The organism is Janthinobacterium sp. 64, from assembly GCF_002813325.1.
Classification (GTDB): Bacteria; Pseudomonadota; Gammaproteobacteria; order Burkholderiales; family Burkholderiaceae_D; genus Janthinobacterium.
Map to the genome: position 1 here is coordinate 5941883 of NZ_PHUG01000001.1, position 57273 is coordinate 5999155.

Annotated in this window: 51 protein-coding genes and 1 tRNA gene (2 of these 52 only partly in view); 33 read left to right on the forward strand and 19 right to left on the reverse strand. The window is 64.0% G+C overall.

Annotated elements, in window-relative coordinates; genetic code table 11:
- From CLU91_RS26230 to CLU91_RS26255, 6 genes are all read left to right on the forward strand, one after another.
- Positions 1-118, forward strand: the end of a protein-coding gene (locus tag CLU91_RS26230; RefSeq protein ID WP_232730959.1) for a DNA-3-methyladenine glycosylase family protein. Its footprint begins 602 nt before the window's first position; only the last 118 of its 720 coding nucleotides appear in the window; the start codon falls outside the window, past its left edge; it ends in the stop codon at positions 116-118.
- Positions 119-172: 54 nt separating this feature from the next.
- Positions 173-1147 carry an acetyl-CoA carboxylase carboxyltransferase subunit alpha gene (locus CLU91_RS26235; protein WP_010396889.1) on the forward strand — a complete coding sequence of 325 codons (975 nt, stop codon included), beginning with the start codon at positions 173-175 and terminating at the stop codon, positions 1145-1147.
- Positions 1148-1298: 151 nt separating this feature from the next.
- The gene (gene tilS, locus CLU91_RS26240; RefSeq protein WP_100876454.1) at positions 1299-2717 is read left to right on the forward strand and encodes a tRNA lysidine(34) synthetase TilS; all 1419 of its coding nucleotides are present in this window, start codon (positions 1299-1301) and stop codon (positions 2715-2717) included.
- 196 nt (positions 2718-2913) lie between these two features.
- On the forward strand, positions 2914-4161 hold the full coding sequence (locus CLU91_RS26245; protein ID WP_035817435.1) for an aspartate kinase: 1248 nt from the start codon (positions 2914-2916) through the stop codon (positions 4159-4161).
- A gap of 110 nt (positions 4162-4271) precedes the next feature.
- Positions 4272-4364, forward strand: a tRNA-Ser gene (locus CLU91_RS26250).
- Positions 4365-4743: 379 nt separating this feature from the next.
- Positions 4744-6309, forward strand: a complete 1566-nt coding sequence (locus CLU91_RS26255; RefSeq protein WP_100876455.1) for a methyl-accepting chemotaxis protein — start codon at positions 4744-4746, stop codon at positions 6307-6309.
- Between the two features lie 57 nt (positions 6310-6366).
- Here CLU91_RS26255 and CLU91_RS26260 read toward each other — a convergent pair whose 3' ends face one another.
- From CLU91_RS26260 to CLU91_RS26270, 3 genes are read right to left on the reverse strand one after another with little or no spacing between them, the layout of a single operon-like run.
- Positions 6367-7479 (reverse strand): hypothetical protein, encoded by a 1113-nt coding sequence (locus CLU91_RS26260; RefSeq protein ID WP_100876456.1) that lies wholly within the window; start codon positions 7477-7479, stop codon positions 6367-6369.
- The gene (locus CLU91_RS26265; protein WP_198521412.1) at positions 7476-8306 is read right to left on the reverse strand and encodes a PoNe immunity protein domain-containing protein; all 831 of its coding nucleotides are present in this window, start codon (positions 8304-8306) and stop codon (positions 7476-7478) included. The genes CLU91_RS26260 and CLU91_RS26265 overlap by 4 nt, the downstream gene beginning before the upstream one ends.
- 16 nt (positions 8307-8322) lie before the next feature.
- The gene (locus CLU91_RS26270) at positions 8323-9246 is read right to left on the reverse strand and encodes a PoNe immunity protein domain-containing protein (RefSeq protein ID WP_100876458.1); all 924 of its coding nucleotides are present in this window, start codon (positions 9244-9246) and stop codon (positions 8323-8325) included.
- 214 nt (positions 9247-9460) lie between these two features.
- Here CLU91_RS26270 and CLU91_RS26275 point away from each other — a divergent pair, with 214 nt between their 5' ends.
- The 7 genes from CLU91_RS26275 to CLU91_RS26305 all read left to right on the forward strand — a co-directional run bounded on the left by CLU91_RS26275 (position 9461) and on the right by CLU91_RS26305 (position 14616).
- Complete coding sequence (locus tag CLU91_RS26275; protein ID WP_100876459.1) at positions 9461-10084, forward strand: hypothetical protein; 624 nt, start codon at positions 9461-9463, stop codon at positions 10082-10084.
- Between the two features lie 272 nt (positions 10085-10356).
- Positions 10357-10893 (forward strand): DUF2325 domain-containing protein, encoded by a 537-nt coding sequence (locus CLU91_RS26280; RefSeq protein ID WP_232730960.1) that lies wholly within the window; start codon positions 10357-10359, stop codon positions 10891-10893.
- A gap of 75 nt (positions 10894-10968) precedes the next feature.
- A complete protein-coding gene (locus CLU91_RS26285) occupies positions 10969-11799 on the forward strand; it encodes a TlpA family protein disulfide reductase (protein ID WP_100876460.1) in 831 nt (276 codons plus the stop codon).
- Between the two features lie 37 nt (positions 11800-11836).
- Positions 11837-12112 (forward strand): metal/formaldehyde-sensitive transcriptional repressor, encoded by a 276-nt coding sequence (locus tag CLU91_RS26290; RefSeq protein WP_100876461.1) that lies wholly within the window; start codon positions 11837-11839, stop codon positions 12110-12112.
- 10 nt (positions 12113-12122) lie between these two features.
- A complete protein-coding gene (gene dmeF / locus CLU91_RS26295) occupies positions 12123-13085 on the forward strand; it encodes a CDF family Co(II)/Ni(II) efflux transporter DmeF (RefSeq protein WP_100876462.1) in 963 nt (320 codons plus the stop codon).
- 90 nt (positions 13086-13175) lie between these two features.
- Complete coding sequence (locus CLU91_RS26300; protein WP_034756972.1) at positions 13176-13517, forward strand: zinc ribbon domain-containing protein YjdM; 342 nt, start codon at positions 13176-13178, stop codon at positions 13515-13517.
- A 64-nt stretch (positions 13518-13581) separates the two neighbouring features.
- On the forward strand, positions 13582-14616 hold the full coding sequence (locus tag CLU91_RS26305) for an RNA methyltransferase (RefSeq protein WP_100876463.1): 1035 nt from the start codon (positions 13582-13584) through the stop codon (positions 14614-14616).
- 89 nt (positions 14617-14705) lie between these two features.
- On the opposite strand, the gene CLU91_RS26310 is transcribed toward CLU91_RS26305, so the two are convergent.
- Positions 14706-15110 carry a hypothetical protein gene (locus CLU91_RS26310; protein WP_100876464.1) on the reverse strand — a complete coding sequence of 135 codons (405 nt, stop codon included), beginning with the start codon at positions 15108-15110 and terminating at the stop codon, positions 14706-14708.
- Between the two features lie 221 nt (positions 15111-15331).
- Here CLU91_RS26310 and CLU91_RS26315 point away from each other — a divergent pair, with 221 nt between their 5' ends.
- Positions 15332-16009: a phosphoribosylanthranilate isomerase gene (locus tag CLU91_RS26315; RefSeq protein WP_100876465.1), complete on the forward strand. Its 678-nt coding sequence runs from the start codon at positions 15332-15334 to the stop codon at positions 16007-16009.
- Here CLU91_RS26315 and CLU91_RS26320 read toward each other — a convergent pair.
- The 7 genes from CLU91_RS26320 to CLU91_RS26350 form a co-directional block, all read right to left on the reverse strand.
- A complete protein-coding gene (locus tag CLU91_RS26320) occupies positions 16006-16902 on the reverse strand; it encodes a LysR family transcriptional regulator (protein WP_100876466.1) in 897 nt (298 codons plus the stop codon). The genes CLU91_RS26315 and CLU91_RS26320 overlap by 4 nt on opposite strands.
- A gap of 198 nt (positions 16903-17100) precedes the next feature.
- On the reverse strand, positions 17101-17628 hold the full coding sequence (locus CLU91_RS26325) for a 4'-phosphopantetheinyl transferase family protein (protein WP_100876467.1): 528 nt from the start codon (positions 17626-17628) through the stop codon (positions 17101-17103).
- Entirely contained in the window at positions 17628-21683 is a 4056-nt protein-coding gene (locus CLU91_RS26330; RefSeq protein WP_100876468.1) for a Pls/PosA family non-ribosomal peptide synthetase, read from the reverse strand. The genes CLU91_RS26325 and CLU91_RS26330 overlap by 1 nt, the downstream gene beginning before the upstream one ends.
- Before the next feature lie 148 nt (positions 21684-21831).
- Positions 21832-22536, reverse strand: coding sequence for an anaerobic ribonucleoside-triphosphate reductase activating protein (locus tag CLU91_RS26335; RefSeq protein ID WP_100876469.1), 705 nt, complete (start codon positions 22534-22536; stop codon positions 21832-21834).
- Positions 22529-22726, reverse strand: coding sequence for an anaerobic ribonucleoside-triphosphate reductase (gene nrdD, locus CLU91_RS28740; protein WP_086147637.1), 198 nt, complete (start codon positions 22724-22726; stop codon positions 22529-22531). Before nrdD ends, CLU91_RS26335 begins: the two co-directional genes overlap by 8 nt.
- Positions 22723-24471: a ribonucleoside triphosphate reductase gene (locus CLU91_RS26345; RefSeq protein WP_100876470.1), complete on the reverse strand. Its 1749-nt coding sequence runs from the start codon at positions 24469-24471 to the stop codon at positions 22723-22725. The genes nrdD and CLU91_RS26345 overlap by 4 nt, the downstream gene beginning before the upstream one ends.
- A 118-nt stretch (positions 24472-24589) precedes the next feature.
- A complete protein-coding gene (locus tag CLU91_RS26350) occupies positions 24590-25006 on the reverse strand; it encodes a hypothetical protein (RefSeq protein WP_100876471.1) in 417 nt (138 codons plus the stop codon).
- Positions 25007-25167: 161 nt separating this feature from the next.
- On the opposite strand from CLU91_RS26350, the gene ubiU reads away from it, so the two are divergent.
- Genes ubiU through ubiT form a run of 3 tightly spaced genes read left to right on the forward strand, consistent with a single transcriptional unit; the run spans position 25168 to position 27659 of the window.
- Positions 25168-26205, forward strand: a complete 1038-nt coding sequence (ubiU, locus tag CLU91_RS26355) for a ubiquinone anaerobic biosynthesis protein UbiU (protein ID WP_442906587.1) — start codon at positions 25168-25170, stop codon at positions 26203-26205.
- A gap of 9 nt (positions 26206-26214) precedes the next feature.
- Positions 26215-27111: a ubiquinone anaerobic biosynthesis protein UbiV gene (gene ubiV / locus CLU91_RS26360; RefSeq protein ID WP_100876937.1), complete on the forward strand. Its 897-nt coding sequence runs from the start codon at positions 26215-26217 to the stop codon at positions 27109-27111.
- 20 nt (positions 27112-27131) lie between these two features.
- On the forward strand, positions 27132-27659 hold the full coding sequence (ubiT, locus tag CLU91_RS26365) for a ubiquinone anaerobic biosynthesis accessory factor UbiT (protein ID WP_100876472.1): 528 nt from the start codon (positions 27132-27134) through the stop codon (positions 27657-27659).
- A gap of 31 nt (positions 27660-27690) precedes the next feature.
- Here the strand turns inward: ubiT and CLU91_RS26370 are convergent, their stop codons facing one another.
- Positions 27691-27954, reverse strand: coding sequence for a heavy-metal-associated domain-containing protein (locus CLU91_RS26370; RefSeq protein ID WP_071078113.1), 264 nt, complete (start codon positions 27952-27954; stop codon positions 27691-27693).
- A 248-nt stretch (positions 27955-28202) separates the two neighbouring features.
- Between CLU91_RS26370 and CLU91_RS26375 the strand changes: the two genes are divergently transcribed.
- From CLU91_RS26375 to CLU91_RS26445, 15 genes are all read left to right on the forward strand, one after another.
- Positions 28203-29072, forward strand: a complete 870-nt coding sequence (locus tag CLU91_RS26375) for a substrate-binding periplasmic protein (RefSeq protein WP_100876473.1) — start codon at positions 28203-28205, stop codon at positions 29070-29072.
- Between the two features lie 272 nt (positions 29073-29344).
- Entirely contained in the window at positions 29345-31027 is a 1683-nt protein-coding gene (aspT, locus tag CLU91_RS26380) for an aspartate-alanine antiporter (RefSeq protein WP_100876474.1), read from the forward strand.
- A gap of 56 nt (positions 31028-31083) precedes the next feature.
- On the forward strand, positions 31084-32772 hold the full coding sequence (gene aspT / locus CLU91_RS26385; protein WP_100876475.1) for an aspartate-alanine antiporter: 1689 nt from the start codon (positions 31084-31086) through the stop codon (positions 32770-32772).
- 46 nt (positions 32773-32818) lie between these two features.
- A complete protein-coding gene (locus tag CLU91_RS26390; RefSeq protein ID WP_100876476.1) occupies positions 32819-34429 on the forward strand; it encodes a bifunctional aspartate transaminase/aspartate 4-decarboxylase in 1611 nt (536 codons plus the stop codon).
- A 177-nt stretch (positions 34430-34606) separates the two neighbouring features.
- Positions 34607-36016 carry a TolC family protein gene (locus tag CLU91_RS26395; protein ID WP_232730891.1) on the forward strand — a complete coding sequence of 470 codons (1410 nt, stop codon included), beginning with the start codon at positions 34607-34609 and terminating at the stop codon, positions 36014-36016.
- 2 nt (positions 36017-36018) lie between these two features.
- A complete protein-coding gene (locus CLU91_RS26400) occupies positions 36019-36993 on the forward strand; it encodes an HlyD family secretion protein (protein ID WP_100876478.1) in 975 nt (324 codons plus the stop codon).
- A gap of 6 nt (positions 36994-36999) precedes the next feature.
- Complete coding sequence (locus CLU91_RS26405; protein WP_100876479.1) at positions 37000-38181, forward strand: ABC transporter permease; 1182 nt, start codon at positions 37000-37002, stop codon at positions 38179-38181.
- Entirely contained in the window at positions 38178-39329 is a 1152-nt protein-coding gene (locus tag CLU91_RS26410) for an ABC transporter permease (protein ID WP_100876480.1), read from the forward strand. The genes CLU91_RS26405 and CLU91_RS26410 overlap by 4 nt, the downstream gene beginning before the upstream one ends.
- Before the next feature lie 169 nt (positions 39330-39498).
- On the forward strand, positions 39499-41079 hold the full coding sequence (locus CLU91_RS26415; RefSeq protein ID WP_100876481.1) for an AAA family ATPase: 1581 nt from the start codon (positions 39499-39501) through the stop codon (positions 41077-41079).
- Positions 41076-41543 (forward strand): hypothetical protein, encoded by a 468-nt coding sequence (locus CLU91_RS26420; protein WP_100876482.1) that lies wholly within the window; start codon positions 41076-41078, stop codon positions 41541-41543. Before CLU91_RS26415 ends, CLU91_RS26420 begins: the two co-directional genes overlap by 4 nt.
- A gap of 9 nt (positions 41544-41552) precedes the next feature.
- Entirely contained in the window at positions 41553-42524 is a 972-nt protein-coding gene (locus tag CLU91_RS26425; RefSeq protein WP_100876483.1) for a hypothetical protein, read from the forward strand.
- Complete coding sequence (locus CLU91_RS26430; protein ID WP_100876484.1) at positions 42521-44284, forward strand: hypothetical protein; 1764 nt, start codon at positions 42521-42523, stop codon at positions 44282-44284. The genes CLU91_RS26425 and CLU91_RS26430 overlap by 4 nt, the downstream gene beginning before the upstream one ends.
- An 87-nt stretch (positions 44285-44371) precedes the next feature.
- The gene (locus CLU91_RS26435) at positions 44372-44965 is read left to right on the forward strand and encodes a hypothetical protein (protein WP_232730892.1); all 594 of its coding nucleotides are present in this window, start codon (positions 44372-44374) and stop codon (positions 44963-44965) included.
- Complete coding sequence (locus tag CLU91_RS26440; RefSeq protein ID WP_100876486.1) at positions 44962-46341, forward strand: AMP-binding protein; 1380 nt, start codon at positions 44962-44964, stop codon at positions 46339-46341. The genes CLU91_RS26435 and CLU91_RS26440 overlap by 4 nt, the downstream gene beginning before the upstream one ends.
- Positions 46338-47369, forward strand: a complete 1032-nt coding sequence (locus CLU91_RS26445) for an AAA family ATPase (protein ID WP_100876487.1) — start codon at positions 46338-46340, stop codon at positions 47367-47369. Before CLU91_RS26440 ends, CLU91_RS26445 begins: the two co-directional genes overlap by 4 nt.
- Positions 47370-47375: 6 nt before the next feature.
- Here CLU91_RS26445 and CLU91_RS26450 read toward each other — a convergent pair whose 3' ends face one another.
- Positions 47376-47933 carry a TetR/AcrR family transcriptional regulator gene (locus tag CLU91_RS26450; RefSeq protein ID WP_100876488.1) on the reverse strand — a complete coding sequence of 186 codons (558 nt, stop codon included), beginning with the start codon at positions 47931-47933 and terminating at the stop codon, positions 47376-47378.
- Positions 47934-48097: 164 nt separating this feature from the next.
- Here CLU91_RS26450 and CLU91_RS26455 point away from each other — a divergent pair, with 164 nt between their 5' ends.
- A complete protein-coding gene (locus CLU91_RS26455; RefSeq protein WP_100876489.1) occupies positions 48098-48901 on the forward strand; it encodes an SDR family NAD(P)-dependent oxidoreductase in 804 nt (267 codons plus the stop codon).
- A 291-nt stretch (positions 48902-49192) separates the two neighbouring features.
- On the opposite strand, the gene CLU91_RS26460 is transcribed toward CLU91_RS26455, so the two are convergent.
- The 6 genes from CLU91_RS26460 to CLU91_RS26485 form a co-directional block, all read right to left on the reverse strand.
- A complete protein-coding gene (locus CLU91_RS26460; protein WP_100876490.1) occupies positions 49193-49900 on the reverse strand; it encodes an MIP/aquaporin family protein in 708 nt (235 codons plus the stop codon).
- A 42-nt stretch (positions 49901-49942) separates the two neighbouring features.
- Positions 49943-51442: a glycerol kinase GlpK gene (gene glpK / locus CLU91_RS26465; RefSeq protein WP_100876938.1), complete on the reverse strand. Its 1500-nt coding sequence runs from the start codon at positions 51440-51442 to the stop codon at positions 49943-49945.
- A 147-nt stretch (positions 51443-51589) separates the two neighbouring features.
- Positions 51590-53143, reverse strand: a complete 1554-nt coding sequence (glpD, locus tag CLU91_RS26470; protein ID WP_232730893.1) for a glycerol-3-phosphate dehydrogenase — start codon at positions 53141-53143, stop codon at positions 51590-51592.
- Between the two features lie 563 nt (positions 53144-53706).
- Positions 53707-54993: an O-acetylhomoserine aminocarboxypropyltransferase/cysteine synthase family protein gene (locus CLU91_RS26475; protein ID WP_100876492.1), complete on the reverse strand. Its 1287-nt coding sequence runs from the start codon at positions 54991-54993 to the stop codon at positions 53707-53709.
- Positions 54994-55087: 94 nt separating this feature from the next.
- Positions 55088-55999: a carbohydrate kinase family protein gene (locus CLU91_RS26480; protein WP_100876493.1), complete on the reverse strand. Its 912-nt coding sequence runs from the start codon at positions 55997-55999 to the stop codon at positions 55088-55090.
- Positions 55996-57273, reverse strand: partial view of an alpha-amylase family glycosyl hydrolase gene (locus CLU91_RS26485; RefSeq protein ID WP_100876494.1) — the 3' portion only. 357 nt of this gene lie beyond the right edge of the window; 1278 of the gene's 1635 nt are visible here — the last part of the coding sequence; its start codon lies beyond the right edge, outside the window; the stop codon is at positions 55996-55998. Before CLU91_RS26485 ends, CLU91_RS26480 begins: the two co-directional genes overlap by 4 nt.

Here is a 57273-nt window from a genome sequence, read left to right on the forward strand (position 1 = left end):
CAATTGGGAACCGTGGCGCACCGTGGCGACGTGGTATTTGTGGCGCAGTCTCGACCCTGCAGCCGCCCCTGCCGCACCCGATGCAGCCCCCGGCGCAGCAGCCGGTACGGTAAAATAAACATAGATGACGCCGCGCGCCCTGGCGCCGTGGCCGGTAAAACCTGGAGGTACAATGACTAAAACGACTTTCCTCAATTTTGAACAGCCGATCGCGGAACTCGATTCCAAGATCGAAGAGTTGCGCTTCGTGCAAGACGATTCGGCCGTCGACATCTCGGAAGAGATCGACCGCCTGGCCAAGAAGAGCCAGCAGCTGACCAAGGATATCTACGCCAAGCTGACGCCGTGGCAAGTGGCGCAGATCGCGCGCCACCCGCAGCGCCCCTACACCATGGATTACGTGAATGAAATCTTTACTGATTTCCACGAATTGCATGGCGACCGCAGCTACGCGGACGATCTGTCCGTCGTCGGCGGCCTGGCCCGCTTCAACGGCCAGCCGTGCATGGTCATCGGCCACCAGAAGGGCCGCGACACGAAAGAGCGCGCCCTGCGCAATTTCGGCATGCCGAAGCCGGAAGGCTACCGCAAGGCCATGCGCCTGATGAAAGTGGCTGAAAAGTTCAACTTGCCCATCTTCACCTTCGTCGACACGCCAGGCGCCTTCCCCGGCATCGACGCGGAAGAGCGCGGCCAGTCGGAAGCGATCGGCCACAATCTGTACGTGATGGCCGAACTGAAAGTGCCGCTGATCGCCACCATCATCGGTGAAGGCGGTTCCGGCGGCGCGCTGGCCATCGCCGTGGGCGACGCCGTGCTGATGCTGCAATACTCGACCTACGCCGTGATCTCGCCGGAAGGCTGCGCCTCGATCCTGTGGAAGAGCGCCGAGCGCGCCTCCGACGCGGCCGAAGCACTGGGACTGACTGCCCACCGCCTGAAAGCCATGGGCCTGATCGACAAGATCATCAACGAACCGCTGGGCGGCGCCCACCGCGATCCGAAACAGATGGCCACCTTGCTCAAGCGTGCACTGGCCGACACCCTGCGCCAGTTCCACGGCATGAAAACCAAGGACTTGCTGGCCGCGCGCCATGAAAAACTGCTGAGCTACGGCAAGTTCAAGGAAACGACGCCGAGCGAGTAATTTATTTAAACCCAACGGCAGAGTCTGGGGTCAGACCTTAAGGTCTGACCCCGGCTTTTCAAGGTCTTGGGTTAAGACAACACCAGGGACAGCCAGCTAAACGAACCCATCCGTTTAGCCGCCTGTCCCTCTTTGCATTCCCGGAGTCCGAATGAAAAAGCAACAAACCGCCACCGTCGCCGACATCTTCGCCCGCGCGCTGGAAACCTGCGCGCCGCCAGCCGGCAGTTCCGTCGGCATCGCCCTGAGCGGCGGCCTCGATTCCGCGGCCTTGCTGCACCTGGCGCATGCCTGGGCGCAAGAGCAGGGCGTCAGCCTGCACGCGTTCCACGTGCACCACGGCCTGAGCCCGAATGCGGATGCCTGGCTGGCCCACTGCGAGCAGTTGTGCGCCGGCCTGGGCATCGCCTTCGAGGCGCGCCGTGTCACCCTGGAAAAGAATGCCAAGACGGGCACGGAAGAGGCGGCTCGCAAGCGCCGCTACGCGGCCCTGGGCGCGCTGTGCGCCGCGCACGGCGTGCGCCTGCTGCTCACAGCCCACCACCAAGACGACCAGGCGGAAACGGTGCTGCTGCAATTGCTGCGCGGCTCCGGCACGGCGGGCTTGTCCGGCATGGATGGCGCCAACAGCGCACCCGAGCTGCTGGGCAATCCGGATCTGGTGATGGCGCGCCCGCTGCTGCCCGTGTCGCGCAAACAGCTCGAAGCGTATGTGGCGCAGCATGCGATCGCACATATCCACGATGAATCGAACGACGATCCCCGCTTTGCCCGCAATGCTCTGCGGCACCAGGTGATGCCCGTGCTGGCGCAGGCGTTTCCCGGCTTCCAGGAGCGTTTCGCCCGCAGCGCCCAGCACGCGCAATCGGCGCAGCGCCTGCTGACGGAACTGGCGACGCAGGATCTGGCCGTGTGCCTCGATGGCGACTGCATCGAACTGGCGAAACTGCGCGCGCTGAGCGCGGACCGCTGCTACAACCTGCTGCGCCACTGGTTCGGCACGCGCGGCTTGCGCATGCCGTCGACGGCGTGGCTGGCGGAAATGCTGGCGCAATTGCTGGAAGCGCGGCCCGATGCGCAATTGCTGGTCACGCACCCGGAATGCCACGTGCGGCGCCACCGCGACCGTTTATATCTGACGCCGAAGCTCGATGACCTGGCCGGCATGCGCGAGCGTGACGACGCGGGCATTCCCGGGCTGGAGAAAGCCAGCCAGCAATTTACGTGGAAAGGCGAGGCCAGCCTGGCCTTCCCAGCGTATGGCGGCGTGCTGCATTTCGATGCGGTGGAAGCGGGTGGCCAGGGTATCGATATTGCCTGGTTGCAATCGCAAACCTTGAGCATCGATTTCCGCCAGGGTGGCGAGCGCCTGAAGCTGGCCTTGAACCGTCCCACCAAGAGCTTGAAATACCATTACCAGGCGTTTGACGTGCCCGCCTGGGAGCGCGAACGCCTGCCCCTTGTCTGTGCGGCGCAACAATTGCTGTATGCGGCTGGTATTGGCCTCGATTGCCATTGCCTGAGCTTGCTGGAGCGTCCCCGCGTCGCGCTGCGCTGGCTCTCCTGCTGAGCGTAAGGACAGCCGCCACGGCCACTCTCAGGGTGGCCGGCAAGTGGCTGCCCATGCGCTCCCAACTGCATGGATTGGTTATTTCCATATGCGCAATCGGTATGAGCTAATGCGCTTTTTAGCTTGTTATTTTGCATTGCGGCATGTAGAGTAAAGCCCTCCTTTTTTATTCTTCTTGAGCGGAAACTTCACTCTTATGGCTTTAATCGTCCACAAATATGGCGGTACGTCGATGGGCTCGACTGACCGTATCAAGAATGTCGCCAAGCGCGTTGCCAAGTGGCACGACGCTGGGCATCAAATCGTGGTGGTGCCATCGGCCATGTCGGGCGAAACGAACCGCCTGATTGGACTGGCCAAGGAAATCATGGATCAACCCGATCCCCGTGAACTTGACATGATCGCCTCGACAGGCGAACAAGTGTCCGTCGGCCTATTGTCGATGGCACTGCTGGCGATCGGCAAACAAGCCGTATCCTATGCTGGCTGGCAAGTCGCGATCAAGACCGATTCCGCCTTTACCAAGGCACGCATCCAGTCGATCGATGACGAAAAAGTCAAACGCGACCTCGATGCGGGCAAGATTGTCATCATTACCGGTTTCCAGGGCGTCGACGAGCACGACAACATCGCGACCCTGGGCCGCGGCGGTTCCGACACGTCGGCCGTGGCGATTGCCGCCGCCATGAAGGCGGCCGAATGCCTGATCTTCACGGACGTCGACGGCGTCTACACGACCGACCCGCGCGTGGTTTCCGAGGCGCGCCGCCTGAAGACCATCACCTTTGAAGAAATGCTGGAACTGGCTTCGCTGGGTTCCAAAGTGCTGCAAACGCGTTCGGTGGAATTTGCCGGCAACTACCGCGTGCCCACGCGCGTGCTGTCGTCGCTGACCGACCCGATGTTGCCGCTGGAAATAGAAGCCAATTCAGGCACCCTGATTTCGTTTGAGGAAGATACAAACATGGAACAAGCAGTCATCTCCGGCATCGCCTTCAACCGCGATGAAGCCAAAATCACCGTGCTCGGCGTACCCGACCGTCCAGGCGTGGCGTACCACATCCTGGGACCGGTGGCGGATGCGAACATCGAGGTCGACATGATCATACAGAATCAGTCGGTCGACGGTAAAACGGACTTCACCTTCACCGTCTCGCGCGGCGAGTACACGCGCGCGCTGGCCGTGCTGGAAGCGAACCGCGAATCGCTGGGCGCGGCCAGCATCACGGGCGACGCGAAAGTGTCGAAACTGTCCGTCGTCGGCGTGGGCATGCGCAGCCATGTTGGCGTCGCATCGCAAATGTTCCGTACCTTGTCGGAAGAGGGCATCAACATCATGATGATCTCCACTTCCGAAATCAAGATCTCCGTGCTGATCGATGAAAAGTACATGGAACTGGCCGTGCGCGCGCTGCATAAAGCGTTCGAGCTGGAAAAAGCTTAAATATCTAAAAATATTGCCCCACGCCCTTGACCAAAGGGGGGGCAGTCGATATTATGACGTTCGTCGCTGCAGCGCAGTTAGCTACAGAGACATAGTTGAGTAATCAGCTAGGAGACGTGGCCGAGTGGCCGAAGGCACATCCCTGCTAAGGATGCATACGGCTTATACCTGTATCGTGGGTTCGAATCCCACCGTCTCCGCCAGAATCAAATAAAAAAGCCTCCCCTGCGGGAGGCTTTTTTATTTGTCTGGACGGAACGGTGGGATTCGAAGACGGAGCGCCCTGAAGGGCGCGCAGGCTCTCCGAATCGCCCATCTGCCGCGCCCCGCGCGGCCCCGTTGGCCGCGCAGCGGCCAACGCCGTCCCCTCATCTCAGGCAATGGCGGCCAGCGCATCCGCCGGCCTCTGCGGGCGCATGCACCGAGCGTTGCTCAGCAAGAGATTCTTTTTCACCGCATTCAGCCCAAGCCCCTTAAAAAGTTGCATAATCAGCAAATGCCGCGCAGAAACTTCATCCTGGCCAGCGCGGCCTATGCCGGCGGCATTGACGGCATGCTCCGGACAACCGAGGGGATACGCACATGCAGCTGCTACGCCAAGTCAAACTGTCGCGCCGGCTGGCCTTGTTGGTCGCCATCTTTTCGCTGGGCCTGATCGTGTATGGCGGCTGGTCGCTGCGCGTGCTGAACGAACTGAAAGTCAACGGTCCCGTGTACCAGCGCATCGTGCAGGGCAAGGACCTGGTGGCGGACGTGCTGCCGCCACCCGAATACATCCTCGAATCCTACCTGGTCGCCTTCCAGCTGATGGCGTCCGAAGACCGGGGCGTGCAAGACAAGCTGGTCGAACGCCTGCAGAGCTTGAAGGCCGAGTACGACACGCGCCATCAGTTCTGGCGCGCCCAGGGTCTCGATCCCGATATCGCCGAGGCCTTGCTGACGCAGTCGCACACCCCGGCCGTGGCTTTCTATGACACGGCATTCACGCGTTTCATTCCCGCGCTACGGGGGCAGGACAAGGCGGGCGTAGCCGCTGCCATGGCGTCCATGGCCGCCAGCTACGACAGCCATCTGGCGGCCATCAACCGCGTCGTCGACATGACCAGCAAGCGTTCGGCGGCATTCGAGACGGAATCGGCCGACCGGGCGCGCTCGGCCACCGCGCTGCTGGCGGGCTTGCTGCTGGCATCGCTGGGCGTCAGCATTGCCGGCGCCGTGCTGATCAGCCGCAGCATTACCGGACCCTTGCAGGAGGCGCTGCAGGCCGCGCAGAGGGTGGCGGCCGGTGACCTGAGCAATCGTGTCGACCAGCGCTTTTCCGACGAGCCGGGTCAATTGCTGCAAGCCCTTGAAGCGATGAATGGCAGCCTGTCGCGCACCGTGGGCCAGGTGCGCAGCAGCACGCAAAGCATCACCGTTGCCTCGCGCGAAATTGCGGCCGGCAATTTCGATCTGTCGTCGCGCACGGAGGCGCAAGCCAGTTCGCTGGAAGAAACGGCTTCCGCAATGAAGGAGCTGACCAGCACGGTAAAGCAGAATGCCGACAATGCAAGGCAGGCCAATCAGCTGGTGGTATCGGCATCGGCATTTGCCGTGCAGGGCGGACAGGTGGTCGGGCGCGTGGTCGAGACGATGGGCAGCATCAATGCCAGCTCGCGCAAGATCGTCGATATTGTCGACGTGATCGACGGCATCGCTTTCCAGACGAATATCCTGGCCTTGAATGCGGCAGTGGAGGCGGCCAGGGCGGGCGAACAGGGACGCGGCTTCGCCGTGGTCGCCAGTGAAGTGCGCGGCCTGGCGCAGCGGTCGGCCAGCGCCGCGCGCGAAATCAAGGCCATGATCGGCGACTCGGTCGAGCGCGTCGATGCGGGCAGCAAGCTGGTGGACGAGGCGGGCGCCACGATGGAGAAGATCGTGACGTCCGTCAAGCAGGTAGTCGACCTGATGAGCGAGATCGCCGCCGCCAGCCAGGAGCAGAGCCTGGGCATCGAACAGGTCAACCAGGCCATCACGCAGATGGACGAGGTCACGCAGCAGAACGCCGCCCTGGTCGAAGAGGCGGCCGCCGCTGCCGGTAGCCTGGAAGAGCAGGCGGCCAGCCTGGTGCGGGAAGTGGGGGTGTTCAAGCTTGATGCGGGCCGCTGACGGGCAGGCTGGCGGCCCGGATGTCGTTCGGCATGGCGTTTCCCGGACGTTGCTGCGCTATGGCGCGCGGGCTGCTGCCGTGGCTTGCTTGTCGCACGTCGCCAGGCTGCCTGTACAGGCGGAAAACGCTTCCAGATAAGCGATGGTTTTTTCATATTCGTCGATCAGGTAGCGCAACTGATAGGCCGCCTCGACAGATTCGCCCGTGCCTTTGTCCCGCAGCCTGTACATATCTTTCACAAAGCGTTTTTGCCGCGCCAGTTCCGCCGCCAGGCGCGCTTTGCGCTCGGCGGCCGGTGGCAGCGGATAGGGCTTGCCATTGATGGAGTTGACGCCCTCGGGCGCCAGATCCAGGTCCTTGCCGGGAGCGCGAAATTCCACGCCCATGCTGCCATCCGCCTGCACCAGTATCAGCAGTTCGCCGGCGTCGCCGCTGGCTGGCAAGGTCAGGGCCAGCACTTCAGGCTTGCCCTTGGGCAGCGAGCGATATTCGAGCTTGACCTGCAACGGCGCGGCAGCCTGCGCCGGCAGGTAGAAGCAGCAACTGGCGGCGCTGCTCATGTACGGGTGCAGGGGGTCGGTATCGACAGCGTTGTCGGGATTGCCGACGGAACTGATGCCCACCTGAATCATGCGCGGGCTGTAGTTCAAGGTGCTGACCGATACCTTGCGCTCACCGGTGCCGGGCGTGTACGCGTGCAGGCCCCGCTCTCCGCGCTCGTCGTGGCCCGCAAGCAGCGGCCGGTGGAACAGGGGGGTAATGCCAAAGGTCGCGATATTGCTGATATAGCCGGTATCGGACGGGCCGACGCGCGAGGCGCTGTTTCCCGGCGTGTGGTAGAGGTAACCCATGTCTCCCAGCGATAGCGCGCTGACCATGCGGTCCTGCTGAAACAGTGGTGGCGATGCGTAGCTGTCTCCATTCCCCATGACTTTTGCGTAGATGGGGCCGCTGTTCCACGGCCCCTGGCCGCCAAAGCGTTCGAGTACCACATACTCGCCCAGCAGCGGTTTGACTTTCAGGACATCTTTGGTCTCGCCTGTGACAGGGTCGATGATGGAATAAATGCCCGGAAAGGGATTGGTGGCGACACGCGACAGCGTGGGCAGGGCAAAGTAGAGTCCTGCAAGCACGGTGACGGCGCCGGCGATGGCGGTGGCGGCTTTCATGCGCCGGGGCCGCTTTCTTGCTTTCGGCATAACGCCACCAGGTCGGCCGGATAAAAGGGCGCGCCGCGATAGCCGCTGTCGTCGATATCGAGCACGCAGGTGACGGCGGCCGCTTCCCAGGACCAGTAGCCCCAGAACGAGGTGTCGTGCCGGTGGCTGTTGTAATAGGGCTCGCGGCGGCTGGCCTCATACCATTGCTGCAGATAGGCTTGCATCAGCGCGGGACGGGCCTCTTTTTGTGCCGCGAAGATCGCCAGCGTATTGGCGTAGGGCAGCTGGCGCGTGCACTTTGGCCAGGCGGCATCCCTGCCGGCAACGAAGCCGGCCAGCAGCCGCTCCAGCAAGCCATCCTTTTCATGGTTGTTGAAATCGATGACGGGCGCCAGCCGCGGCAGCAAACTGCCCCAGCCCAGCAAAATGCCGAGGCAGACCATGCGGTTGACCTGCTCGTAGCCGTCGCCGGCCAGGGCGAAGTGGGGAAATCCCTGTTCGGCCTCGCCGGCCTGAGCGTCAAATGCCATGTCATGGCGGGCAAACGCCAGCCAGTAGCCGAGTATCGTGGGATACGCGGCGCGCAACTCGTCGAGCGCGTGGCCGGCGCTGTAGGCGAGGGCGAGCTGGTCGACGCCATCCCAGGCCCGCTGGCGCGTCGCCGTCATAAAATTTTCTGGTGGAATATGTTGCAGTACTTCCGCCGGCTGTTCCAAGCCGGCTGCCACCATGTCGTAGCACTCGTCCTGGCTTTCCTTGCTTTCAAGGTAGATGGCGTAGGACAGCCGCGCTTCCCTGCGCCGGGCCAGAAAATCCTCTTCGTTCAGCGTCTGCATTGTTGTCCCTTGCTGATTATGGTTGCGGCCATGCAGCTTCACTGGTGTAGCGCTCTTCTTTCCGTAGTCGTCGCGCATAGTCGACCAGATCCTTGGGGTACACCAGATGCCCTGTCTGGCTATCGTCCAGGTCGAGCATGAAAACCGTCGCCCCCGCTTCGAATGCCCAGTAGCCATAGTAGCCGGCATAGCCTTCTTCGCTGATATTGAGATGCTCGTTGTACCAGCGCGGATGATGTTTCATGGCCGGATACCATTGTTTCAGGTATTTCTGGAGCAGGGCCAGGGTAGCTTCCTCATCCTCCTCATAGAACACTTGCAGCAAGGTGTCATAGGGCCTGGCGATGATGCAGGCGTCGAGTGCCAGTCCATCCTCCAGATATCCGTCTATCAATTGCTCGAACAGGCCATCGCGGCCACGGTGGCTGCGCAGCACGTGGATGATGCGCAGTACTGAGCGCTGATCGCGCAGCAGGATGGCAATGCTCAGCAGTTGCAAGGTGTCCTGGTAGTCGGACAGGATGGAAAACTCCGGTGCCCCCTCATATTCGTAGGGGCCAAACTCGGGAAACTCAAGCGCCGCATCCTGCTGATAGAGCTGATCGACCGCATTCCATTCTTCAAATTTGTCCACGATGCCCGCGATGCGCGGCGCCAGGGCATCGATCGGTTCGCCCGCTGTATAGTCGAGCATCCACAGCCAGAGCAGTTCCAGATACAAAAAATGATGAACGGAAGCACTTTCCTGCGTTGTGTCGGCGACTTTTTTGTTTTCCAGTCCTCCTGCAATCAGCGCAAATTGGTTGTTGCGCGTTTTGACATACAGTTCTTCATCAAGATATTGCTGGCGGCGGCGCTCGGGGAAGGGAAGATTGTTGGTCTGGCTGCCGTCGTGATCGACACGTAACGACGACGCGCTTGCATGGAAAAATGCGGACATTGTCTGGAACTCCGTGTGGTGAGGTCAACGTATCGGCAGTTGAGGTAATAACTTGTTTGCAAGATTACACACTAGAAATAGTGATCGAACAAGCGCGATTCAATTGAATCGTGTGCCAGAAAGAAATATACAAAATAGCTAATATGAGCGACCCGATGGCGTGCCGCAGGTGTTTTTCGGCCGCCATCGTCTTTTGACGTGAACCGGAGCAAGCATGAGCAAGATGAAATACGCGGCCGCTGCGGCCTTGTGTGCCAGCCTGTCGCCCGCCATGGCGGCGGCCACCCCGGCCGCGCCGCCGTTCCCGTTCCCGTTTCCGTTCCTTGATGTGCTCGCCTATCAGTACGCCCATTGCGTCAAGCCTGCCTATCATCAGGCCGACCTGCTGGTACAGGACGGGACGGGGCGCTACCAGATCGACGTCAAGGGCGAGGCCTACACGGTCCAATTGCAGGAACGCATGGGCTTTTCGCTGCAAGCGGGCATTGACGGTCCCGTGGCGGCCGTCGTCAAGCTCGACCGGCCACCAGCGGGGCAGTTCGAGGAGCAGGCGCGCTGGCGCGAGCGCTGGCTGCGCGATGTGGCCGAGCGCAGCGGCGTGGCGCTGGACGATAGGGCGCTTGCGGGCGGCGCGCGCCTGCTGACCGTAAACAAGGGCGAGATCAAGGGGAATTATGTGGGCCAGTCGCTGCTGATCGATCCGGCACGGCAGTTGTTCATCGATATGGCGTGGCCGAATACGCTGGGCATCTATCGCGGTGCCGACGGCTTGCAGCATGTGCGCGCAGTGCAGGATGACGTCTGGCAGCGCCTGCTGTCCTGCCCGCCGGCTGCGTGACGCTGGCGTCACCGCATACCCCTGCTGCGCGCATGTGCATGCGCAAATAATAATGATTCTCATTTATAATACAGGCAATGGGGGTAGCATGGGCTGGCGCCAGGGCGCCACGGGTGGTGAAGGAGGGCATGATGGGTAGTAGGCATGGCAACGAGGACGCGATCGCGCATGAGCATCGCGTGCTGATGGGCGAATATGGACGGGCGCAGGCGCGCTGCAGTGCGCAGCTGGCCGCGCAGGCGGCGCGCATCGCACAGCTGGAGTCGGAATTGATGCGCGCGCGGGCGCAGGTCGTGATCCGCGATACGCAGCTGGCGCTGGCGCGCGACGCACTGGCCGACCTGGCGGCCAGCGTGCCGGGCTTGCCGACGCGCGTCCGGCTGGCGCGCAAGGTCGAGTGGCTCGGCGAGCGCGTGCAAGACCTGATGCGCGAGTTGCTGCGCCTGCAGTGGCTGCCCGCGCAATCCTTGCAGGCCGACGTGCGTGAAAAGGCCGTGCTGTATGTGGGCAGCTATCTGACCCAGGATGCGGGCCAGGCGGCGGACGGCGCGCTGATGGCGCAGCAAGCCGTCGAGCAAGCTGGCGGGCGCTTCCTGCACCATGCTGGCGGCGACGATGGCGCCGACGACGTGGCGGCGCTGGAAGCGGGCCTGGTGGCGGCCGACTTGGTGATTTGCCAGACGGGCTGCGTCAGCCACGACGCCTATTGGCGCGTGCATGACCATTGCAAGCGCACGGGCAAGCAGTGCGTGCTGGTGGACCAGCCGCAAGCCATGCATTTCGTGCGCAAGGAGGCGCTGCTTGCCTGACCTTCGCACCGATTAACGCACGCTTAATCCGCATGGGCCACAATGGCCGTCCATTCGACGTCATAGAGAGCGCCCATGCTGTCCCTGCAAATCGGCCCCCTGGCTTTGCCCACGGGCCTGGTCCTGCTGTTCGTTTCCCTGTGCGTCGCCTACGGCGTGGCATGGTGGTTGCGGCGCTACCGCCAACTGCCCGACGCCGGCCCCCTCGTTTCCGACCTGCTGATCGCCGCCCTGCTGGCGGCGCGCCTGGCGTTCGTGCTGCGCTGGCACGAACAATACTTCGCGGCTCCCTGGTCCATTTTGAATATCCGCGATGGCGGCTTCCTGGCGCCGGCTGGCATCGCCGCCGCGCTGGCGATCGCCGCGTGGCGCTGCCGGCGTGCCGCCATGGCGGCCATGCGCCGGCCCCTGGCCATCAGCGTGGCGTGCGGCGCACTGGCCTGGGGTGTGTTGAGCGCAGGGATGGGGCTGGCGTATGACAAGCCGACGGCCTTGCCGGCCGTGGCCCTGCAGACGCTGGCCGGCGCGCCAACGACCCTGGCGGCGCTGGCCGGCGGCAGGCCGATGGTGGTCAACCTGTGGGCCAGCTGGTGCCCGCCATGCCGGCGCGAGATGCCCGTGCTGGCCGCCGCGCAGCAGGCGCGCGCCGATATCGTCTTCGTGTATGCGAACCAGCGCGAGGATGCGGCTGCCGCCAGCGCTTTCCTGGACCGGAGCGGCGTGACCCTGCGCAATGTGCTGCTCGACAGCGAGGCGGCGCTGGGCAAGGCTGCTGGTTCCTCGGCCCTGCCCACGACCCTGTTCTACGACGCGCAGGGGAGATTGATCGATACTCACCTGGGCGAATTGTCCGACGCCTCGCTGGCCAGCAAGCTGCAAAAGATCGCGCCGTCCGGTTCTCTCTGATAGTATACCCCCCTATAGTATTTATCGAGGGTGAATCATGGGACACACGGCGCATAACAAGAGCAAGCTGCTCAATCGCGTGAAGCGCATCCGGGGCCAGGTGGAAGGCCTGGAGCGGGGCCTGGAAGAGGGCCGCGACTGCGGCGAAGTGCTGCAGCTGATCGCCGCCGTGCGCGGCGCCGTCAATGGCCTGATGGCCGAAGTCATCGAAGAGCACTTGCGCGAACACGTGGCCAGTCCCGATATCTCCGGCGAGGAGCGGGCCAGGGGCGCCGACGACATCGCCGCCATCCTGCGCACCTACCTCAAATAAGGAGACCGTCATGCAAACGCCATTCATCAAGGAAGACCTCTCCGCCTGGCAGCACGAACACGTCTTTGGCGCGGCCAGCGACAAGGCGGAACGCCGCGCGCGCATCGTCATGTGGATCACGCTGGCCACGATGGTGCTGGAAATCGCCGCCGGCTGGTGGTACAACTCCATGGCCCTGCTGGCCGATGGCTGGCATATGAGTTCGCACGCGCTGGCCATCGGCCTGGCCGCGTTTGCGTATGCGGCCGCGCGCCGCTATGCGCGCGATTCCCGCTTTGCCTTCGGCACGTGGAAGATCGAGGTACTGGCCGGCTACACGAGCGCCATCCTGCTGCTGGGCGTGGCCGCACTGATGGTGTTCGCATCGCTGGAGCGCCTGTTCTCGCCGCAGCCCATCCACTATCCGCAGGCGATGGCGGTGGCGGCTTTCGGCCTGGCCGTCAACCTCGTATGCGCGCTGATCCTTGGCGGCCACCACGACCACGACCATCATCATGGCCACGAGCATCACGACCATCATGATCACCACGGCCATGGCGAAGACCTGAACATGAAAGCCGCGTACCTCCACGTGCTGGCCGATGCCGCCACGTCCGTGCTGGCCATCGTCGCGCTGGGCGGCGCGTGGGCTTACGGCTGGCAGTGGCTCGATCCCGTGATGGGCATCGCGGGCGCCGTGCTGGTGGCCCTGTGGGCGAAAAAGCTGATGCAGGAAACGGGCAAGGTCTTGCTGGACCGCGAGATGGACCACCCCGTGGTCGATGAAATCCGCGAGGCCGTGGAGGTGGCAAGTGCCGGCGACACGCCGCGCATCGTCGACCTGCACGTGTGGCGAGTCGGCAAGCAGCTGTACTCGTGCGCCCTGTCCGTCGTCAGCCGCGACCCCGCGCTGACAGGCGCCGAGCTGCGCGCGCGCATCGGCATCCACGAGGAAATCGTCCACAGCACCATCGAGATTATTCGCCGCCCTTGACAATGATGGTGAAAAAGCACGCTGATGCGGGGCGTAGGCAGTATAATGTCGGCTTTTACAGCACGCGCTGTTCACCAGACAGAGAAAAAAATGAGCACATTACCACCATGCCCGCAATGCAAATCCGAATTCACGTACGAAGACGGCAGCCAGTTGATCTGCCCTGAATGCGCGCATGAATGGTCGGCCACGGCTGGCGAAGCGGTCGAAGAGGGCGCCAAGGTGTACCGCGATTCGGCCGGCAATATCCTGCAGGACGGCGACACCGTCAGCGTCATCAAGGACTTGAAATTGAAGGGCGGCGGCGGTGTCGTCAAAATGGGCACCAAGGTCAAGAACATCCGCCTGGTCGACAGCGACCATGATATCGACTGCAAGATCGACGGCTTCGGCTCCATGAGCCTGAAAACGGAGTTCGTCAAGAAGGTCTAACGCTTTTACCCCTAACACGGCGCGCTGGCTTCATTCCTGCGCGCCGTTTTTTTATTCAGACGCCATGCAAATCGATACCATCCGCCAGCGCCTGCGCGCCTTGGGCGCCAAGCCCCTGCACGAACAGCGCGTGCTGCGCGACTGGATCCAGGGCCAGCCGCACGACCAGGGCCGGCGCCGCGCCGAGGATTTTTTGCCGCTGCCCGTGCGCGTGGCCTTGCCCGCGTTCGACCTGGAATTGCAAGGCATGCTGAAACTGCTCAGCACCCATCCGGGCGCGGACGGTTCCGCGCGCCTGCTGGTGGGACTGCACGATGGCCAGACGGTGGAAAGCGTGCTGCTGCCGCGCGACGGTTTGTGCGTATCGAGCCAGGTCGGCTGCGCCGTGGGCTGCCAGTTCTGCATGACGGGCCGCGACGGCTTGATCCGGCAAGTCACCAGCGGCGAGATCGTCGCGCAGGTGGTACTGGCGCGCACCATGCGTCCCGTGAAAAAAGTCGTCTTCATGGGCATGGGCGAGCCGGCGCATAACCTGAACAATGTGATGGAAGCGATCGAATTGCTGGGCACCGAGGGCAATATCGGCCACAAGAACCTCGTGTTTTCCACCGTGGGCGACCCGCGCGCCTTCGAGCGCCTGCCGCAAGGCAGGGTCAAGCCGGCGCTGGCGCTGTCTTTGCATACCACCAAACCGGCGCTGCGCGAACAGCTGCTGCCGCGCGCGCCCAAGCTCACTCCGCGCGAACTGGTGGACTTTGGCGAGTCATATGCGCGCCTGACCGGCTACCCGGTGCAGTATCAATGGACCCTGATGGAAGGCGTCAACGACGGTGACGATGAGATGGACGGCATCGTCGCGCTCTTGCAGGGCAAGTACGCGGTGCTGAACATGATCCCGTATAACACCATCGCCGACTTGCCGTTCAAGCGTCCCAGCTGGGAAAAGGCGCGCGCCATTGCCGCCGCGCTGCACGAACGCGGCGTGCTGACCAAGCTGCGCGATTCGGCCGGGCAGGACGTGGAAGGCGGCTGCGGGCAGTTAAGGGCGCGCGAAGCGAAGGGCAAGGTCATTCCCATCCGCGCCAGCGTGGCGGCGTAGGTCGGATTAGCGTAGCGTAATCCGACATTCGCACATACGCCAAGAATGGTGTCGGATTACGCGGTGCCCGCTAATCCGACCTACTCGGCTCACACCCCACCGAGCAAATCGTTTTCATTCAATATCGCAAACGCGATCTCGGGATGCGCGGCCAGGCAGCGGCGCACGGCGGCGGGAATGGCGGCGCGCGTCTTGCGGCACAGGCCGGGACGCTCCAGCAGGCGGATCTGGAAGCCGCGCACGGTGCGCACTTCGCCGCTGCCTGGCGCGATCTGCAATTGCACGCCGAGGTTTTTCTGCAGCAGCAGTTGCAGTTTCCGCAGCTGGGCAAGGGTGGCGATGCCTTCGATGTGCGCCAGTAAACGCTTTTCTTCCGTCAGGTTCAGGCGCAGGATGGACAGGTCCGCCTGCGGATCGTCGAGCAGGCGCTCGCGCTCGCAGTCGCACAGCTGCGGCGGGCACTCCTTGCGGACTTCAAAGTCGACGATACGCATGTGCGGCTTCCAATGGCGATCCCGGATGAGTCAAGTATCGTCCGCCACCTGGCGCATGTCAATCGGCGCAGGCTGACGATCGGACGCCAAGGAGTCTGCCCTTGCTCGTCGCTGTGCTGGTGATGGTTTTGCTGCCGCATGACGCGGCCTTGACCGCGTGTCTTGGCGCGCGTGCCGCCCTGTGTTGTAATGGTGCTCATCCCATTTGAATACGCAAGGCCATGAGAACCCGCATCAAGATTTGCTGCATCGCTTCCATCGACGAAGCGCAACTGGCGATTGCCGCCGGCGCCGACGCGCTGGGCCTGGTGGCGGCCATGCCGTCCGGCCCCGGCCCCATTCCCGACGCGCGCATCGCGCAGATCGCCGCCTGGACGCCGCCGCCCGTGGCCACCTTCCTGCTGACGTCCGAGACGACGGCGCAAGCCATCGCCGAACACGTGCGCGCCACGCAACCGTCGACCGTGCAGATCGTCGGCCATATCGACCCCGGCGAAGTCGAGAAACTGGCGCGCTTGCTGCCGCATGTGCGGCGCGTGCAGGTGATCCACGTGGAAGGGCCCGAGGCTTTGGCGCTGATTCCCGCCTACGCGCCCCACGTGCATGCGTTTCTGCTCGATTCGGGCCGCCCCGGCGCGGCGGTGCCGGAACTGGGCGGCACGGGCCGCACGCACGACTGGTCCGTCAGTGCGCGCTTCGTGCGCGCCAGCCCCCGTCCCGTGTTCCTCGCCGGTGGGCTGGACGACACCAACGTTGCCGACGCGCTGCGCCAGGTGCGCCCCTATGGCATCGACCTGTGTTCGCGCGTGCGCACGGATGGCCAGCTCGATGTCATGAAGCTGGCCTTGCTGATGGCGGCCGTGCGCGACGTCGATGCGGCGCTGTATGCGGAAGGCTAGAGTGTATTCATCTCGCGCACGAACGCTTCCGTAAACGCGGCCACCATGCCGCCCGCCGCACGCGGCGAGATCAGTCCCACGACGGAATGCGACTCCTCGTCGGGCAGCGCAATAAAACGCACGCCGGGCGGCGCCACCAGGCGCATGCTGTCGGGGACGATGGCGATGCCCATGTTGGCCTCGATCAGGTTCAGCTGCGAGGTCTTGCGCGACAGGGCGCGCGCCGCTTTCGGAAAAAAGCCCTGCGCCAGGCACAGGCCCGCCACCAGGTAACTGAGGCCACCCCGGTCCTTGTGCGGGATCGAGACGAACGCTTCGTCGCGCAGGGCGGCTATCGTCGTGCGCTCCAGCGAGGCCAGCGGCGAGGCCGATGACACGGCCACCACCAGCTTTTCCGCAAACAGTTCGCGCACGACGATGTTGGCATGCTTGCGCAAGGTGGGCAGGCGCACGAGGCCCAGGTCGGCGCGGCCTTCCTCGATATCGGCAGCCTGGTTTTCCGACGATCCCTTCGATACGTCCAGCGTCACACCGGGGAACTGCGCCAGCAGGCGGTTCAGCACGGCGCCGATGGCAGGCGTGAGGGTGACGGAGCTTGAATGGAGCAGGCGGATGATGCCTTGCGCCCCTTGTCCCACGTGGCGCGTCTGGCGCACGGTTTCCTCGATGTCATCGAGGATGCGCCTGGCCCGTTCATAAAAAACTTGTCCTGCGGGCGTCAGTTCGATATGGCGCGCGTCGCGCGTCAGCAGCAGCGCTTGCACCTCGGCTTCCAGCTCCTTGATCTGCCGGCTCAGGGCCGACTGTGCGATGTACAGCTTTTCCGCCGCGCGCGAATAGCTGCCCGCATCGACGACTTCAACAAAGTAGCGGAACTGTCTGATGGAAATCAATCGTATGCCTTTTCGAGATCGGAGACTGCCGGATTTGATATTGGCCCGGCCCCGCCGTTCGCGTTACAGTGGCCTGGTCTGCTGTCACTGCAAAGGAATGGCCATGCTGGAATTGATCGGGGTGCTGGGACTGCTCGTCAGTATTATCGCAAAACTGATTTTCGTCCAGATTGGCGGTAGCGGCAAAGGGAAAGAAGATTAATATGCCAGGGTCGCGACGTACGGTGCAGGCAAGGGCAGCGCATGCGAGCGGCAAGCCGGTGCTGCCCCCTCCCACTCCGCCAATTGTAAACCCGCGCACTTGAGCGCCGCCTCGCGCGCCGTCCACGCCTGCGCCAGCGCCAAGGGGCGCTGATCGGCGGGGCAGGCGCTCAGTGCTTCGGCCACCTGCGGCCCCAGATAATCGCGCGCCAGATGGAACCAGTCGGGGATGTCCTGCACCCGCATCACGTCGATGCCAACGGCGCCATGCAGGTGGACTGCAGCCAGCGAGATGCCCTCGTCATGGCTGAGCGACAGGCCCGCGACGCCGCCGGCCAGCAGCAAGCGGGGAGAAGAACCCGGCGTCGACTCCACTGAAATCGCCTCGATGTCCAGGTTTTGCCACTGCGCCGCCGCTTCGCACACGGCCTGGCGCAGGCGCGCGCGCGCTTCCATGCGTGACGGCGGCGGCACAATGCCGATCGCCAGCACGCCGTCGCCCGCCCACAGCACGGTAAAATCCATCAGCTACGCAAAGGTGCAGCCGGGCAGCCCGCCCAGTTGCTGCCGGCGGGGATGTGCTCACCCTTCATCACCAGGGTCAACGGACCCAGGCGCGCATTGTCGCCCACCCTGGCGCTGTACAGCACGGAGCTGCGCGGGCCCATGTAGACGCGCTGGCCGATCTCCACGTGGTCGATCTTCATCACGCGGTCTTCGAACAAGTGCGTCTGCGGACAGGTAAGGGCGTTCAATTCGCTGTAGTCGCCGATGTGCACGCAGTCGAATTCCGTGATGTCGGTCGTGTCCATGTAGACGCCGCGGCCGATCTTGCAGCCCATCAGGCGGAAGGCCAGCGGCAGCCATGGCGTGCCGCGCAGGTAGCGCATGAAGTTGGGCACGGCGATGCCTTCGTACAGATTGGTTACGCCTTCGGAAATCCACACGAACGGCGTCCACATGGGCGCCGCGTGCTTGCGGTAGCGTCCCAGCAGCAGCCACTTGAACAGCACCACCACCAAAAAATTGCCGATGCCGTAGGCCAGGCCGGCAATGGCCAGATCGCCCACCACTTCGCCCCAGCGCCCGGCGCCCGCGATCGGCATCACGTCCAGCACGAGGGTATAGCCGACGGCGATCACCACCGCGTGCGGCGCGACGATGCGGAATGCTTCGATCAGGCTGCGGCCCAGGCGGCGCAACAGCGATGGCTTGAAGGTCAGGTGCTCGGCAAAACCGCTGACCTGTTCGCGCGCGGGCAGGTGCATCGGGGGAGAGCCGAGCCAGGTATCGCCGCTGTGCATCTGCTCATTGCGCGGCGCATGCGTGTGCACGCCGATCAGCACGTGCTCGGGCAGCACGGTGCCGTCCGGGATATAGCTGCCGTTGCCGACAAAGCTGCGGTGCGAGATGACGGTGGGGCGCATGGTCATCCAGCCGCCGTCGATCTGCTCGTCGCCCAGCATGACGGCGTCGGCGATGAATGTGTCGTCGCCCAGGGTCAGCATGTCGGGCACCACGCCCAGCGCCGTGGAAATCTCGGCGCCCTTGCCGACCTTGGCGCCCAGCAGGCGGTACCAGTACGGCGCGTACACGGTGGCGTAAATGCCGTGCAGGACGTTCAGGCTCGATTCCTGGATATGGCTGACCAGCCACTTGGCGCAATAGATATTGCTGTGCACGGGCGAGCTGCCCGGCTTCAAGCGGGGCAGCGCGCCCCAGCGGATGGCAGCCGACAGCAGGGCGGTCAGTACGATCAGCACGGCGCTGGCGGGGAAGGCCAGCAGGAAGTAGCGGGCCAGCTGGGTCGTCACGTCGCGGCCCTGCAGCCATGGCATCATTTCGCGTTCGTCGAACCAGTCGATCAGCACGAAGCTGGGGAAGACGGGCATGAAGAACAGCACGGCGATGAGGACCATGCCGAAGCAGAAGAACAGGGTTTCGCCCGTCAGGCGCAGGCGCGAGACGGCGGGGCGCGGCGGCTGGCTGGCCCGGTCGTAGGGGCCGATGTCGCGCGCGGGCGAGCCAGTGTACACGCGCCCGTCCGGCACCGCCGCGCCATCGGCCAGCGCCGATTGACCTTCCAGGTGGCCGAAGGCGCCCACCTGGGTATTGCCTTCCAGGATCGCGTAAGAGCTGATGCAGGCATCGTTGCCGATGCGGATCTGGCCCAGCAACAAGCGGCCCCGTTCCACGCGGGCGTTTTCAAAGTTAACGGCATTGCCCACGCTGACGTTGTCGCCGATGGACAGCAGGTCGGGCGCGCGCAGGGTCATCGAGCCGATGACCACTTCCTTGCCCACTTTCGCGCCCAGCGCGCGCAGCCACCAGCTGTTCAGCGACGAGCCGCTGAGCAGGTAGGCGGGCGCCGATTCGACCAGGCGGTCGGCCAGCCACCAGCGGTAATACGTGACTCCCCACAGCGGATAGCTGCCCGGCTTCAAGCGTCCGGCGATCAGCCACTTGCCGGCAATCGCGATGGCAAATTCGGCCAGGGTCGCGAGTAAAAACACGCCGATGGAGGCGGCGATGGCGCGCGGCACGGTGTCTCCCGTGTCGCCCGTGAAGAAGTGGTAGGTGAAAAACGGCGCCATCCACTGCGCCATGCGCAGGGTGACGAGGCCCGGCACGGCCGCCGCCTGCGCCGCGCCGCACAGCCAGCGCTTCATGGCGGACGGCGGCGTCCAATCCGCTTCCGGCGTGGCCAGCGCGGGCGCTTCGTTCAGCACGGCGGCGATCTTGCCGATCTGGCGGTTCTGGTAAATGTCGCGCACCGTCATGTGGGCGTAGGCTGGATCGGCGCGCAGGGCGGACGCCAGGCGCGCGGCCAGGAAGGAGTGGCCACCGAGGTCACTGAAGAAGTCCAGCTGGCGCAAAATCGCCTGGCCGGGGAACAGCTTGGCCAGCGCCGCGAACAGGGCCGCTTCGGCCGGGGTTTCCGGTACGTCCGATTCCCCCGCCTCGCCAGCCGGCGGGGCGGACAGGGGCATGGCTTTCAAGGCTTTCCTGTCGATTTTTCCCGAGGTCAGGCGCGGCATCAGCGGCAGCAATTCAAAACGGCCCGGTACCATATACGGCGGCAAATGCAGGTTCAGGGCCGCGCGCAGGGTTTTCGCCGCCAGGGCCTCGTCGGGGGCATCGTCGCTGCCGACGATGTAGGCCACCAGCTGGTCGATGCCGTCATCCTTGCGCAGCAAGACGGCCACCGTGCCCACGCCCGGTTGTTGCGCCAGCACGGCTTCGATTTCGCCCAGTTCCACGCGAAAGCCGCGGATTTTCACCTGGTCGTCGGCGCGGCCCAGGCACAGCACCTGGCCGTCCGCATCGATGCGGGCCAGGTCGCCCGTGCGGTACAGGCGTGCGTCGTCGGGCCCCGTGCTCCAGGGATTGGGCAGGAATTTTTCCACAGTCAGGTCGGGGCGGCCCAGATAGCCCTCGGCCAGGCCGGGGCCGATGATGCACAGCTCGCCCGTCTCGCCGCGCGGCAGCAGAACCAGAGGACGGTTTTCTCCCGGTTCGCTCACCTGCAGCACCAGCAAGCCATAGTTGGGCAGCGGCGTGCCGATGGTCACCGGTTCGCCGGGCTGCAGGCGCGCCAGACTGCACGAGACGGTCGCCTCCGTGGGGCCATAGGTGTTGAACATGGCGCGGCCCGGGCGCGACCAGCGTTCGACCAGGGACTCCGGGCACATCTCGCCGCCCAGGTTGATCAGGCGCAGACTCGGTACTTCCTCCGCAAACAGGGCCAGCAAGGTCGGCACGGCGTGCAGCACGGTGACGTGGTTGGTTGCCAGCGCGCGCGGCAAGGCTTCCGGGTCGCCCGAAATCTCCTTGGGGCCCAGCCACAGGGTGGCGCCCACCAGGTAGGCGATCCAGATTTCCTCGAACGACATGTCGAAGGCGACGGAAAAGCCCTGGTAGACGGTGTCGGACTGCGCCACTTCCAGCACGGCGTTTTCGCTGCGCAGGAAGTGGCAGATGCTGCGCTGGTTGATCAAAATGCCCTTGGGTTTGCCCGTGGAACCGGAGGTGTAGATCACATACGCGGGGTGTTCGGGCAGCACGGCGCCGCGCGCAGGCAGCTGTTCGCCCGGCGCGGCGGGCGCCAGCAGGCTTTCCGCCGTCCACACGGGACGGCCAAGTCCTGCTTCTTCCAGGCGCGGCGCGAATTGGGCGCAGCTGACGACGCCAAAGCCGTTCGCGTCATCGAGGCACACTTGCAGGCGTTCGACGGGCGTGTCTTCATCGACGGGCAGCCAGGCGGCGCCCGCCTTGGCAATCGCCGCCTGCATCAGCAGCAGAGGCGCGCCGCGCGGCAGCCACAGTCCCACGATGTCGCCGGGCTTGACGCCGGCCGCCACCAGGCGAGCCGCGGCCAATCCCGCCTGTGCATCGAGCTGCGCATACGTGATGCGGCGTTCGCCATCGATCAGCGCGGTTTGCTGCGGGCAGCGGCGGGCCGTCGCTTCCAGCAGATCGGCCAGCACTTCCTCGCGCAGCAGATCCGGTCGCGGCGGGCCGTACAGGATGTCGGCGTGGGTGGAAGGGATGCCTGGGCTGACTGCGGTGAAATCGTTCATGGATGACGCTTATCTGTAATGCGGTGTGAGGAATCTGCTGTGCCGCGCAGGGTGCGCGGCACAGTTGATACATTACAGTACGCAAGACGTTTCAGCGTTGCAGAACGGGGAAATTTGTGAGGCTTTCAGCAATTATGTGGCTGCAGGATCAACCGCCATGATTACGGAATGTAAAACGGGGAAACATGGCGCCGATTTGCGCCACCGTGCTCGCCGCCGGATAGCCGTGCAGGGGGCGATCGGCCAGCGCCGCATCCACGCAGCCTTCGGCGCGGAACTGCTGCAGCACGTAGTTGGCGACGCCTTTGGCGGCCAGGGTGCTGGCCAGGGCCAGCAACTGCTCGTCGGGCAGCAGGTCCGGATGGGTGGTGGTGCGGCATTCGTAGGCGACGCCGCTGGCAAGGATGGCGTCCAGGCAGGCGCGCGCCGGGTCGCCGCTGCCGGCCACGCGGGTCACATGACGATAGTCGGCAAACGGTGCCTTGATGTCGAAGCCGACCCAATCGACCAGGGGCAGCACTTCCTGCAGGCGCTGCGGATAGATGCAAGCCGTGTGCAGGCCGATGCCGAAGCCCAGTTCCCTGACGTCGTGCATGGCGCGCGCCAGCGCCGGGTCCATGCACGCCTCGCCGCCGCTGAAGACGACGGCGTCGACCAGGCCCACGCGGCGGCGCAGCCAGGTCAGGACGTCCTGCCACGGCATGGCGCCTTCCGGCGTGCGCGCCTGCAGATGCGGATTGTGGCAATAGCCGCAACGCCAGGGGCAGCCCTGCACGAACACCACGGCGGCCAGCTTGCCCGGGTAGTCGGTGGCGGAAAAGGGCGTCAGGCCACCCACTTTCAACTCAGCCATGGCAGGCGGGCTGGCCCACGCGGGCGCTCGCTTCCGTAAAGTACTGGCGCTCGTGGAACTCGCCCTGCTTGCCGATGTTGAACGAGGCGACGGGGCGGTGGTAGCCCATCACGCGCGTCCAGATTTCGCAGCGCTGGCGTTCCGTGTCGAGCAGGGTGATGGCGGGAGTGAAGTCGGGACGTGCGTTCATGGCGTTTCCTTGAGTGGGTGAGCGAGATCGGACTGCTTGCGGGCGATCAGTTCCGCGTCGCAGGTGGGACAGAATTCATGTTTGCCGGCCAGGTAGCCGTGGCGCGGGCAGATGGAAAACGTGGGCGTGACGGTGATGTAGGGCAGCGAGAAGCGGCTCAGCGCGCGTTTGACCAGCTCGCGGCAGGCGTTCGCATCCGACAGCGCTTCCGTCATGTACAGGTGCAGCACCGTGCCGCCCGTGTACTTGCGCTGCAGCGCATCCTGCAATTCCAGCGCCTCGAACGGGTCGTCCGTGTGGCCCACGGGCAGCTGCGACGAATTCGTGTAATACGGGTTGTCGCTTGTTCCCGCCTGCAGGATGGCGGGATAGCGCTTGCGGTCTTCGCGGGCGAAGCGGTACGTCGTGCCCTCGGCCGGCGTCGCTTCCAGGTTGTACATATGGCCCGTCTCTTCCTGGAATTGCACCATGCGGGCGCGCACGTGGTCGAGCAGGCGTATCGCCAGCGCATGGCCCTCGGCGGACGTGATGTCGTAAGCATCGCCGCTGAAATTGCGGATCATCTCGTTGATGCCGTTGACGCCCAGGGTGGAAAAGTGATTGCGCAAGGTGCCCAGGTAGCGTTTCGTGTACGGGAACAGGCCTTGCTGCATCAGTTCCTCGATGGTGCGGCGCTTGATTTCCAGGCTGGTCTTGCCCAGCTCCAGCAGGCGGTCCAGGTCGGCCATCAGCGCCGGCTCGTCGCCGCGCCACAGGTGGCCCAGGCGCGCGCAGTTGATGGTCACTACGCCCAGGGAGCCCGTCTGCTCGGCGGAACCGAACAGGCCATTGCCGCGCTTGAGCAGTTCGCGCAAGTCCAGCTGCAAGCGGCAGCACATGGAACGTATCATGTTCGGCTTGAGTTCCGAATTGATGAAATTCTGGAAGTAGGGCAGACCGTAGCGGGCCGTCATCTCGAACAGGCGTTCCGCATTCTCGCTATGCCAGTCGAAATCCTCGGTGATGTTGTAGGTCGGGATGGGGAAGGTAAATACGCGTCCCTTGGCGTCGCCCGCCATCATGATCTCGATGTAGGCGCGGTTGATCATGTCCATCTCGGCCTGCAGCTCGCCATAGCTGAAGTCCATTTCCTGGCCGGCGATGACGGGAATCTGCTCGCGCAAGTCGTCCGGGCAGACCCAGTCGAAAGTCAGGTTGGTAAACGGCGTCTGCGTGCCCCAGCGCGATGGGACGTTGAGGTTGAAGATCAGCTCCTGCATGTACTGGCGCACGTCTTCGTAGCGCAGGCTGTCCTTGCGGATGTACGGCGCCATATAGGTGTCGAAGGAGCTGAACGCCTGCGCGCCGGCCCATTCGTTCTGCAGGGTGCCGAGGAAATTGACGATCTGGCCGATGGCGCTCGACATGTGTTTCGGCGGGCCCGATTCGATCTTGCCCGGCACGCCATTCAAGCCTTCATGCAGCAGGGTGCGCAGCGACCAGCCGGCGCAATAGCCCGCCAGCATGTCGAGGTCGTGGATGTGCAGCGCCGCTTCGCGGTGCGCCGCGCCCACTTCCGGCGGATACACCTGGTCCAGCCAGTAGTTGGCGATGACCTTGCCCGACACGTTGAGTATCAGGCCGCCCAGCGAGTAGCCCTGGTTGGCGTTGGCGTTGACGCGCCAGTCGCGCCGGTCCAGGTATTCATTGATGGACGCGGCAACGTCGACCTGGCCGCGTGTGGGGGGAACTGCATTCGTCGTCATGAAACCTCCAATAAACACAACATACGGTGTTTTTATGAAGATTATCCACTAAATGTAGTGCCGTCAAAGGTGGCGTGCAGTTGCGTGACGAATCCTTGATGCAGGTGAAAAAACTACCTCAGCCGGTTTTGTTCCAGCGCGTTTCGCGCAGGATCAGCCAGCTCGCGCAAAAGAACGCGGCGCCGCAGGCGGCGATGCTGGCGACGGAGGCGGGCAGCACGTGGGTCCAGATTTCCAGCGGCGTATAGGTGCTCCAGCTGGCCACGCGCGCATCGAACGTGACGTAGTTCGCCAGCAGCCAGTAGATGGCCAGCAGGCCCGTGCAGATGGCGGCCTGGCGCAGCAGCGGCAATTGGCGGCGCGCGAACACGGCCAGCAGGAACAGCAGCAGCACGCCCGGATAGGCGCCCAGCACTTCGGGCGACAGCACAGAGAGGGTGTTTGCGTCATAGCCGTCGGCCGGGCCGGCCCACTGCACTTGCAGCGCGGTGAGGAACAGGGTCAGAAGAAAAATCAGCAGCGGTTTGCGGGTCATGGCGGGCAATCGACGAGGGAGGAAAGGGGGCATTTTACAGCCAGGTCAAGCAAGTTGAAGGTGCGCCAGCCATGCATGCATTCCTTCACCTGCGTCAAGGACTGGGCAGTATCGGCGGGGCTATAGTCTGCACCCTGAGCCGATACAGGACTGTGAACATCATGATGCTTGAATCAACCACCGCCACCCGCGTGGCCGGACCGCTGGAACTGGTCTGCCCCGCCGGCAGCCTGCCTGCCCTGAAAGCGGCCGTCGACAATGGCGCCGACACCGTCTACCTGGGTTTTCGCGACGCCACCAATGCGCGCAATTTCGCCGGCCTCAATTTCGACGAGAAGGCCATCGCCGAGGGCGTGCGCTACGCCCATCAATACGGACGCAAGGTGCTGCTGGCGCTGAACACCTATCCGCAGCCGCACAACTGGGCCGTGTGGCGCAGCGCCATCGACCGCGCCGCGCAAGCGGGCATCGACGCCATGATCGTCGCCGATCCGGGCCTGATGGCGTATGCGGCCCAGCACCACCCGCAGCTGCGTTTGCACCTGTCCGTGCAGGGTTCGGCCACCAACTACGAAGCCATCAATTTTTACCATGAACACTTCGGTATCGCCCGCGCCGTGCTGCCGCGCGTGCTGTCGATGGCGCAGGTCGAGCAATTGATCAGCAAGACGGAAGTCGAGATTGAAGTCTTCGGTTTCGGCAGCCTGTGCGTGATGGTCGAAGGGCGCTGCGCGCTGTCGTCGTACGCGACGGGCGAGGCGCCGAATACGCACGGCGTGTGCTCGCCGGCGAAATCCGTGCGCTGGCTGGAAACGCCGAACGGTCTGGAGTCGCGCCTGAACGGCGTGCTGATCGACCGCTATGCGCCCGGTGAAAATGCCAGCTATCCCACCCTGTGCAAGGGCCGCTTCGAAGTCAATGACGAAGAGTATTACGCGATCGAGGAGCCGGCCAGCCTGAACACGCTGGCGCTGCTGCCGCAGCTGATCGCCATGGGCGTGCGCGCCGTGAAGATCGAAGGACGCCAGCGCAGCCCCGCCTACGTGGCACAGGTGACGCGCGTGTGGCGCGAAGCGATCGACGCCTGCCGCGAAGGCAATGCGCGCTACGCCGTCAAGCCGGGCTGGATGGCGTCCATGGACAAGCTGGCCGAAGGGCAGCAGCACACCCTCGGTGCGTACCACAGATCTTGGAAATAAAGGATGAACATGCTGAAGCTTTCTTTGGGCCCCTTGCTCTACTACTGGCCGCGCGCCACCGTCTTCGAGTTTTACCAGCAGATCGCCGGCAGCGCCGTCGATATCGTGTACCTGGGCGAAACAGTCTGCTCGCGCCGGCATGAAGTGCGCCTGGCCGACTGGCTCGATATCGCCGACATGCTGGCCGCTGCCGGCAAAGAGGTGGTGCTGTCGACGCAGGCGCTGATCGAGGCGGGCGCCGAACTGGCGACTCTGCGCCGCATCACGGGCAATGGCCGCTATACGGTCGAAGCCAACGACATGGGCGCCGTGCATTGCATGGAAAAGGGCACGTCCTTCGTCGCCGGTCCCCATCTGAACCTGTTCAATGGCCCCAGCCTGCAACTGCTGGCGCGCCTCGGTGCGCGGCGCTGGGTGATGCCGCTGGAAATGGGACAGACGGCGCTGGCTGAGATGCAGCGCCAGAAACCGGAAGGGCTGGAGACGGAAGTGTTCGCCTACGGCCGCATGCCGCTGGCGTTTTCCGCGCGCTGCTTCACGGCGCGCAACCGCAACCTGCCGAAGGACGATTGCGGCTACAGCTGCCTGGAAGAGCCGGATGGCCTGCTGCTGCGCACGCGCGATGAAGTGCCGTTCCTCGTGTTGAATGGCACGCAGACGCAGTCGGCGCTGGTCTACAACCTGGTGCGCGAACTCGACGCCATGCGCGACATGGGCGTATCCGTGGCGCGCATCAGCCCGCAGGCCATGCATACGGAACAAGTGATCGCCATCTTCGACCGCGCCCGCCGCGGCCAGGTCAGCGGCGTGGGCGCTCAGGCCCAGCTGGCGGCCTGCCAGCCGGCCGGCGCCTGCGACGGCTACTGGCACGGCCAGCCCGGCATGGAACAGCACGCCGCTCATTGAACGCATCGAAAGGAAGCACCATGCAAGATCAACTGGAAAGATTGCCCATCCCGGCCAAGCCCGCCATGAGCAAGCCCGCCATGTCGTACCGGCTGCCCGAACCGCTGGCCGAATTGCTGTCCAAGCTGCCGCCGTATCCCGCCTCCTGGCTGTTCGTGCAAGGCTTGAACCGCTTGCTGGCGCCGCAATTGCCCGACGATGTGCGGTGCAGCCTGGAGGGGCGCAGCCTGCGCCTGCGCCTGGTCGACGCGGGCATCGCCTTCGATTTCGAATGGCAGGGCACGGTGTTCGTGGCCGAGCGCTATGTGGACGTGCCGGACCTGTGCATCGCCGCCAGCGTGCATGACCTGATGCTGCTGGCGCGGCGCCAGGAAGATCCGGATACGCTGTTCTTCAGCCGTCGTTTGAGCCTGGAAGGCGATACGGAGCTGGGCTTGCTGTTCAAGAATACGCTCGACGCCATCGAGTTGCCGCCATTCGATTTACAGGCGCTGGGACCGCGCCGCGTGCTGGCGCATCTGCGCGACCGGGGCGCGCGGGGAGGGTAAGCGGGAAGGTGGCGGCGCGCAGTGGCGGTACTCAATGGCGGCAGTGACCGCAGGCGCCGCTGCAGGACGGCAGTTGTTCTTCATCGGAGGCCTCGCCCATGAAGCCGGCATCGTTGACGGCGGCCAGCAGGCGCTCCTGCGTGGCCAGGCGTTCGTCGAACTGCACCGTGGCGCCGTGGCGCGCCAGCGAGACGCACACGGTGGCCACACCCGTGACGGCCTCGAGCGCGCCCGTCAGCCTGTCGGCGCAGCCTTCGTGATCCATTCCGATGATATTCAAGCGTGCTGTCTGCATGGGTTCCTCTTGTTTTTCAGATAAAAAAACAGCGTAGGCGAGGGGCGCGCATGCCGTCCAGAGCCGCACGCACGATTTATTTTCTATTTGCCGTTTTATTGATCTGGATTAATTTCCAACCCTCTTGGCCAGCCGGGAAGTGCTGTTGTTTTGTACACATTTTCCATATTCGAGTCGACAAGCGTGCTGTGCTGCGTGATACTGTCATTCTGATAAGAACGCTATGAAAGCGCTGGAAAGGAGGGGCCATGCAGCGCCGCCCCCTGCTCAAGTTTGCCGCCCTGTGGCCGTTGGGCGCGGCCGCCGCCAGCCCGTCGCCGCCGCTGCCGCTCGTGTATCCGCGCCACCAGGCACTCAATGATCCGCAGCAAGGCTATGTGACGGCCTTGCTGCAACTGGCGCTGGCGCGTTCGGGCCAGGCGTATGCGTTGCGCCGTTCCGAACTGCGCATGGTGCAGACGCGCGCCATGCAGGAAATTGCCACGGCGTCGGGCAGCGTCGATGTCGTGTGGACGATGACGAGCCGCGCGCGCGAAACGCAGTTGCTGCCGGTACGCATCCCCATCGACCGCGGCCTGATCGGCTGGCGAGTGGCCCTGATCCACGCGCGCCAGCCGCAGTTGCTGCGGGGCGTGCGCAGCATCGCCGCGCTGGCGCGGCTGTCGGCTGGCCAGATGCGCGACTGGCCCGATTGCGCCATTCTGCAGGCGAATGGCTTGCGCCTCGATACCTCGAGCACCTACGAAGGCCTGTTCCAGCAACTGGCGGCGGGGCGCATCGATTACTTTCCCCGCTCCGTGATCGAGGCGCAAAGCGAGCTGGCCAGCCACGCGCAATTGCCGCTGGCGCTCGATGCCCACCTGGTCATCCGCTACCCGGCCGCGCTGTACTTCTTTGTCGGCAAGCACCGGCCGGAACTGGCGCGCCATATTGAAATCGGACTGGAAACCATGCTGGCCGATGGCAGTTTTGCACAGCTGTTCCAGCGCCATTTCGGCCGTCTTGCGGATGGCCTGAAGCTGTCCCGGCGCCATGTGCTGGAACTGGCCAATCCTGACTTGCCGGAAGAGACGCCGCTGCTGCGCAAGGCACTTTGGTATCGTCCAAAACATTACTAATAGTTTTATTGCTCAGTGTCAAACAAGCGCTTCAATCGTGCGCAGGATGTTTGATAAAACGCAAGGCGAGTTCAACAGAACACCTGTTGACACTTGTAAATTTTTCGCCGAAGATAATTCCAGATTGCAATACTTTGCAACATCTTCCCAGCACAAGCGGTGATACGCAGGTGCCGTGCGGGATCCGTGCGCCCGTTCAACAGCCAGCCGCCGCCAGCCGCCGAACGCTCTGTCCCCTTGTAACCAGCCGTAATCTTTTCGAAGGTTCGTCCATGCTCGATTCGATCACGTCGGTATTGCACCAGGTGCCGGAACTGGCCCTGTTCCTGGCCCTGGCCCTGGGCTATGCGCTAGGGCAGATACGCTTCGGCCCCATCCAGCTGGGCGGCGTGTGCGGCACCCTGATCGCCGCGCTGCTGATCGGCCAGCTGGGCATCACGCTGGATGCCAGCGTCAAGAACGTCTTTTTCATGCTGTTCATCTTTGCCCTCGGCTATGCGGGCGGTCCCCAGTTCTTTGCCAACCTGAATGCCAAGGGCTTGCGCTTGGGGATACTCTGCGTGATCGAAGTGGTGGTGGTGCTGGCGCTGGTGCTGCTGGCCACGCGTTTCCTGGGCCTGGACCAGGGCACGGCGGCCGGCATGATGGCGGGCGCGGCGACGGAATCGGCCGTCGTCGGCACGGCCACGGATGCCATCTCGAAGCTGGCGCTGCCGGCCGCCCGCATCGCCGAGCTGCAGGCCAACGTGGTCACCGCGTATTCCATCACCTACATCTTCGGCCTGATCGCCATCGTCATCGTCACCAGCCAGATTTTCCCTCTCCTGCTGCGCGTCAACCTGCGCGAGGAAGCCGATAAATTGTGGGAAAAGATGGGCGGCGCCCAGACCGATGGCGACGGGCTGCAGGCCACGCCGGAAATGGTAGGCCGCGCCTACCGCATCAGCCGTGGCGCGGGACGCCGTCTCGACGCCTTGCAGCATATTTTCGCGGGCCGCGCCAGCATCACGCGCGTGCGCCGGCACGGCAAGGTATTGCCTCTGGAACCGGCACTGCGCCTGCGCGCCAATGACGAAGTACTGGTGATCGGCCACCGTCCCGCGCTGGTGGCGGCCGAAGCCATCCTGGGCGAGGAATTTGCCGACACGACGGGCTTGAATATGGCGGTTTCCGCCTTGGAAGTGGTGCTGCAGCAAGCTTCGCTGGTGGGCCAGCCGCTGCGCCAGCTGGCCTTGCCGTCCGGCGTGCACGTGGCGGCCGTCGTCCGTGGCGAGCACAGCATGCCACCGCTGCCCGACCTGACCCTGCAGCGCGACGACGTGCTGCGCCTGTACGGCACGACGGAAGGGCGCGAACTGAACACGGCGCTGGCCGCCATCGGCAAGCGCGTGCCGACGGGCGACCGCAGCAATATCGTCTACGCCAGCATCGGCATCGTGCTCGGTGTATATATCGGCGGCTTTACCGCCAAACTGGGCGGCATCCCGTTTTCGCTGGGCACGGGCGGCGGCGCCTTGCTGACGGGCCTCGTGTTCGGCTGGTACCAGGCACGAAAACCTGGCATGCCGGGCATCCACCCCAGCGCGCTCGACATGATGAAAGATATCGGCCTGGCCACCTTCATCGCTTGCGTGGGCCTGGCCTCGGGGCCGCAGGCGATCGATCTGATCCGCCAGTACGGCCTGTCGCTGCCGCTGATGGGCGTGCTGATCGCCGTCATCCCCGCCTCGCTGTCGTTGCTGGTGGGCCACTTTTTCCTCAAGCTGGAAGCGCCCGTGCTGCTGGGCGCCATCGCCGGCCAGCAGTGCAGCACACCGGCCCTGTCGGCCGTGCAGAACGCGGCCGGCAACTCGACGCCCTTGCTGGGCTACACGATTACGTATGCGATATCGAACGTGGTGCTGCCCCTGTTGGGGCCGCTCATCGTGGCCCTGGCGGGGTCGGTGCACGCATGAGCAGCCTGCAAGAGCACACGCAGTAAAGAATTCCTTCAACACGAAAGGCGGTCCGCATGGAATGGTTGCATGAGTTATTCAAGAAGTCGCCCGAAATTGCCTTGTTTCTCTCCCTGGCAGTGGGTTACTACATCGGCAAGATCAAGTTCGGCTCGTTTCAGCTGGGCGGGGTCGCCGGTTCACTGCTGGTGGCGGTCCTCGTCAGCCAGGTAGGCGTGGCCATCGATCCTGGTGTCAAGTCGGTGCTGTTCGCGCTGTTCATTTATGCGGTCGGCTATGAAAGCGGGCCGCAGTTCTTCAATTCGCTGGGGCGCCAGTCGGTGCGCGAAATCATCCTGGCCGTGGTGCTGGCCGTGACGGCGCTGCTGACGGTGGTCATCATGGCCAAGGTCTTTGGCCTGGACAAGGGCCTGGCGGCCGGCGTGGCGGCGGGCGGCTTGACGCAGTCGGCCATCATCGGCACGGCCGGCGATGCGATTACCAAGCTGGGCCTGGCGGCCGACGAGGTGGCGCGCCTGCAGGGCAACGTGGCCGTCGGCTATGCCGTGACGTATGTGTTCGGCTCGTTTGGCGCCATCATCGTCTGCGTCAACATCTTGCCTAAGCTCATGGGTCGCACCATCCGCGAAGATGCGATCAAGGCGGAAACGGCGCTGCAGGCGGGCGTGCAGGTGCTGGGACCTGGCCAGACGCCGGCCGCGCCCGACTTGATCGGCCGCATCTACGACGTGGGTCCCGGTGCCGGACGCTCGGTGGCAGAGATCGAAAGCGCCCATCCGAACACGGCCATTACCATCGAGCGCGTGAAACGCAATGGCCAGATCATCGACGTCAGCCCGGACCTGGTGCTGGCGGCCGACGATATCGTGCTGCTCGTGGGCCGGCGCGAAGCCATGCTCAGCGTGTCTTCCCAGCTGGGCAAGGAATTGCTGGCCGTCGAAGGCATGGAACTGGTGATGCAGCGCCGCGACATGGTGCTGACCAACAAGGATTACCACAACAAGACGGTGGGCGAAATCCGCAGCGCGACAGCGCCCGGCGTGCGCCACGGCATTTTTGTCGTGCAGCTGAGCCGCATGGGCAAGATCTTGCCCATGCAATCGGAAACCGTCGTGCAGACGGGCGACGTGGTGACCATTTATGGCGCCGAGCAGGACGTCAAGCGCGTGGCGGCCGAAGTCGGTTACATGATCGTGCCAAGCGCCAAGACGGACTTCGTCTACATGGGCGCCGGCCTCGTCGTCGGCCTGCTCGTGGGCTTGCTGGTGGCGCGCATCGGCTCGATTCCGCTGACCCTGGGCAGCGGCGGCGGCGTGCTGCTGTCGGGCCTGGTATTCGGCTGGTTCCGCGCCAAGCGCCAGACGTTCGGCTACATGCCTAGCGGCGCCGTGCAAATCTTGAAAGACTTGGGCCTGGCCGGCTTCGTTGCCGTCGTCGGCCTCACGTCCGGCCTGCAAGCCGTGCAAACCGTGCGCGAACACGGCCTGACCCTGTTCGGCGTCGGCGTGGTGGTCACCATTCTGCCGATGATTTTGACCATGCTGATCGGCCGCTACATTTTGCGCTATGACAACGTGGCCATCTTTGCGGGCGCCTTGTCCGGCTCGCGCAGCGCCAATCCCGCGTTCGGCGAAGTGCTGAACGCGGCGCAAAACTCGATTCCTACCGTACCGTTTGCCATTACATATGCCTTGGCCAACGTTTTCCTGACCTTGCTGGGGCCGCTGATCGTGGCCTTCGTTTGAGTCTGCAAGAACCGTGCACATTGTCTGTCTATAAGGAGTAGCAAAAATGGATTTCAGTAACCCAAGCAAACTCGCCCTGTTGAGCCCCTTCGAACTGAAGGATGCGCTGATCCAGACGGCCAAGCAAAGCAACCGCCTGATGCTCAATGCGGGCCGCGGCAACCCGAATTTCCTGGCGACCACGCCACGCCACGGCTTCTTCCAGTTCGGCCAGTTCGCCATGACGGAAGCGGAACGTTCCTATGTGTACATGGACGACGTGGGCGGTTTCCCCACGCGCGAAGGCATCGAGGCGCGCTTTGAAATCTTCGTGCGCAAGCATGAAGGCAACCCGGGCGCGCACTTCATCGAGGCGGCCGTGTCCTACGTGCGCGACCAGCTGGGCCTGAGCGCGGGCGATTTCATTTATGAAATGTGCGAAGCCATCCTCGGCTGCAACTATCCCGTGCCGGACCGCATGCTGCGCCTGTCCGAGAAAATCGTCGGCCAGTATATCCACCGCGAAATGATCGGTGACCATCCGTTTATCGGCAACTTCGATATGTACGCCGTCGAAGGCGGCACCGCCGCCATGACGTATCTGTTCGCCAGCCTGAAATCGAACCACATCATCCAGGAAGGCGACACCATCGCCCTGGGCATGCCGATCTTCACGCCCTACATCGAGATTCCCCAGCTGAACGACTACAAGCTGAACACCGTGCACATCGATGCGCCGCAATCGAACAACTGGCAATTCACGAAGAAGGAGCTGGACAAGCTGCTCGATCCGAAAGTCAAAGCTTTCTTCCTCGTCAACCCCAGCAATCCGCCTTCCGTCAAGATCGACGACGAGACCCTGGAATACATCGCCAAGATCATCAAGAAGCGCCCGGACCTGATCATCCTGACCGATGACGTGTATGGCACCTTTGCCGACAATTTCGTCTCGCTGTTCGCCATTTGCCCGTTCAACACCATCCTCGTCTACTCGTTCTCGAAATACTTCGGCGCGACGGGCTGGCGCATGGGCGTGGTGGCCACGCATGAAAACAATGTGCTCGACGACAAAATTTCCAAGTTGCCGGAAACCATCAAGAAGCAGCTCGATGCGCGCTATCACTCGATCACGACGGAGCCGCGCGAGCTGAAATTCATCGACCGCCTGGTGGCCGACAGCCGCACGGTGGCGCTGAACCACACGGCCGGCCTGTCCACGCCCGTGCAGGCGCAGATGACCTTGTTCTCGCTGTTCTCGCTGATGGATGAAGAGCAAAAGTACAAGCAATCGATGAAGCGCATCGTGTTGCGCCGCAAGGAAGCGCTGTACCGCGAACTGGGCTTGCCGATGGTGCACGACGCCAATTCCGTGCGCTACTACCATTTGCTGGACATGGAATCCCTGGCCGCGCAGATGCATGGCGTGGAGTTTTCGCAGTGGCTGCTGAAAAAACTCAAACCCAACGAAGCGCTGTTCCGCCTGGCCGAGGAAACGGGCGTCATCTTGCTGCCGGGCCGCGGCTTCGGCACCACGCACCCGTCCGGCCGCGTGTCGCTGGCCAACCTGAACGAATACGACTACGCCAACATCGGCCGCGCCATCCGCAGCATGGCGTCCGAGTTCTTTGCCGTGTTTGAAAAGGAAAAAGAAAAGGGTAGCAAGAAGGCCAAGAAATAATTAGTTTGCTAAAGGCTTGACCGCAACGGGCGCCCCGCAAGAGGCGCCCGTTTTCACATGCCGGCCGCAGTAAGCAATAGTGCAGGCTGAAATGGACATCCGTGGATATAATTGCTATTGTGAAAGTATAAACATGGCAACCCCGTGCTTTCCCCTCATTCATTGACTGGACGCTACATGGGCAGATTGCAAGGACACTTATCATTATTGCTGGCGGGCGCGCTGGGCGCGGCCATGCCCGCGCTGGCGGAACCGCTGACATTGAACGAAGCGCTGCAGCAAGCGGCCAGGGCTTCGGGCGCCGTGCAGGGCGCCGCACTCGACGTGCGCGCAAAAACACTGAAGGCGGAAGCCTTGTCGAATATCGATGGTCCGTCCGTGGACTTGACGGCGTTTCGCGGCCGCCTGTCGACGGACTTGAGTATCGATACGAGCGGCCTGGCCGGCGTGGTGGGCGGCATCGAATCGGTGCTGCCGCCGATTCCCGGCTTGCCCACGCCGCACATTCCCAATTCCCTGAACCGCGAAGTGGTGACGGATCTGACCTCGTTCGGTTTGCTGGGCATGTGGCCCATCTACACGGGCGGGCGCCTGGACGCCGTCAAGGGACTCGCATCGAGCCTGACTCTGGCCGCGCAGGCCGAGCGTACGGAAGCGGAAGAGCAGCTGGCCACCCTGGTGGCGCAGCGCTATTTTCAGTTGCTGCTGGCGAAAAGAGTGGTGGCCGTGCGGGCCGAAGTGACGGCCGGCGTGACGCAGCACCAGCGCGACGCGGCCCGGCTGGAAAAGGGCGGCCTGATTTCGCGCGCGGAACGCTTGCGCGCCGACGTGGCCCTCGACAGCGCCCGCAGCGACGAAGCGCAGGCGCGCAGCGACGAGGAAATCGCCCAGGTGGCGCTTGACCGTTTGCTTGCCGTCAGCACGCAAGTGCTGCCCAGCACGCCGCTGTTCGTCAACAGCTTGCCGGTCGGCACCTTGCAATCGTTCATCAGCACGGGCATGCGCGAAAACGCGAACTGGAAAAAGATCGACAGCAAGCGCGTGCAGGCCGAGCAAGCCTTGAAGCTGCATGGCAAGGAATACGCGCCCACCGTGTTTGCCATCGGAAACTACAATTTGAACCGAGGCAACGAAAAACTCGTGCGCTCGAACTGGGCCATCGGCCTGGTCGTGTCCGTTCCCCTCGTGCACCGCATCAACACGGGCAAGATGATCGCCGCCGCCAAGCTCGACCAGGAGCGGGTGGAAGTGGTGGCGCGCCAGGCCGAGCGCGACATTCCCACCCTGATCGAAAAGAACTGGCGCGCGCTGGAAAACGCCCGCATCCAGTACCTGTCCACGGCGTCGTCGGTGGAGCTGGCGCGCGAAAATATCCGCTTGCAAACAGTGGCCTTCCAGCAAGGGCAAGTGACGTCGCTGGAAGTGGTCGACGCGCGCCTGAACCTGGCCAAGGTCGAAACCCAGCGGGCGCAGACTGCCTATCACTATGTGATGGGCCTGGCGCAATTGCTGGAAGCGACGGGCGAGTCGCAACGCCTGGGCAGCCTGGCCGCCGCGGCCGATATCCAATTACCTGTGGACAAATAATAATGAGTACTTCCAAAAAACCCTTGGCCATCGTCGCCGCCATCATCGTCCTCGGCTTCGTCGGCTGGGGCCTGTACCAGGCCTTCCAGCCGCAGCGCCTGCCTTTGCAGGGGCAGATGGATGCGCAGGAAGTCAATGTCTCGTCGAAAGTGCCGGGCAGGGTGGGCGAGCTGTACGTCAAGCTGGGCCAGACGGTGCCGAAAGGTGAGCTGCTGTTCCAGCTGACGAGTCCGGAAGTGGATGCGAAGATCGCGCAAGCGACGGCCGCTACACAAGCGGCCGAGGCCGTGGCGCAAAAGGCGCAAGCGGGGGCGCGTCCGGAAGAAGTCGCCGCGGCCAAAGCCAACTGGGAGCGGGCGCAAACGGGCGCCACCATCGCCAAAACCACGTACACCCGCGTCAATAATATGTACGAGCAAGGCGTGATCGCCCAACAGAAACGCGACGAGGCGCAAGCGCAATGGCGCGCCGCCGAGCAGCTGGCGCAAGCGGCCCGCGCGCAATATGACATGGCGCAAAAGGGTGCCCGTCCGGAAGACAAGACGGCGGCCGCCGCCCAGGCGCGCCAGGTGGGGGCAGTGCTGACGGAAGCGCAGATCGCCCTGGCCGAGACGAAGATCGCCGCGCCCGTGGCGGGCCAGGTCAGCAAGATCCAGATACAGCCCGGTGAACTGGCGCCGCAAGGTTTCCCCGTGATTACCCTGGTGAACCTCGATGACGCCTGGGCCGTGCTGCAAGTGCGCGAAGATGAAATGGCCGCGTTTGCCATGGGCAGCACGCATACGGCCAACGTGCCGGCGCTGAAACAGCAGCTGAGTTTCAAGGTCAGTTCGGTCGCCGTGCTGCCGGATTTTGCCACGTGGCGCGCGGCCCGTCCGGGCGGCACGGATTTGCGCACGTTTGAAATCCGCCTGCGCCCCGCCATCAAGGTCGATGGCTTGCGTCCGGGCATGTCGGTCGTGTTTCCACCGCTCTGATACGAGATGAACGACGCGGATAAAGGGCCGGTTTCAGCGCTGGCACGCGAGTGGACGCGGCTGCGCGGCGACTTCTGGGACTTCGGCATGCTCAGCTGGATTCCGGTGGTGCTGTGCGGCATGTTGTGGCTGGTGTTTTCCTCCGGCATCGCGCGCGACTTGCCCATCGTCGTCATCGACAACGACAATTCCACTTTGTCGCGCCAGCTGACGCGCTGGCTCGACGCCTCGCCCGGTATCGAAGTGGCGGCGAAAGTGGCCTCCAGCGACGCAGCCCTGCACCGCTTGCGCGAACGCACGGCGTTTGGCTATCTGCTCATCCCCAACGATTTCGAGCAGAAACTGCTGGGTGGCCGTCAAGCCACCGTGCAATGGCTGTACAACGCGCAGTTTTCTTCGCACGCGGGCGCTTTGCTGCGCGACGTGCGCACGGTCAGCACGACCTTGTCGGCCGGCATCGAGATGACGGCGCGCGCAAAAAAAGGCATGTCGGGCGTGCAGGCTGCCGCGCAGTTCGAACCGATACGCACGACCTTGAACAGTTTATACAATGAAAACACCAGCTATGAAGCGTTCCTGACTCTGGCCCTGATGCCGGCCATGCTGCAGATTTTCATCGTCGTCGCCGTCGTCACTTCCATCGGGCGCGAGTTGCGCGACGGCACGGTGCCGCAATGGCTGGCCTCGGCCAACGGTAGCTGGCTGCGCGCCGTCGGCGCCAAGCTGCTGTTTCCCTTGCTTGCTTATGTTGCGCTGGCGCTGCTGTACCTGCTGTTCTTCAGCCTGGCGCGGGGCTGGGCCGTGGCGGGCAGCTTGCCGGCCTTGCTGCTGAGCATGCTGTTGCTGGTGCTGGCCTATTGCGGCCTGGCCACCTTGCTGATCGCCGCTACCTTGTCCCTGCGTCTGGCCCTGTCGGGCGCGGCATTTATTACCGCACCGGCCTTCGCGTTTGCGGGCCAGGCCTTTCCCTTGATGGCCATGCCGGCGCCAGCGCGCGCCTGGGCGCAAGCCTTGCCGCTCACGCATTATCTGCAATTGCAAACGAAATACTGGCTGGCCGGCGCGCCGTGGCGTTATGGCGTGCAGGAAATGCTGATTTTGGCCGGCTTTGCCATCGGCTGCGGCGCCGTGGGCGTGTTCCTGCTGGCGCGCCGCGCGAATGCGCCTGCCGCCTGGGGGCGCGCATGATGTGGCCGGCCTTTCTCGCCACCTGGCGCGCCATGCTGACGGACAAGGGCGCGCTGACCTTGCTGTTCATCGGCGGCATCATTTATTCCTTCTTTTATCCGCTGCCATACTCGACGGAAATCGTCCAGCGCGTGCCCGTGGCCGTCGTCGACCAGGACCGCAGCGCCATGTCGCGCCAGCTGACGCGCTTTGCCATGGCCCATCCATCCTTGCGAGTGATCGCCGTCACGCCGGACCTGCCCGTCGCGCAAGATTTATTGTGGCGCGACGAGGTCATGGGCGTCTTGATCCTGCCCGACGGCTTGCAGACGGACGTGCTGGCCGGGCGCGCCGCCCACGCGCAAGTGGCGGGCAACGGCTTGTATTTGATGCTCAACAAGGTGGCCTTAAACGGGCTGGCCGAAGTGGTGGGCACCGTGTCGGCCGGTATTGAATTGAAACGTTTGGGCGCGGGTACGCCATCGACCGTGCAGGCCAACCAGCAGCGCTCGCCCATTGTGTTTGACGCCGTACCCCTGTTTAACGTCAAGGAAGGCTATGGCGCCTATGTCGTGCCGGGCGTGGCGACCTTGATCGTGCAGCAGACCTTGCTGATCGGCATGACCATGCTGTTCGGCACTTGGTACCAGCGCAAGAGTTTCCCCGTGGCCGGCAAGCGCACGGCGGATGGTTACATCGGCATGCTGCTGGCGTTTGCCTGCGTGGCCTTTTTGAACTGCTGCTATTTCTTCGGCTTCGTCTTCTGGTTCCAGGATTATCCCCGTGGCGGCAACTTCGGCGGCATGCTCTTGCTGCTGGTGCTGTTCTCGCTGGCGGAAGCGGCCTTCGGCATGCTGCTGGGCATGCTGTTCCGCACGCGCGAACGGGGCACGCAGCTGATGATCGCCACCTCGATGCCCGTGCTGTTCCTCGCTGGCCTGACCTGGCCCGTGTCGTCCATGCCCGTCGTGCTGCAATGGCTGCGCTGGCTGCTGCCATCGACGGCCGGCATCCAGGGCTTTGTCGCACTGAACCAGATGGGCGCGTCCCTGTATGAAATCCGCCATGAAGTGGCGGGCTTGCTGGCCTTGCTCGTGGCCTGCGTGGCGCTGGGCTGGTGGCGCTGGCGCAAGATCGATGAAACCGTTGTTGATTTGAACAAGGCGTAATGTGGCCGATATGTAATAATTTCGTTTCCACATTAAATAACAACGCCTGACAAAACCGTAGCGAGCGGAAGGGAGTTGCGGCCGAGAAGCGCAACTGTACGAATGTACAGTGAGCATCGCAGGCCGTAAATACCGACGCGCAGTAGGTTTTGACAAGCGTTAGCCAATCATGTCCCCCTTCAATCTGTTCCAGCGCATCTCCCAGGCCCCCACCAAACCCAAGTCCGCGCCCGTTGCGCGGCAGTTCGACGTGGCGGACCTGTACCAGGGCCCCATCGCGCTGGGAGCGGAAGGCGAGACGCAGGCGCGGCCTTTCGATGAAAAGCTGCGCCAGGCGTATTTTTGGATCGTCAACCACGCCATCATCAGCCCCCATTACGACATCGAGTACAACGACGGCCCGTCGCAGACGTATTCCGTGGGCGACAGCCGCCGCACCTTGAATCTGCCGTCGGCGCAAAGCTATTCGAGTTTCATTTTGCTGCCGCTGCTGACGTTTGCCACGCGCCGCAAATGCCTGTTCGTCGGCGGACCGGGACGGGGCAAGACGGCCAGCGCCTTGCTGATGGGCGTGCTGGCCGGCTCCACCGTCAAGGAAGTCAAACGCGCCATGCAGCATGGCCACCCGCAGATGACGGTGGCCGACTTGCTCGGCAACCCGCTGCCGGCGGACCTGGTCAACGCGCAAAGCATGGACGATATCCGCATCGCCTGGCGCGCCTGGCTGGGCATGCGCGTAAAAATCGTCGATGAATACAACCGCATCCCCACGCGCACGCAAAGCGCGCTGCTGACCGTCATGGGCGACAATTACGCGGAAGTGCTGAACCACATTTACGAGTGTCCGGAAGCGGCCTGGTATCTGACGGCCAACGACGACCAAGGCGGCGGCACCTACCAGGTGATCGAAGCGCTGCGCGACCGGGTCGACGTGACGGTGCAGGCGCTGGCCTTCAACCCGCGCTTCCTGAACGAGTTGCTGCTGCGCGTGGAAGAAAACGTGCGCCCCGAAGAGCTGGTGCCGCCCGATATCATCTTCACGGAAAGCGAGGTCGATCAGATCGGCGAGGCGATCCGCCAGGTGGGTATCCCCGACGCCGTGCGCCGGCGCCTGGAATTTTTCGCCAGCCAGTTCGAGCTGTTCGAGACGGCCGGCGGCCAGTTCGAATACATGACCAAGGACACTGCCCGCCTGGCCGGCGCCGACCGGGGGCAGGCGCAGGCGGCCGACAATGGGCGCGACCGCCTGAAGGATCTGGGCTGCCAGACCCTGAACGGCATCTCCGTGCGCACCTTGATGGCACTGATGATCTACGCCAAGGCCATGGCGTATTTCCGCGGCAATGGCGAGGTGGAGCTGGAAGACTTGCGCCAGGTGCTGCCGTTTGTGTTGCATAACAAGCTGCAGCCGGATCCGGACGCGCCATTTTTCGCGCTGCCGGAAAACGCCGCCTACCGCAGCGACAGGCTGGGCTGGCTGCGCCGTTTGTTCGATCTGTCGAACGATGAATTCAACCGCCTGGACCTGGACCGCGACGATCCTGTCGGCGTGCTGTCGGCCGAATTCGACCTGGGCCTCGATGGCGTCAGCGAACGCGAAACCCTGGCGCGTTTGAACCGCATCGAAAAACTGATCGGCGAGCGCACGAAAGGGCGAAAACTGTACGGTCCCCTGTACGACGATTTGTTGAAACTCAAATACCTGCACCAGCGCTATACCAACTACCGCAGCTGGCTGCGTTCGCAATGAGCGTCCTGCATTGTCAAGGCTTCCTCGAAGCGCTGGCGCTACTCAATAGTGAAGCGAGCGATCTGTGTGCGAGCTATGAGTTGCGGCGCCTGCCCGAGGCGCCCGACCTCGCCACGGCGCTGGGCTTGCGCGTGGAAGATCATGCCTTGCGCGTCATCGCACCCGCGCGCGACTTGCCGGCGGCCCTGTGGCACATCAAGGTGGTGCCGTGCGGGCGCGCGCAGCTGGAACAGGTATGCCAGCGCTGGTTTTTCTCATCGCAGCACATGCAGGCGGCGCCGGCCGGGCGCTTGCGCGCGCAGCTGGTGGCCGCTTTTCTGGAATCGCTCGACGCCGCGCTTGGTGGATTTTCCCTGCACGCCGTGACGATGACGCCACCAATGTGGTACGCGATTCACTGGGACGAGATCGCGTTCGAGCGCGATGGCGAACGCTATCTGCTGCACTTTTCGCATAGCGACTGAAAGGCTGCGATGATTTCTCCTGCCTTTGCCTCGATCCTTGCCAGCGGCCGCGCCCAGTTCAATGCGCGCGCGGCGGAAGCGCGCCGGCGCTTTCCCGCGCTCGACATGGCCGCCTTCGGCGCCTTCTTGCACGATGGCGTCGATCCGCTGGTGGTGGCCGTGGCCGCTGCCGCGCCCGAGCGCGTGGGCGGCGCGACCCTGGCCGCCTACGACATGGCCCTGGAACTGGTGGGCCATGGCCTGGCCGGTCCGGCCGCGAAAAACCCGTTCTTGAATACCGTGTGGCGCGAACTGGCGCCGCAGTTTGCGCCGCTGCTGGCGACGGCGCCCGTGGATGTATTGGGCATGCTCAGCAACGCCGCCATCCACATAGCCTCCGTGGCGGGCGCGCGGCCCGCGCAGTGGCAGGCCGGGATGGCTGCCGTGGCGCCGCAAGTGGGCAGCGTCGCGCAGCTGCGCGCCGTGGGCCAGGTGCTGGCCTGGCGCGCCGGCGTCGCGCATTTCCGCCTGGGCGCGCTGGCCGCCGCCGACACCTTGCCGCCCGCCTTGGCGCTGGCCGCGTTTGGCGAACCCGGTGCGCAGTGGCCGCAGGTGCATGCGCAGCTCATGGCGAATCCATGGCGCGGCAATGCCGATGGCCGGGAGTTCGGTTCCTTTACGGGCCTGGGAGGCGACTTCGGCACGCCGCCGCAAGTGCGCGCCACGGCTGACGGTTTTGTCGTGCGCAGCGCCGAGCGTCACTACCTGCTGGTGGCCGACGCCTGTGGCGCCGTGCTGCATAGCGCCACGGCGCAGGAGTACGAGCAAGCCAATACCGGCATGCCGCCGTCCGTGCGCCTCGATGGCGCGACCGTGCACGTCGGCGCGCGCAGCATCGCGCTCGACCTGCCGGCCGGCGACATCGCGCTTGCCGCGAATGCGCATACGCTGGCCATCACGTCGCCATGGACGCACGCGATCCGCCTGCTGCCGCTCGCATGAAGACTACCGCCGACAGCGCGCTGATCGACGCCTGGCGCGCCGCCTGGCGCGAGGCCCTGGCCGTGTGGAGCAAATTTACGCGCCTGCGCGACCCGAATCTGTGCGCCAGCCGCGTCGAGGCCAGCAAGCAGGGCTTGTCCGGCAGCTTCGCCATGATCCGCCTGCTGGACCAGAGCGTGGTGGTCGACTTGCCGCTGGTGACGGAACTGGGGCTGGACGACTATGCGCTGGAAATCCTCGCGCATGAAATCGGCCACCACATCCTCGCGCCGGGCAGCGCCAGCGACCAGTTCCGCCTGCTGGCGCGCATGCGCCGCGCCTTGCCGACGCTGGAGCAGCACGCGCCCATGGTGGCCAATCTGTACACGGACCTGTTCATCAACGACCGTCTGCAGCGCCAGGCGAATTTGCGCATGGCCGACATCTACCGCAAACTGGAGCAGGGGCGCTCTGTGGAGGCCAAGGCCAGCGGCGGCGTATGGACCCTGTACATGCGCATCTATGAAAACCTGTGGCAGCTGGAAAAGGGAGAGCTCGGTGGCGGCCAGGCCGACGAGCGCCTCGACACGGATGCCTGGCTCGGTGCGCGGCTGATCCGCGTCTACGCGAATGACTGGATGCTGGCGGCGGGCCGCTTCGCCACCTTGCTGCTGCCCTATCTGGTGGAAGACACGGACGCGTTGAGCCCGAGCCGCTATCTGCTCGACACGCGCGACGCGGCCCGTGGCTGCCAGACGTACGGCGCGCAGCAGATCGAGGATGACGAGGAGGACGGCGCCATCCATCCCGTGCACGACAAGCGCATCTCCGGCCTCGATGGCGAAGAACCGCAAGCCGAGGCGCCGGCCAGGCAAGGCGGCGGGCAACTGCGCGAACCGTTCGAGCTGGGCGACATTTTAAAGGCCTCGGGCATCGACCTGAGCGACCATGAAATCGCCATCCGCTATTATCGCGAGCGGGCCTTGCCGCACCTGGTGGCGTTTCCCAGCCGCCCCGCACCCGAGTCGCAGGAGCCGCAGATGGAAGGGCTGGAGCAGTGGGAAATCGGCGACCCGTTGGAAGACATCGACTGGCTGCAATCGGTGATGCAGTCGCCGCGCCCCGTGCCGGGCGTGACCACCGTGCGCCGCGTATATGGCCGCGAGCCGGCGCGCGCCATCGATGCCGTGCCAGTCGACCTGGACATGTACGTGGACAGTTCCGGATCCATGCCGAACCCGCAGGCGCATACCTCGTTTTTGACACTGGCCGGCGCCGTCATCGCGCTATCGGCCTTGCGCGCCGGCGCGAAAGTGCAAGTGACCCTGTGGAGCGGCAAGAACCAGGTGATGCAAACGCCCGGTTTCGTGCGCGATGAAGACCTGATCCTGGGCGTGCTGACGCAATTTTTTGGCGGCGGCACCTGTTTTCCCATCCACTGCCTGCGCAAGACCTATGCGGGCAAGCGCGAACGGCCCGCGCACATCTTGATGATTTCCGACGATGGCATCACCACCATGTTCGACAACGATGAGCTGGGCAACAGCGGCTGGGATATTTCGGCGAAAGCGCTGGCCCAGGGCGGCGCGGGCGGCACCATGGCCCTGAACCTGGAGCGCGACTGGGAGGGCGCGGCCAGCCACACGTGGCTGCAGAAAACCTACGACGATTTGAAGCGCGCGCGCCGCGAGCAGGGCTGGGATATCCATGCCGTCGAGCGCTACGAGGACTTGCTGGACTTTGCGCGGGCGTTTAGCCGCAGGCATTATGTGAAGAGTTAAATAAGATGAATATGCGCAGCAAAATTCCGGGGTCAGACCCGGCGGGTCTGACCCCAGCATTTGCCGTTGGGTTGAGGTAACGACATCATGATGCAAATCGGTCCCCACCTCGAAACCCTGACCCACCGCCTGGCCGACACGCCCGTCGAATTCCTCGCCGAGCCCCGTATCGCCGGCGTCGCCAATGCGCAGGCGGTGGCGGTGGCTGCACTGGTCAACGACATTTTGCTGCTGCATGGCGCGCGCGCGCCGGCCGCGTCCCTGCAGGGTTTTATCGGCGCGCAAGTGAAGGCGGACCGCAACCGGCTGGCGCTGGCCATGATCGTGTGCTGGCTGCTGGCCGACGACTGGTTCACCGGGCAGCAGTTGCCGCAGCATGATCTGCTGCAGGTGCTGGGCGAGGCGGCGCGCGAACTGGCCGCCAGTACGCCCGCCCACCAGTTCACGCAAGACCCCGAGCGGCGCGAGGAACTGGCGCGCATCGTGCTGGCGCGCCTGGGCTTTCGGCCCCGCGACGAAAGCGTGGCGCAGGCCACGGACAGGTTGTCCGCCATCAGCGGCACGGAACGGCGCCGCTTGCTCGAAGCGAGCCGGCTGGCCGAGCAGCGCGCGCGCGAAATCCGCGAGGCGCTGGCGAAAAAGGCGGCCGAGGAATCGGCCGACAAGTGGTCGCGCGAATGACGCTCGCTGGCAAACCTGACGTCAATCTGCCGGGCGGCGCGTGGGAATCGGACCGCGACTACTGTCCCACCCTGACACCGGCGGGCGCGCGCATGCTGGAAAAACTGCGCGGCCATCCTTGCGCCCCCGTCTATCGCAACCGCAGCGGCAACAAGCTGCAGGCGGCGGAAGTGGCGGCCTTGCACGCCTATGAGCGGGAAGTCATGGACGCGGTAGTCGCCTGGAGCGCGGCTGCGCCGCCATCCTGGCTGCCCGATTTTCTCAAGGTGACTTATGCCACGGTGCCGTACTACCGCGCCTGCGGTTCGCCCCCGGCGCGCCTGGCGGACGTGGCGCCCATCAGCCGCGCCGAGCTGGCGCACGATATCGCCGCCTTTGTGCCCGACGATGCGGATCTGGCGCGCATGATCAATTTCCAGACCACGGGCACCACGGGCCACCCGCTGCTGATCGCCTCGCACCCGCTGGTGGCGGGCCGTTACCTGGCCTTCCACAAGCGCGCGCTGCGCCGCTTCGGCGTGACCCTGCGCCATGGCGCGGGCCAGGTGGGCGTCATGCTGCTGGGGCACCAGCGCCGCTGCTTCACCTATGTCTCCGTCACGCCCACGATGGACGAATCGGGCCTGGCGAAGATCAACCTGCACCCGGACGACTGGCGTCAAGCTGAAGACCGCGCGCGCTACCTCGACGCCATGGCGCCCGAGCTGATCGCGGGCGACCCCATCTCGTTTGCCGAGCTGCTGACCCTGCCCATGACGCATAAGCCGGCCGCATTGATGTCCGTTTCGATGATGCTGTTGCCGGGCATGCGCGCGCGCCTGGAACAGCGTTTCGGCTGCCCCGTGCTCGACATCTATTCGCTCAATGAAGTGGGACCCGTGGCCGTGTACGACGAGCAGGCGGGCGGCCACGTGCTGCTGCAGCACCGGCTGTACGTGGAAATCCTCGATAGCGCGGGCCAGCCCGTGCCGGATGGCGCGCGCGGCGAAATCACGGTGACGGGCGGTTTTAACTTTTGCCTGCCGCTGGTGCGCTACCGCACGGGCGACTACGCTTCGCTGGCGCATGGCCCGCACGGTCCCGTGCTGGTGGGCCTGGCGGGCCGCAGCCCTTTGCGCTATCGCACGGTCAACGGCGAGTGGATCAACAATATCGACATCACGCACGCCTTGAAACCGCTGGCCATCGCCCTGTTCGGCGTGCACCAGCATGGCGACGGCAGCGTCGCGCTGCGCCTGGCGCCGGGCGCCATGCCGCAGGCGGATCGGGCGCGCGCCTTGCTCGCGCCTTTTTTCGGCGCCATCGCGGTCGAGACTTTGCTGGCGGAAGACAAGATCATTCAATACACCTCGGATTTGCAGGAAGCAGCAGTATGAACAGATACAAACGGGGTCTGGTCGTGGGCAAATTCTGTCCGCTGCACCTGGGCCATGAGTTATTGATACAGCGCGCCACGGACGGGTGCGAAGAACTGCTGGTGGTCAGCTACACCAGGCCTGAGTTTCCCGGCCTGGAACCGGCGCGCCGGGAAACCTGGCTGTGCGCGCAGTTCCCGCAGGCGCACATCGTGGTGCTCGACGATGCGCGCCTGGCCGCCCTGTGCGCGGCGCGCGGCGTGCCTGCGCGTTCGCTGCCGCACAACGACGACGAGGGCGACGCGCATCGCCACTTCATGGGCTGGCTGTGCTGGACGGTGCTGGCGCTGCCCGTCGATGCGGTGTTTACCAGCGAGGATTACGGTCCCGGCTTTGCGCAGGTGCTGGAAAGGCATTACGCGCTGGGCGCGGTGGCGCACGTCAGCGTGGACCAGGCGAGAACGCTGGTGCCCATATCCGGCACGCTCGTGCGGCAAGACCCGCAGGCGCACAGCGCCTTCCTGTCGCCCGTCGTGCGCGCCGATCTTGTTACGCGCGTGTGCGTGCTGGGGGGCGAATCGAGCGGCAAGACCACCCTGGCCGCCGCGCTGGCAGCGCATTTCGATACCGGCTGGGTAGCCGAGTATGGCCGCGAGCTGTGGGAAAGCCAGGATGGCATTTTGGTGTATGACGATTTGCTGAAGATCGGCCGGGAACAGCTGCGCCGCGAAGCGCAAGCGCTGTTGGCTGCGCGGCGCTGGCTGTTTTGCGACACCTCGCCCCTGACCACGTATTTTTACTGCGTCGAGATGTTCGGCAGGGCCGAGCAGGAACTGGCGCAGCTGGCCGGATATCGTTACGACCTGGTGCTGCTGTGCGCGCCCGACTTTCCCTTCATCCAGGATGGCACGCGCCGCGACGGCGATTTCCGCGCGCGCCAGCATGCGTGGTACCAGGCCGAGCTGGCGCGGCGGGGGATCGCCTTTGTCAATGTGTCGGGCACGGTCGCAGACAGGGTCGGGCAAGTCGCCCAGTTGCTCGCGCGCTAATCCGACCTACGTCGTAAAAGCCGTGTTTACGGCTTTCAGGATCTCATCCGAAAACGCGTCATCATCGACGGCGCGCGCCAGCGCCACGGCGCCCACCATGGCCGACAGCATGACGATGGCGTCCTGCCGTGGGTTGCGCTTTTTTTGCCACGGAAAATGCGTCGTCAGCTTGCCGATGATGGATTTCAGGTGGAAGGTAAAGGCGGGGCGCACGGCCGGCTGCTTGCGCGCGTCGCCGGCCAGGGCCGCCAGCAGGCAGCCATCGCCTGGTGCATCGCGGTGGGCCGCGCTCACGTAATCGCGCACATACTGGCGCATCGCTTCCGGGCTGAGGGTTGCCGCATCGAGCGCCGCGCGCGAGTGTTCCGAGCCGTGCAGGGTGCTTTCCGCCATCAGCGCTTCCTTCGAGGCGAAGTGGTTGTAGAAGGGGCCATGCGTGAGTCCCGTCGCCTGCATGATCTGCCCCACGCTGACGCCGTCGTAACCTTTTTCACGGAACAGCCGCGCCGCCTGCGTCAGGATGCGCTGGTGCTTTTCGGCGGTTTCTTCGGCGGGATAACGCATGGCAGGCTCCTGATCGCGGTGTAAAAATAATGGTTGACATCATACATGATGTTCGTCATGCTTCAACACATTAAACATGATGACCGTCATATTTAATGTGTTGAAGCATGATGGCTGTCATGTTTGATGGCCTCAACCTACCCCATACTCAAGAAGGAATGATCATGAATGCAGTTACTACCCAAGGCACGGCCCTCGTCACTGGCGCATCGTCTGGCCTGGGCGCCGTGTACGCGGACCGCCTGGCCGCGCGCGGCTTCGATCTGATCCTGGTGGCGCGCCGGGTCGAGCGCCTGGGCGTGCTGGCCAAGTCGCTGGCGGAAAAGTATGGCGTGGCCGTGCGCGCCATGGCGGCCGACCTGGCCGCACCGGCCGACCTGCAGCGTGTGGCCGATGAACTGGCAGGCAACCCGGCCATCACCATGCTGGTCAATAACGCGGGTGTCTCGACCCTGGGTGCCGTGGTGGACTCGCCGCGCGAGGGCATCGCCGCGATGGACCGGGTCAACGTGGCGGCGCTGGCCCAGCTGACCTACGCCGTGCTGCCTCAATTCAAGCTGCGCAACAGCGGCACCATCATCAACATCGGTTCCGTGCTGTCCTTCCACATCCTGCCGGTCAGCACGATCTACAGCGCCACCAAGGGCTATGTGATGAATTTCACGCGGGGCTTGCAGCAGGAACTGGCCGGCACGGGCATCACGGTGCAGCTGGTGCTGCCCGCATCGACGGCGACGGAAATCTGGGAATTGAGCGGCGTGCCGCTGGCGCAGCTGGACCAGGCCACCATCATGCGCGCGGAAGACTGCGTCGATGCGGCGCTGGCAGGCCTGGACCAGGGCGAGCTGGTGACCTTGCCTTCCGTCGAAAACCAGGAACTGTGGGAGCGCTTCGACGCGGCCCGCCTTGCCCTGTTCGCGGGTGCGATGCACGGCAAGCCGGCATCGCGCTACGGCCTCACTGGCTGACCGGCGGGCTGACAGCACCGGCATGGACGCGTTTTTCGCGGCAACGCCGGCGCGCCAGGCCGTCGGCGTACAACCGAATTTCAGTTTGAAGGCGCGCGCATATTCGGCGCGGAACTGGCCACGGAACTGGCAGGATACCGGCTGTTCAGGGGAAGCAGGAGGGGACTTCATGCCGCCGGTTATGGCATGAAGTCCCCTCCGTGCGGTTTGGGTTTGAAATGTCGGCTTCAGTTGGTATGCAAGGCAATCGGGCCAGCCTGTTTGAGCAGGCTGAGATTTCCTGCGGATTACTTAGAATTTATAGTTGTACAGCAGTGCCGCCAGGACGGCGCCCAGCAGCGGGCCGACGACCGGCACCCAGGCATAGCGCCAATCGCTGTCGCGCTTGCCCGGGATGGGCAGGATCGCGTGCATGATGCGCGGACCGAAGTCGCGCGCCGGGCTCATCGCGTAACCGGTGGTGCCGCCGAGCGACACGCCGATGCCCAGCACCAGCAGGGCGACCGGCAAGGCGCTCATGGCCCCCAGTCCGAAGCTCGGCGCCGCCATGTTCAGCACGGCAAACACGAGAACGAAGGTGGCGATCATTTCGGAAGCCAGGCTGCCGAAGGTGCCACGGATCGCCGGGCCGGTGCAAAAGACCGCCAGCTTGGTGTCGCCATCGGAGGTGGCCTCGAAGTGTTTGTAATACATGACCCATACCAGAAACGCTCCCATCATGCCGCCGAGCATCTGCATGGCGACATAGGCGGGGACATTTGCCCAGGGAAATTTTCCAACCACCGCCAGCGCCACGGTGACCACCGGATTGAGGTGGCCGCCGCTGGCGGTGGCGGTGCACAGCACGGCGACAAAGACCGCCATCGCCCAGCCGATGGCGATCACGACCAGGCCGCTGTTGTGGCCCTTGGTTTTTTGCAAGATGACGTTGGCGACCACGCCATTACCGAGCAGGACGAGCAAGGTGGTGCCGATGAATTCGGCGAATAAAGGATGCATGTGAAACTTCCGGTGAGGTGTGGGGGATGGGCGTGTGGTCGATCAGACCGCATCGGCCCAGGCTTTGCTGGCGTTGACCGCACGCTGCCATCCCTGTATGTGGGTTTTGACTGTGTTCGCGTCGAGCTCCGGCGTGAAACGGCGGTCCAGTTTCCATTGGTCCTGTATGTCGCCGACATCCTTCCAGTAGCCGACCGCCAGGCCGGCCAGATACGCCGCGCCCAGGGCCGTCGTTTCGGTGATTTGCGGGCGCACCACGTCCACGCCGAGCAGGTCCGACTGGAATTGCATCAACAAATCGTTGGCCACCGCGCCGCCGTCGACCCGCAATTCGGTGATCTTGCTGCCCAAGTCGGCTTCCATGGCCTTCAAGACGTCCAGCGACTGGTAGGCGATGCTGTCGAGCGCGGCGCGCGCGATGTGGGCCGAGGTGGTGCCGCGCGTCACGCCGAACAGCGTGCCGCGGGCACGCGGATTCCAATGCGGTGCGCCGAGTCCGGCGAAGGCCGGCACCAGATAGACGCCGTCGCCATGCGGCACCGAGCGCGCCAGCGCCTCGATTTCAGCGGCGCTCTTGATGATGCCCAGCCCGTCGCGCAGCCATTGCACCACCGCGCCGCCGATGAAAATGCTGCCTTCGAGCGCGTAGCTGACTTGCTCGCCGATCTGCCACGCGATCGTGGTGACGAGATTGTTCTTCGATTCAATCGGTTTGTCTCCCGTGTTCATCACCAGGAAGCAACCTGTGCCGTAGGTATTCTTGACCATGCCTGGCTTGGTGCACATCTGGCCGAACAGCGCCGCGTGCTGGTCGCCGGCGATGCCGGCCAGCGGCACGGCGGTGGCGAACAAGGTGGTTTTGGTGGCGCCGTAGACGGCGGAAGAAGGATGCACTTCCGGCAGCATGCTGCGCGGGATATCCATCATGGCCAGCAACTCGTCGTCCCATTTCAGCGTGTGGATGTTGAACAGCATGGTGCGCGAGGCGTTGGTGACATCGGTGACGTGCAATCCCTGCTGCGAGAGATTCCAGACCAGCCAGCTGTCGACAGTGCCGAAGGCGAGCTTGCCCTGGTTGGCGCGTTCGCGCGCCCCTGGAACATTGTCGAGTATCCAGCGGATCTTGGTTGCGGAGAAATACGAATCGATCGGCAAGCCGGTTTTTTCGCGCACGATGGCTTCGAGGCCGCGGCCTTTCAATTCATCGCAGAAATCGGCCGTGCGGCGGTCTTGCCAGACGATGGCGTTGTACACGGGGCGGCCCGTCTCGCGGTCCCAGACGATGGTCGTTTCGCGCTGGTTGGTGATGCCGATGGCGGCGATCGATGCGCCGTTCAGTCCCGCGTGCGTGACGGCTTCGGCGGCGACGCCGGCCTGCGTCGACCAGATATCCTGCGGGTCATGTTCGACCCAACCGGGCTGCGGATAGATTTGCGGGAATTCCTTTTGTGCCACCGAGACGATGTTGCCGGCCCGATCAAACAACACTGCGCGTGAGCTTGTCGTTCCCTGATCGAGCGCAAGAATGTATTGGTCCTGCATCGCCATTTTCTGCATGTCTTCTTCTCCGTCTATAGTTGATTTTTTTTGCCGGTCTTTGCCGCGCCGGTCATTCGGTAAAACTGGTATCCCGTGTCCAGGGAGATGGCCCGGGCAAGGCAAAGCCGCCTGGCTCTCAGGCTTGTTTTTTCAAGTGCTCATCTCAGGCACCGACATCTGTCTGATCCACTCCTCCAGACGCGCCACATGCCGCGGCTGGCAGTACAAGCCGCATTTGGTTCTGCGCCAAAGGATGTCTTCGGCGCTGCGCGCCCATTCCACCTCGAACAGATAGCGCGCTTCCTGTTCGTACACGCCGGGCGTCAGTTCTTCGCCCAGATCCGTCATCTTCTTTGCCGTGCCGAGCATGCGCCTGGCGCGGGTGCCATAACAGCGCGCATAACGCTGCGCCAGCTTGCCCGGCAGCCATGGGTACTGTGCATGCAGTTGTTGTGCAAAGCGCTCGAAGTCGATGTCCTCAACCAGCGCGCCCGCCTGCTGCAGGTCGCCGCCCGGCAAGGGTGCCGAAGCGGTCCAGTCCGGCGCATTGCCGCCCAGGCGCGGCTGCAGCATGGCCAGTGCTTCTTCCGACAGTTTCCGGTAAGTGGTGATCTTGCCGCCCCAGATATTGAGGAAGGGGGCGGTGTTCGGGTCGCATTCGAGCAGGTAGTCGCGCGTCACCGCCGAGGCGTTTTGCGCGCTGTCGTCGAGCAGCGGCCGTACCCCGGAATAGGTCCAGACCACGTCGCTTGGTGCAATCTGTTTGGTGAAATAACGGTTGGCCACCTCGCACAGGTAGCTCACTTCGCCGTCGCTGATCGTCACCTTGCCGGGCGCGCCGGTGTATTCCAGGTCGGTGGTGCCGATCAGGGTGAACTCGTCCTGGTAGGGAATGGCGAAGATGATGCGTTTGTCCTGGTTCTGGAAAATATAGGCGTAGGGATGATCGAACAGGCGCGGCACGATGATGTGGCTGCCCTTGACCAGCCGCAGGCCGTGCGTATTGCTCACGCCCGAGGCGGCGTTGGCGAATTGCGCGGTCCAGGGGCCGGCGGCGTTGACGATGGCGCGCGCCGTCACCTCGATGCGGCCATGCTGCTCGCTCTCCAGCGTGGCGTGCCAGCCCTGGCCTTCCTGGCGTACCGCCGCGCAGCGGGTGCGCGTCAGGATGTTGGCGCCGCGTTCGCTGGCGTCGAGCGCATTGAGCACCACCAGGCGCGCATCGTCCACCCAGCCGTCGGAGTAGACGAAGCCCTTGCGGAAATCGCCTTTCAGCGGGCCGCCCGCCACGTGCTGGCGCAGCGACACGCCTTGCGAGGCCGGCAGGAAAGCGCGTCGCGCCAGATGGTCATACAGGAACAGTCCGGCACGGATCATCCAGGCCGGCCGTTGTCCGGCATCGTGCGGCATGACGAAGCGCAGCGGCCACATGATGTGCGGTGCCGTGCGCAGCAGCAATTCGCGTTCCTGCAAGGCCTTGCGCACCAGCTTGAATTCGTAATACTCAAGGTAACGCAGGCCGCCGTGTATCAGTTTGGTGCTGGCCGAGGACGTGTGCTGGGCCAGATCGTGCTGCTCGCACAGGATGACGCGCAAACCGCGGCCGGCCGCATCGCGCGCGATACCGACGCCGTTGATGCCGCCGCCGACGATTAAAAGATCACAGTCCTGTTGCGCTAGCTGCTTGATTGTCGATTGCATCATGATCCTGGAGGTGGTGATAGGCCGCTATGGGCTATAAAAAGTGCATGGTTTCAGGTGTTTCTCATCCCGCCGCGCAGTCGCTGCCATGCGCCTGCCTGCCACTGCCATGGGCGCATCCGGGCGTTCATGCGAACAGGAAGAGAACTGCGCTGAAGTGAAGAATGGCGCGCTTTTTTTGTTTATTTTACGCACGTTCGAAAATTTAACAACATTTAATTCTTCTTTTTTGTTCGTTTAGATTCGTTTTCACAACATGCCCATACCGACCATGAGCGGCGGCGCATACGTCAGCTGCCCGCCACTTGCCATGGCATAGGCGTGATATAAGGGGATGCGGGAAGGGGGGAAGGAGGTTCCGGGTTGGACCGGGGGGCGATCCAGTGCAAGCATGGGGAGGATGACAGAAATGACAGACGCGTCGCTGGCGCTCTGCGTGAACGCCGGCTTCGCTTTGCGGCATGCAGGAACCTATCCCGGCGGGGGCTGCATGCCTATGCCGGGACGAGCTTTCAACCTGATTTCAACCTGATTTCAAGCTGATTTCAACCGAATTTTAACCTGATTCAGGCGGCGTTCAAGGCCTGTTCCAGGTCTTCGCGCAAGTCATCGATATGCTCGATGCCGACGGACAGGCGCAGCATGTCTTCGGACACGCCGGCCTTGGCCAGTTCCTCGGGATTGAGCTGGCGGTGCGTGGTGGACGCCGGGTGCGTGGCCAGCGACTTGGCGTCACCGATGTTGACCAGGCGCGTAAACAGCTGCAGGGCGTCGAGCACGCGGGCGCCGGCAGCGCGCGGATCTTCTGCGTCGGCCAGCTTCAGGCCGAAGGACAGAATGCCCGAGGCGCGGCCGTTCATGTATTTTTTCACCAGCGCGTGGTCCGGGTGGTCTTCCAGGCCCGCGTAATTGACCCACGCGACTTTCGGATGCTGTTTCAGGTGCTTGGCCAGGGCCAGCGTGTTGTCGCAGATGCGGTCCATGCGCAAGGCCAGTGTCTCGATGCCCTGGATCAGCTGGAAGGCGGAGAGTGGCGAGATGGCCGCGCCCATGTTGCGCAGCGGGACGACGCGCGCGCGGCCGATGAAGGCAGCGGGGCCGAACGCTTCCGTGTAGACGACGCCGTGATACGACACGTCCGGCTCGTTCAGGCGCTTGAAGCGTTCCTTGTGCTCGGCCCAGGGGAACTTGCCGCTGTCGACGATGGCGCCGCCCACGGTGGTGCCGTGGCCGCCCAGGTATTTGGTCAGCGAGTGCACGACGATGTCGGCGCCATGCTCGATGGGGCGGAACAGATAGGGGCTGGGCACCGTGTTATCGACGATCAGCGGGATGCCGTGCGCGTGCGCGATTTCGGCCAGTTTCGCTACATCGGTGACATTGCCCAGCGGGTTGCCGATCGATTCGCAGAAGATGGCCTTGGTGCGCGCGTCGATCAACGCGGCGAAGGTCTCGGGCTGGCGCGCGTCGGCGAAGCGCACTTCGATGCCGATCTGCGGCAGGGTGTGGGCAAACAGGTTGTAGGTGCCGCCATACAGCTGGCTGGCGGAGATGAAATTGTCGCCCGCTTCGGCAATCGTCTGGATCGCGTAGGTAATGGCCGCCATGCCCGAGGCGACGGCCAGTGCGGCCACGCCGCCTTCGAGCGCCGCGACGCGCTTTTCCAGCACGTCCTGCGTGGGGTTCATGATGCGCGTGTAGATATTGCCGGCCACCTTGAGGTCGAACAGGTCGGCGCCATGCTGGGCATTGTCGAAGGCGTAGGCCACCGTCTGGTAAATGGGGACGGCGGCGGCCTTGGTGGTCGGGTCGGGGGTGTAGCCGGCGTGCACGGCCAGGGTTTCGATTCTCATGTGGTCTCCGGTGTCGATGGTATGCGGTGGTGAAATCCGCAGCCATTGTGCCATGCGTCCGTTAGCCCGTTGCTACGCTTGATAGAATATTAAGTCATAAGCTAGTGCTGTCTTGATATAAGTCATGCAGCTCTGCTTGGCCGATAAACCGTTCATGCGTGCCATGCTGGGCGCAGGCGAATGCGCCGCCGATGGCGCCGCGGCGCATGGCGGCGTCGATGCCCGCGCCGCCGAGCCAGGCGTGCAAAAAGGCGGCCACGAACGAGTCGCCCGCGCCATTCGTGTCCACCACGGGCAGCGTCAAGCCTGCCGTCGGGTAGTGCCGCACTTCGCCGCTGGCGCGTTCCAGCACGTAGGCGCCGTCGGCGCCGGCCATGGCGATCACTGCCTGCGCGCGGCCTTGCGAGATGATGGCGCGCATGACGTCGTCGCGACGCTCGTCCAGCGCGGCCGTACTGAGAAAGACCAGGTCGGCGCGCAGCGCGAATGTCCTGTGGTGCGGGTTGACGCCGTCCCAGTCGTGCAGATCGGTCGACACCGTGGTGCCGCACACCAGCGCATCGTCAAACAGTTCGGCCACCCAGCCCATGATGGAAAAGTGCGCGTGGCGCGCCGGTCCCAGGTAGGGCAGATAAAAGGCGGCCGGCATGCGCAGGTCTTCCGGGTGGCGGCCGTCGTACAGCGACATCCGGCGTCCCTGCGGGTCGACCAGGTTGACGCTGCGCCGCGTGCCCGAGGGTTCGACGATGTGCGAGAAATCGAGTTTGGCTTCCTTGTAGCGCTGCAGGATGGCCGCGCCTTGCGCATCGTCGCCGATGAAATCGATGAACTTGCAGCGCAAGCCCAGCGCGTGGCAACCGAGCGCCACGCCATTGCCCGTGTGCGCCACGTAGTCGCGGATGGGCGGCACGTGCAGCGAATCGGCGACGGGCAGTCGCAGGTCGGGGACGCGCACTATTGTGTCGATGCCGGCGCCGCCGACCACTAAAATGTCATAGCTGCTCATGGTGCTGCCTTTTCTAACAGGACGGTGCCGGCCGCGTGTACCGCGACGGCGCCGTCCTTGACTATGTAGGTTTGGTTTGTATAGGCGTCGCGCAGCGGGGTGCCGTCCGCGAACACGCCGTGGACCTGCAACGAGATGGCGCCCTGTGCTTCGGGCACGGCGATGATGGCGTCGCCATCGATCACGCGGGCAAACGCATACGGCTGTTCATGGATTAATCTGTGCTTTCCGCGCGCCAGGGCAGGGTGGCGCAGCCGGAACTGGCCCAGCTTGCGCGCATGCGTCAGGGTGGCAGCGTCCAGCGACGACCAGTTCATGTCGGAGCGCGTGGCCTGCTGTTCGTCGCCGACGGGCGCCGCGCCAGGCTGGCGCGCGCTTTCATCGCCATAGAACAGCTGCACGCCGCCCGGCGCCAGTAGCAGGGCGGACAAGCCATGCTTCAATCGGTCGCGCGGGAACAGGCTGGTGTCGTGCGAGGAGATATACGACAGGATGTCGTAGCGGGGGCCCGGGCTCTTGTTCAGCAAGCCCGCGTACTGGCGGTACACGCCATCGATGCTTTTCCAGTCGCCGCCAGCGCGGCTTTGAAAGTCGAAATTGATCATCGAGTCGAAGCCAGCGTCATGCCAGCTGCTGCGCTCGGGGCCATGGCCCCACGCTTCGCCCGTCATCCAGAATGGCGCATCGTCGATTTTCTGCTGCGGGTGGCGCGCCTTCCAGTCGGCCAGGGCATCGGTGGCGGCCGCGCGCAGGGCCAGCCAGCTGGCTGGCTCCACGTGCTTGACGGTGTCGGCCCTGAAACCGTCGACGCCGAATTCGCGCACCCAGTCGGCCAGCCAGTGGACCAGGTAACCGCGCACGGTGGTGTCGGGCAGGGCCACGGCGCGCGTGTCGGCTTTGTGTTGCAGGATGGGCGGCAAGCCCACGGCCTTGCCGCTTTCCGTGCGGAAGTCGGGCAGGTAGGCCAGTTGCATCGTGTAGTCGTCCTTGCCGCCATCGGAATAGCCGGGCAAGCCCGCGCGCACCCAGTCCGGACCCCACCACTGCGCGAATGCGAAGTTGTTGTAGTCGATGAAGCTGTGATAATCGCGCAGGGTGGCCTTTTCATGGCCGGGCCACAGCACGGGCACCTTGTACTGCGCCAGGGTGCGCAGGTCCGCGTAGCCGGGGTGATTGAGCACCACGTCGAACAGCACGCGGATGCCTTGCGCGTGGGCCGTGTTGATCATCTCGCGCAATTCTTCGCGCGTGCCCATGTTTGCATCCATCGTCGT

Coding starts and splice junctions, on each gene's coding strand:
- CLU91_RS26235 (WP_010396889.1), top strand. CDS start 173: ATGACTAAAACGACTTTCCTCAATTTTGAACAGCCGATCGCGGAACTC.
- tilS (WP_100876454.1), top strand. CDS start 1,299: ATGAAAAAGCAACAAACCGCCACCGTCGCCGACATCTTCGCCCGCGCG.
- CLU91_RS26245 (WP_035817435.1), top strand. CDS start 2,914: ATGGCTTTAATCGTCCACAAATATGGCGGTACGTCGATGGGCTCGACT.
- CLU91_RS26255 (WP_100876455.1), top strand. CDS start 4,744: ATGCAGCTGCTACGCCAAGTCAAACTGTCGCGCCGGCTGGCCTTGTTG.
- CLU91_RS26260 (WP_100876456.1), bottom strand. CDS start 7,479: ATGAAAGCCGCCACCGCCATCGCCGGCGCCGTCACCGTGCTTGCAGGA.
- CLU91_RS26265 (WP_198521412.1), bottom strand. CDS start 8,306: ATGCAGACGCTGAACGAAGAGGATTTTCTGGCCCGGCGCAGGGAAGCG.
- CLU91_RS26270 (WP_100876458.1), bottom strand. CDS start 9,246: ATGTCCGCATTTTTCCATGCAAGCGCGTCGTCGTTACGTGTCGATCAC.
- CLU91_RS26275 (WP_100876459.1), top strand. CDS start 9,461: ATGAGCAAGATGAAATACGCGGCCGCTGCGGCCTTGTGTGCCAGCCTG.
- CLU91_RS26280 (WP_232730960.1), top strand. CDS start 10,357: ATGCGCGCGCGGGCGCAGGTCGTGATCCGCGATACGCAGCTGGCGCTG.
- CLU91_RS26285 (WP_100876460.1), top strand. CDS start 10,969: ATGCTGTCCCTGCAAATCGGCCCCCTGGCTTTGCCCACGGGCCTGGTC.
- CLU91_RS26290 (WP_100876461.1), top strand. CDS start 11,837: ATGGGACACACGGCGCATAACAAGAGCAAGCTGCTCAATCGCGTGAAG.
- dmeF (WP_100876462.1), top strand. CDS start 12,123: ATGCAAACGCCATTCATCAAGGAAGACCTCTCCGCCTGGCAGCACGAA.
- CLU91_RS26300 (WP_034756972.1), top strand. CDS start 13,176: ATGAGCACATTACCACCATGCCCGCAATGCAAATCCGAATTCACGTAC.
- CLU91_RS26305 (WP_100876463.1), top strand. CDS start 13,582: ATGCAAATCGATACCATCCGCCAGCGCCTGCGCGCCTTGGGCGCCAAG.
- CLU91_RS26310 (WP_100876464.1), bottom strand. CDS start 15,110: ATGCGTATCGTCGACTTTGAAGTCCGCAAGGAGTGCCCGCCGCAGCTG.
- CLU91_RS26315 (WP_100876465.1), top strand. CDS start 15,332: ATGAGAACCCGCATCAAGATTTGCTGCATCGCTTCCATCGACGAAGCG.
- CLU91_RS26325 (WP_100876467.1), bottom strand. CDS start 17,628: ATGGATTTTACCGTGCTGTGGGCGGGCGACGGCGTGCTGGCGATCGGC.
- CLU91_RS26330 (WP_100876468.1), bottom strand. CDS start 21,683: ATGAACGATTTCACCGCAGTCAGCCCAGGCATCCCTTCCACCCACGCC.
- CLU91_RS26335 (WP_100876469.1), bottom strand. CDS start 22,536: ATGGCTGAGTTGAAAGTGGGTGGCCTGACGCCCTTTTCCGCCACCGAC.
- nrdD (WP_086147637.1), bottom strand. CDS start 22,726: ATGAACGCACGTCCCGACTTCACTCCCGCCATCACCCTGCTCGACACG.
- CLU91_RS26345 (WP_100876470.1), bottom strand. CDS start 24,471: ATGACGACGAATGCAGTTCCCCCCACACGCGGCCAGGTCGACGTTGCC.
- CLU91_RS26350 (WP_100876471.1), bottom strand. CDS start 25,006: ATGACCCGCAAACCGCTGCTGATTTTTCTTCTGACCCTGTTCCTCACC.
- ubiU (WP_442906587.1), top strand. CDS start 25,168: ATGATGCTTGAATCAACCACCGCCACCCGCGTGGCCGGACCGCTGGAA.
- ubiV (WP_100876937.1), top strand. CDS start 26,215: ATGCTGAAGCTTTCTTTGGGCCCCTTGCTCTACTACTGGCCGCGCGCC.
- ubiT (WP_100876472.1), top strand. CDS start 27,132: ATGCAAGATCAACTGGAAAGATTGCCCATCCCGGCCAAGCCCGCCATG.
- CLU91_RS26370 (WP_071078113.1), bottom strand. CDS start 27,954: ATGCAGACAGCACGCTTGAATATCATCGGAATGGATCACGAAGGCTGC.
- CLU91_RS26375 (WP_100876473.1), top strand. CDS start 28,203: ATGCAGCGCCGCCCCCTGCTCAAGTTTGCCGCCCTGTGGCCGTTGGGC.
- aspT (WP_100876474.1), top strand. CDS start 29,345: ATGCTCGATTCGATCACGTCGGTATTGCACCAGGTGCCGGAACTGGCC.
- aspT (WP_100876475.1), top strand. CDS start 31,084: ATGGAATGGTTGCATGAGTTATTCAAGAAGTCGCCCGAAATTGCCTTG.
- CLU91_RS26390 (WP_100876476.1), top strand. CDS start 32,819: ATGGATTTCAGTAACCCAAGCAAACTCGCCCTGTTGAGCCCCTTCGAA.
- CLU91_RS26395 (WP_232730891.1), top strand. CDS start 34,607: ATGGGCAGATTGCAAGGACACTTATCATTATTGCTGGCGGGCGCGCTG.
- CLU91_RS26400 (WP_100876478.1), top strand. CDS start 36,019: ATGAGTACTTCCAAAAAACCCTTGGCCATCGTCGCCGCCATCATCGTC.
- CLU91_RS26405 (WP_100876479.1), top strand. CDS start 37,000: ATGAACGACGCGGATAAAGGGCCGGTTTCAGCGCTGGCACGCGAGTGG.
- CLU91_RS26410 (WP_100876480.1), top strand. CDS start 38,178: ATGATGTGGCCGGCCTTTCTCGCCACCTGGCGCGCCATGCTGACGGAC.
- CLU91_RS26415 (WP_100876481.1), top strand. CDS start 39,499: ATGTCCCCCTTCAATCTGTTCCAGCGCATCTCCCAGGCCCCCACCAAA.
- CLU91_RS26420 (WP_100876482.1), top strand. CDS start 41,076: ATGAGCGTCCTGCATTGTCAAGGCTTCCTCGAAGCGCTGGCGCTACTC.
- CLU91_RS26425 (WP_100876483.1), top strand. CDS start 41,553: ATGATTTCTCCTGCCTTTGCCTCGATCCTTGCCAGCGGCCGCGCCCAG.
- CLU91_RS26430 (WP_100876484.1), top strand. CDS start 42,521: ATGAAGACTACCGCCGACAGCGCGCTGATCGACGCCTGGCGCGCCGCC.
- CLU91_RS26435 (WP_232730892.1), top strand. CDS start 44,372: ATGATGCAAATCGGTCCCCACCTCGAAACCCTGACCCACCGCCTGGCC.
- CLU91_RS26440 (WP_100876486.1), top strand. CDS start 44,962: ATGACGCTCGCTGGCAAACCTGACGTCAATCTGCCGGGCGGCGCGTGG.
- CLU91_RS26445 (WP_100876487.1), top strand. CDS start 46,338: ATGAACAGATACAAACGGGGTCTGGTCGTGGGCAAATTCTGTCCGCTG.
- CLU91_RS26450 (WP_100876488.1), bottom strand. CDS start 47,933: ATGCGTTATCCCGCCGAAGAAACCGCCGAAAAGCACCAGCGCATCCTG.
- CLU91_RS26455 (WP_100876489.1), top strand. CDS start 48,098: ATGAATGCAGTTACTACCCAAGGCACGGCCCTCGTCACTGGCGCATCG.
- CLU91_RS26460 (WP_100876490.1), bottom strand. CDS start 49,900: ATGCATCCTTTATTCGCCGAATTCATCGGCACCACCTTGCTCGTCCTG.
- glpK (WP_100876938.1), bottom strand. CDS start 51,442: ATGCAGGACCAATACATTCTTGCGCTCGATCAGGGAACGACAAGCTCA.
- glpD (WP_232730893.1), bottom strand. CDS start 53,143: ATGATGCAATCGACAATCAAGCAGCTAGCGCAACAGGACTGTGATCTT.
- CLU91_RS26475 (WP_100876492.1), bottom strand. CDS start 54,993: ATGAGAATCGAAACCCTGGCCGTGCACGCCGGCTACACCCCCGACCCG.
- CLU91_RS26480 (WP_100876493.1), bottom strand. CDS start 55,999: ATGAGCAGCTATGACATTTTAGTGGTCGGCGGCGCCGGCATCGACACA.